Annotated in this window: 55 protein-coding genes (1 of these 55 cut by a window edge); 33 read left to right on the forward strand and 22 right to left on the reverse strand. The window is 67.1% G+C overall.

The features are described 5' to 3' along the window. The 4 genes from Q9Q95_RS12315 to Q9Q95_RS12330 form a co-directional block, all read left to right on the forward strand. On the forward strand, window positions 1-233 hold a 233-nt coding region (locus tag Q9Q95_RS12315; protein WP_306097427.1), incomplete at its 5' end, for a hypothetical protein. Window positions 234-301: 68 nt separating this feature from the next. Then, window positions 302-1885: a cisplatin damage response ATP-dependent DNA ligase gene (locus Q9Q95_RS12320; RefSeq protein WP_306097651.1), complete on the forward strand. Its 1584-nt coding sequence runs from the start codon at window positions 302-304 to the stop codon at window positions 1883-1885. Window positions 1886-1941: 56 nt separating this feature from the next. Then, window positions 1942-3234 (forward strand): amidohydrolase family protein, encoded by a 1293-nt coding sequence (locus Q9Q95_RS12325; RefSeq protein WP_306097428.1) that lies wholly within the window; start codon window positions 1942-1944, stop codon window positions 3232-3234. After that, on the forward strand, window positions 3231-4064 hold the full coding sequence (locus Q9Q95_RS12330; RefSeq protein WP_306097429.1) for a DMT family transporter: 834 nt from the start codon (window positions 3231-3233) through the stop codon (window positions 4062-4064). Before Q9Q95_RS12325 ends, Q9Q95_RS12330 begins: the two co-directional genes overlap by 4 nt. A 40-nt stretch (window positions 4065-4104) precedes the next feature. On the opposite strand, the gene Q9Q95_RS12335 is transcribed toward Q9Q95_RS12330, so the two are convergent. Beyond that, complete coding sequence (locus tag Q9Q95_RS12335; RefSeq protein ID WP_306097430.1) at window positions 4105-4617, reverse strand: TetR/AcrR family transcriptional regulator; 513 nt, start codon at window positions 4615-4617, stop codon at window positions 4105-4107. Window positions 4618-4761: 144 nt separating this feature from the next. On the opposite strand from Q9Q95_RS12335, the gene Q9Q95_RS12340 reads away from it, so the two are divergent. After that, window positions 4762-5118 carry a VOC family protein gene (locus Q9Q95_RS12340; protein ID WP_306097431.1) on the forward strand — a complete coding sequence of 119 codons (357 nt, stop codon included), beginning with the start codon at window positions 4762-4764 and terminating at the stop codon, window positions 5116-5118. A 534-nt stretch (window positions 5119-5652) separates the two neighbouring features. Here Q9Q95_RS12340 and Q9Q95_RS12345 read toward each other — a convergent pair. Then, a complete protein-coding gene (locus Q9Q95_RS12345) occupies window positions 5653-6459 on the reverse strand; it encodes a cold-shock protein (RefSeq protein WP_306097432.1) in 807 nt (268 codons plus the stop codon). Window positions 6460-6669: 210 nt separating this feature from the next. Here Q9Q95_RS12345 and Q9Q95_RS12350 point away from each other — a divergent pair, with 210 nt between their 5' ends. The 7 genes from Q9Q95_RS12350 to Q9Q95_RS12380 all read left to right on the forward strand — a co-directional run bounded on the left by Q9Q95_RS12350 (window position 6670) and on the right by Q9Q95_RS12380 (window position 12491). After that, a complete protein-coding gene (locus tag Q9Q95_RS12350) occupies window positions 6670-7476 on the forward strand; it encodes a TerC family protein (RefSeq protein WP_306097433.1) in 807 nt (268 codons plus the stop codon). 159 nt (window positions 7477-7635) lie between these two features. Next, window positions 7636-8256 (forward strand): ribonuclease D, encoded by a 621-nt coding sequence (locus Q9Q95_RS12355; protein ID WP_306097652.1) that lies wholly within the window; start codon window positions 7636-7638, stop codon window positions 8254-8256. Window positions 8257-8297: 41 nt separating this feature from the next. Beyond that, window positions 8298-8942 (forward strand): LPS export ABC transporter periplasmic protein LptC, encoded by a 645-nt coding sequence (gene lptC, locus Q9Q95_RS12360; RefSeq protein ID WP_306097434.1) that lies wholly within the window; start codon window positions 8298-8300, stop codon window positions 8940-8942. Beyond that, a complete protein-coding gene (locus tag Q9Q95_RS12365) occupies window positions 8942-9499 on the forward strand; it encodes an LptA/OstA family protein (RefSeq protein WP_306097653.1) in 558 nt (185 codons plus the stop codon). Before lptC ends, Q9Q95_RS12365 begins: the two co-directional genes overlap by 1 nt. Before the next feature lie 131 nt (window positions 9500-9630). Further along, window positions 9631-10392 carry an LPS export ABC transporter ATP-binding protein gene (gene lptB, locus Q9Q95_RS12370; protein WP_306097654.1) on the forward strand — a complete coding sequence of 254 codons (762 nt, stop codon included), beginning with the start codon at window positions 9631-9633 and terminating at the stop codon, window positions 10390-10392. 112 nt (window positions 10393-10504) lie between these two features. Next, window positions 10505-12013 carry an RNA polymerase factor sigma-54 gene (gene rpoN / locus Q9Q95_RS12375; protein ID WP_306097435.1) on the forward strand — a complete coding sequence of 503 codons (1509 nt, stop codon included), beginning with the start codon at window positions 10505-10507 and terminating at the stop codon, window positions 12011-12013. Between the two features lie 73 nt (window positions 12014-12086). Beyond that, the gene (locus Q9Q95_RS12380) at window positions 12087-12491 is read left to right on the forward strand and encodes a hypothetical protein (protein ID WP_306097436.1); all 405 of its coding nucleotides are present in this window, start codon (window positions 12087-12089) and stop codon (window positions 12489-12491) included. 146 nt (window positions 12492-12637) lie between these two features. Here the strand turns inward: Q9Q95_RS12380 and Q9Q95_RS12385 are convergent, their stop codons facing one another. Next, on the reverse strand, window positions 12638-13633 hold the full coding sequence (locus Q9Q95_RS12385; RefSeq protein ID WP_306097437.1) for a ligase-associated DNA damage response exonuclease: 996 nt from the start codon (window positions 13631-13633) through the stop codon (window positions 12638-12640). Window positions 13634-13727: 94 nt separating this feature from the next. Here Q9Q95_RS12385 and Q9Q95_RS12390 point away from each other — a divergent pair, with 94 nt between their 5' ends. The 4 genes from Q9Q95_RS12390 (at window position 13728) to Q9Q95_RS12405 (ending at window position 18899) form a co-directional block, all read left to right on the forward strand. Next, complete coding sequence (locus Q9Q95_RS12390) at window positions 13728-13922, forward strand: hypothetical protein (RefSeq protein ID WP_306097438.1); 195 nt, start codon at window positions 13728-13730, stop codon at window positions 13920-13922. 67 nt (window positions 13923-13989) lie between these two features. Beyond that, the gene (locus Q9Q95_RS12395; RefSeq protein ID WP_306097655.1) at window positions 13990-16377 is read left to right on the forward strand and encodes a ligase-associated DNA damage response DEXH box helicase; all 2388 of its coding nucleotides are present in this window, start codon (window positions 13990-13992) and stop codon (window positions 16375-16377) included. After that, complete coding sequence (locus Q9Q95_RS12400) at window positions 16374-17414, forward strand: aspartyl protease family protein (RefSeq protein ID WP_306097439.1); 1041 nt, start codon at window positions 16374-16376, stop codon at window positions 17412-17414. The genes Q9Q95_RS12395 and Q9Q95_RS12400 overlap by 4 nt, the downstream gene beginning before the upstream one ends. Window positions 17415-17468: 54 nt before the next feature. Continuing rightward, window positions 17469-18899 carry a mannitol dehydrogenase family protein gene (locus Q9Q95_RS12405; protein ID WP_306097440.1) on the forward strand — a complete coding sequence of 477 codons (1431 nt, stop codon included), beginning with the start codon at window positions 17469-17471 and terminating at the stop codon, window positions 18897-18899. A gap of 84 nt (window positions 18900-18983) precedes the next feature. Here the strand turns inward: Q9Q95_RS12405 and Q9Q95_RS12410 are convergent, their stop codons facing one another. The 4 genes from Q9Q95_RS12410 to Q9Q95_RS12425 all read right to left on the reverse strand — a co-directional run bounded on the left by Q9Q95_RS12410 (window position 18984) and on the right by Q9Q95_RS12425 (window position 24110). Then, complete coding sequence (locus Q9Q95_RS12410; protein ID WP_306097441.1) at window positions 18984-20078, reverse strand: ATP phosphoribosyltransferase regulatory subunit; 1095 nt, start codon at window positions 20076-20078, stop codon at window positions 18984-18986. A gap of 140 nt (window positions 20079-20218) precedes the next feature. Continuing rightward, entirely contained in the window at window positions 20219-21796 is a 1578-nt protein-coding gene (gene serA, locus Q9Q95_RS12415; RefSeq protein WP_306097442.1) for a phosphoglycerate dehydrogenase, read from the reverse strand. Window positions 21797-21903: 107 nt separating this feature from the next. Then, on the reverse strand, window positions 21904-23064 hold the full coding sequence (locus Q9Q95_RS12420) for a phosphoserine transaminase (RefSeq protein WP_306097443.1): 1161 nt from the start codon (window positions 23062-23064) through the stop codon (window positions 21904-21906). A 167-nt stretch (window positions 23065-23231) separates the two neighbouring features. Next, complete coding sequence (locus tag Q9Q95_RS12425; protein ID WP_306097444.1) at window positions 23232-24110, reverse strand: alpha/beta hydrolase; 879 nt, start codon at window positions 24108-24110, stop codon at window positions 23232-23234. 114 nt (window positions 24111-24224) lie between these two features. Between Q9Q95_RS12425 and Q9Q95_RS12430 the strand changes: the two genes are divergently transcribed. Continuing rightward, on the forward strand, window positions 24225-24881 hold the full coding sequence (locus tag Q9Q95_RS12430) for an extensin family protein (RefSeq protein ID WP_306097445.1): 657 nt from the start codon (window positions 24225-24227) through the stop codon (window positions 24879-24881). Between the two features lie 45 nt (window positions 24882-24926). Further along, on the forward strand, window positions 24927-25802 hold the full coding sequence (locus Q9Q95_RS12435; protein WP_306097446.1) for an LOG family protein: 876 nt from the start codon (window positions 24927-24929) through the stop codon (window positions 25800-25802). Between the two features lie 65 nt (window positions 25803-25867). Here the strand turns inward: Q9Q95_RS12435 and Q9Q95_RS12440 are convergent, their stop codons facing one another. After that, entirely contained in the window at window positions 25868-26548 is a 681-nt protein-coding gene (locus Q9Q95_RS12440) for a cytochrome c family protein (protein ID WP_306097447.1), read from the reverse strand. A gap of 373 nt (window positions 26549-26921) precedes the next feature. On the opposite strand from Q9Q95_RS12440, the gene Q9Q95_RS12445 reads away from it, so the two are divergent. From Q9Q95_RS12445 to Q9Q95_RS12460, 4 genes are all read left to right on the forward strand, one after another. Continuing rightward, window positions 26922-27812: a prephenate dehydratase gene (locus Q9Q95_RS12445; RefSeq protein ID WP_306097448.1), complete on the forward strand. Its 891-nt coding sequence runs from the start codon at window positions 26922-26924 to the stop codon at window positions 27810-27812. A gap of 223 nt (window positions 27813-28035) precedes the next feature. Beyond that, the gene (locus Q9Q95_RS12450; RefSeq protein ID WP_306097449.1) at window positions 28036-28284 is read left to right on the forward strand and encodes a helix-turn-helix transcriptional regulator; all 249 of its coding nucleotides are present in this window, start codon (window positions 28036-28038) and stop codon (window positions 28282-28284) included. A 14-nt stretch (window positions 28285-28298) separates the two neighbouring features. Continuing rightward, the gene (locus Q9Q95_RS12455; protein WP_306097450.1) at window positions 28299-28610 is read left to right on the forward strand and encodes a hypothetical protein; all 312 of its coding nucleotides are present in this window, start codon (window positions 28299-28301) and stop codon (window positions 28608-28610) included. Then, window positions 28611-28811, forward strand: a complete 201-nt coding sequence (locus tag Q9Q95_RS12460; RefSeq protein WP_306097451.1) for a hypothetical protein — start codon at window positions 28611-28613, stop codon at window positions 28809-28811. Here Q9Q95_RS12460 and nudC read toward each other — a convergent pair. Genes nudC through Q9Q95_RS12475 form a run of 3 tightly spaced genes read right to left on the reverse strand, consistent with a single transcriptional unit; the run spans window position 28808 to window position 32017 of the window. Continuing rightward, on the reverse strand, window positions 28808-29674 hold the full coding sequence (gene nudC, locus Q9Q95_RS12465) for an NAD(+) diphosphatase (RefSeq protein ID WP_306097452.1): 867 nt from the start codon (window positions 29672-29674) through the stop codon (window positions 28808-28810). The genes Q9Q95_RS12460 and nudC overlap by 4 nt on opposite strands. Continuing rightward, complete coding sequence (locus tag Q9Q95_RS12470) at window positions 29671-30954, reverse strand: serine hydrolase (protein WP_306097453.1); 1284 nt, start codon at window positions 30952-30954, stop codon at window positions 29671-29673. The genes nudC and Q9Q95_RS12470 overlap by 4 nt, the downstream gene beginning before the upstream one ends. After that, window positions 30947-32017, reverse strand: coding sequence for an A/G-specific adenine glycosylase (locus Q9Q95_RS12475; RefSeq protein ID WP_306097454.1), 1071 nt, complete (start codon window positions 32015-32017; stop codon window positions 30947-30949). Before Q9Q95_RS12475 ends, Q9Q95_RS12470 begins: the two co-directional genes overlap by 8 nt. Before the next feature lie 28 nt (window positions 32018-32045). Between Q9Q95_RS12475 and Q9Q95_RS12480 the strand changes: the two genes are divergently transcribed. Genes Q9Q95_RS12480 through smc form a run of 4 tightly spaced genes read left to right on the forward strand, consistent with a single transcriptional unit; the run spans window position 32046 to window position 37510 of the window. After that, entirely contained in the window at window positions 32046-32588 is a 543-nt protein-coding gene (locus Q9Q95_RS12480; RefSeq protein ID WP_306097455.1) for a DUF721 domain-containing protein, read from the forward strand. Then, window positions 32588-33295: a thioredoxin domain-containing protein gene (locus tag Q9Q95_RS12485; RefSeq protein WP_306097456.1), complete on the forward strand. Its 708-nt coding sequence runs from the start codon at window positions 32588-32590 to the stop codon at window positions 33293-33295. Before Q9Q95_RS12480 ends, Q9Q95_RS12485 begins: the two co-directional genes overlap by 1 nt. A 30-nt stretch (window positions 33296-33325) precedes the next feature. Continuing rightward, entirely contained in the window at window positions 33326-34075 is a 750-nt protein-coding gene (locus tag Q9Q95_RS12490) for a thioredoxin domain-containing protein (RefSeq protein ID WP_306097457.1), read from the forward strand. Window positions 34076-34102: 27 nt separating this feature from the next. After that, the gene (gene smc, locus Q9Q95_RS12495) at window positions 34103-37510 is read left to right on the forward strand and encodes a chromosome segregation protein SMC (protein WP_306097458.1); all 3408 of its coding nucleotides are present in this window, start codon (window positions 34103-34105) and stop codon (window positions 37508-37510) included. 299 nt (window positions 37511-37809) lie between these two features. Here smc and Q9Q95_RS12500 read toward each other — a convergent pair whose 3' ends face one another. The 5 genes from Q9Q95_RS12500 to Q9Q95_RS12520 all read right to left on the reverse strand — a co-directional run bounded on the left by Q9Q95_RS12500 (window position 37810) and on the right by Q9Q95_RS12520 (window position 42660). Beyond that, complete coding sequence (locus tag Q9Q95_RS12500; protein ID WP_306097459.1) at window positions 37810-38814, reverse strand: glycosyltransferase family 4 protein; 1005 nt, start codon at window positions 38812-38814, stop codon at window positions 37810-37812. Continuing rightward, entirely contained in the window at window positions 38811-40379 is a 1569-nt protein-coding gene (locus tag Q9Q95_RS12505; protein ID WP_306097460.1) for an alpha-amylase family glycosyl hydrolase, read from the reverse strand. Before Q9Q95_RS12505 ends, Q9Q95_RS12500 begins: the two co-directional genes overlap by 4 nt. A gap of 148 nt (window positions 40380-40527) precedes the next feature. Continuing rightward, window positions 40528-41649: a glycosidase gene (locus Q9Q95_RS12510; RefSeq protein WP_306097461.1), complete on the reverse strand. Its 1122-nt coding sequence runs from the start codon at window positions 41647-41649 to the stop codon at window positions 40528-40530. A gap of 13 nt (window positions 41650-41662) precedes the next feature. Beyond that, a complete protein-coding gene (locus Q9Q95_RS12515; RefSeq protein ID WP_306097462.1) occupies window positions 41663-42379 on the reverse strand; it encodes a hypothetical protein in 717 nt (238 codons plus the stop codon). Further along, a complete protein-coding gene (locus tag Q9Q95_RS12520; protein WP_306097463.1) occupies window positions 42376-42660 on the reverse strand; it encodes a chorismate mutase in 285 nt (94 codons plus the stop codon). The genes Q9Q95_RS12515 and Q9Q95_RS12520 overlap by 4 nt, the downstream gene beginning before the upstream one ends. A gap of 74 nt (window positions 42661-42734) precedes the next feature. Here Q9Q95_RS12520 and Q9Q95_RS12525 point away from each other — a divergent pair, with 74 nt between their 5' ends. Beyond that, window positions 42735-43748, forward strand: coding sequence for a polyprenyl synthetase family protein (locus tag Q9Q95_RS12525; protein WP_306097464.1), 1014 nt, complete (start codon window positions 42735-42737; stop codon window positions 43746-43748). A 227-nt stretch (window positions 43749-43975) separates the two neighbouring features. On the opposite strand, the gene Q9Q95_RS12530 is transcribed toward Q9Q95_RS12525, so the two are convergent. Continuing rightward, window positions 43976-46240, reverse strand: coding sequence for a TonB-dependent siderophore receptor (locus Q9Q95_RS12530; protein ID WP_306097465.1), 2265 nt, complete (start codon window positions 46238-46240; stop codon window positions 43976-43978). 200 nt (window positions 46241-46440) lie between these two features. Here Q9Q95_RS12530 and Q9Q95_RS12535 point away from each other — a divergent pair, with 200 nt between their 5' ends. Then, window positions 46441-47412, forward strand: coding sequence for a phytase (locus Q9Q95_RS12535; RefSeq protein WP_306097466.1), 972 nt, complete (start codon window positions 46441-46443; stop codon window positions 47410-47412). A 40-nt stretch (window positions 47413-47452) separates the two neighbouring features. Here the strand turns inward: Q9Q95_RS12535 and Q9Q95_RS12540 are convergent, their stop codons facing one another. Next, on the reverse strand, window positions 47453-47668 hold the full coding sequence (locus tag Q9Q95_RS12540) for a hypothetical protein (RefSeq protein WP_306097467.1): 216 nt from the start codon (window positions 47666-47668) through the stop codon (window positions 47453-47455). 61 nt (window positions 47669-47729) lie between these two features. Here Q9Q95_RS12540 and hrpB point away from each other — a divergent pair, with 61 nt between their 5' ends. The 5 genes from hrpB (at window position 47730) to Q9Q95_RS12565 (ending at window position 51840) form a co-directional block, all read left to right on the forward strand. Beyond that, complete coding sequence (hrpB, locus tag Q9Q95_RS12545) at window positions 47730-50228, forward strand: ATP-dependent helicase HrpB (protein ID WP_306097468.1); 2499 nt, start codon at window positions 47730-47732, stop codon at window positions 50226-50228. 28 nt (window positions 50229-50256) lie between these two features. Next, window positions 50257-50538 carry an ETC complex I subunit gene (locus Q9Q95_RS12550; protein WP_306097469.1) on the forward strand — a complete coding sequence of 94 codons (282 nt, stop codon included), beginning with the start codon at window positions 50257-50259 and terminating at the stop codon, window positions 50536-50538. Next, entirely contained in the window at window positions 50535-50864 is a 330-nt protein-coding gene (locus tag Q9Q95_RS12555; protein ID WP_306097470.1) for a nuclear transport factor 2 family protein, read from the forward strand. The genes Q9Q95_RS12550 and Q9Q95_RS12555 overlap by 4 nt, the downstream gene beginning before the upstream one ends. A gap of 522 nt (window positions 50865-51386) precedes the next feature. After that, window positions 51387-51563 carry a CopG family transcriptional regulator gene (locus Q9Q95_RS12560; protein ID WP_306097471.1) on the forward strand — a complete coding sequence of 59 codons (177 nt, stop codon included), beginning with the start codon at window positions 51387-51389 and terminating at the stop codon, window positions 51561-51563. Window position 51564: 1 nt separating this feature from the next. Beyond that, window positions 51565-51840, forward strand: a complete 276-nt coding sequence (locus Q9Q95_RS12565; RefSeq protein WP_306097472.1) for a type II toxin-antitoxin system RelE/ParE family toxin — start codon at window positions 51565-51567, stop codon at window positions 51838-51840. A 165-nt stretch (window positions 51841-52005) separates the two neighbouring features. On the opposite strand, the gene Q9Q95_RS12575 is transcribed toward Q9Q95_RS12565, so the two are convergent. The 4 genes in view from Q9Q95_RS12575 to Q9Q95_RS12585 are tightly spaced (at most 41 nt apart) and all read right to left on the reverse strand, a layout consistent with a single transcriptional unit that may run on beyond the window. Then, window positions 52006-52740 (reverse strand): hypothetical protein, encoded by a 735-nt coding sequence (locus Q9Q95_RS12575; RefSeq protein WP_306097660.1) that lies wholly within the window; start codon window positions 52738-52740, stop codon window positions 52006-52008. Beyond that, the gene (locus Q9Q95_RS21215; RefSeq protein WP_371876759.1) at window positions 52718-53260 is read right to left on the reverse strand and encodes a Panacea domain-containing protein; all 543 of its coding nucleotides are present in this window, start codon (window positions 53258-53260) and stop codon (window positions 52718-52720) included. The genes Q9Q95_RS12575 and Q9Q95_RS21215 overlap by 23 nt, the downstream gene beginning before the upstream one ends. After that, a complete protein-coding gene (locus tag Q9Q95_RS12580; protein ID WP_306097473.1) occupies window positions 53260-54318 on the reverse strand; it encodes a ribonucleotide-diphosphate reductase subunit beta in 1059 nt (352 codons plus the stop codon). Before Q9Q95_RS12580 ends, Q9Q95_RS21215 begins: the two co-directional genes overlap by 1 nt. 41 nt (window positions 54319-54359) lie before the next feature. Next, window positions 54360-54520: the final stretch of a hypothetical protein gene (locus Q9Q95_RS12585; protein ID WP_306097474.1), read on the reverse strand. 175 nt of this gene lie beyond the right edge of the window; 161 of the gene's 336 nt are visible here — the last part of the coding sequence; the start codon falls outside the window, past its right edge; its stop codon occupies window positions 54360-54362.

Consider the following 54520-nt stretch of genomic DNA (forward strand, 5'->3'; position numbering starts at 1 on the left):
CGCGGATCTCGCTGATGGACGGCAGGAGCCTCATCGGCGGCGGCAACACCGTCTCGCAGACCTCCAACGTCTGGCACATCGAGGACGTCGGCGACTATAATGGCGACGGCAAGTCCGACATATTATGGCGCCACGACGATGGCGCGACCTTCATGTGGCTGATGGACGGCATCGAGGACATCGGCTCGGGCTACACCAATTCGCAGACCTCGCTGAGCTGGCACATCGCCTGAACCTCGGCCGCGCGCTCCCGTCGCCCGCGTGACGGGAGCGCATCGGCCGCGCTATGCGTTGCGCGGTCATGCGCGCCTTTGCCGATCTGCTCGATGCCCTGATCTACACCCGCTCGCGCAACGCCAAATTGCGGCTGATCGGCGATTATCTCGCGAGCACCCCCGATCCCGACCGCGGCTGGGCGATGGCCGCGCTGACCGGCGCGCTCGATCTGCCGGCGGTCAAGCCGGCGCTCGTCCGCGCCCTGGTCGAGGAGCGCGTCGATCCGGTGCTCTATGCGCTCAGCCGCGATTTCGTCGGCGATTCGGCCGAGACGATCGCCTTGCTCTGGCCCGCGCCCGAGATGCCGCCGCCGGCGAGCGCGCCGCTGACCTTGTCCGAAGTGGTGCGCGTTCTCGGCACGATCTCGAAATCCGATGCGCCCGCGGCGCTGGCGGGGATGCTCGACCGGCTCGAGGCCGACGAGCGTTTCGCGCTTCTCAAGCTGGCGATGGGGGCGCTCCGGGTCGGCGTCTCGGCGCGGCTGGCCAAGACCGCGCTGGCGCAGGCGTTCGGGCTCGACGTGGATGCGGTAGAGGAGGTCTGGCACGGGCTGGTGCCGCCTTATGCGCCGCTGTTCGACTGGGCCGAGGGGCGCGGAACCCAGCCGACTCCCGAGAATGTCCCCGTATTCCGCCCGTTCATGCTGGCCCACCCATTGGAGGAGACGCAGCTCAGCCTCGACGACTATGCCGCGGAATGGAAATGGGACGGGATCCGCGTCCAGCTCGTCCATGTCGCGGGCGAGACCCGGCTGTATAGCCGCGCCGGCGACGACATCACCCACAGCTTCCCCGAAGTCGCGCAGGCCTTCGTCACGCCCGGGGTGCTCGACGGCGAATTGCTGGTGAAGGGCAGCGCGCAAGGCGGCGAAGGCGGCGCGGCCAGTTTCAACGCGCTCCAGCAGCGGCTCGGGCGCAAGGTCGTGCCGGCCAAGACCTTGGCGGAATATCCGGCGTTCGTCCGGCTTTACGACATCTTGTTCGATGGCGGCGAGGATCTGCGCGCCTTGGCCTGGTCCGAACGGCGGGTGCGGCTCGAGGGCTTTGCCGCGGGGCTCGATCCCGAGCGGTTCGACGTTTCGGCGGTGATCGAAGCGGCGGACTTTGCAGGCCTCGAGGAGATTCGCGCCGGCGCGCGCGACGCGGCGATCGAAGGGGTGATGCTCAAGCGCCGCGATTCGCCTTATGTCGGCGGGCGCCGCGTCGGCCTGTGGTACAAATGGAAGCGCGATCCGCTGACCGCCGATTGCGTGCTGATGTACGCCCAGCGCGGCAGCGGCAAGCGCAGCTCCTTTTACTCGGACTTCACCTTCGGCGCATGGACGCCCGAGGGCGAATTGCTCCCGGTCGGCAAGGCCTATTTCGGCTTCACCGACGAGGAGCTCAAATGGCTCGATCATTATGTCCGCAACCATACGGTCAATCGCTTCGGCCCGGTGCGCGAGACCGACAAGAGCCTCGTCCTCGAAGTCGCGTTCGATTCGGTGCACGAATCGAAGCGCCACAAATCGGGGCTGGCGATGCGCTTTCCGCGGATCAGCCGGATCCGCAACGACAAGCCGGCCAGCGAGGCAGACACGATCGAAGCGCTGCGGCGGCTGGCAACCTAGGGCTCTCGACTTCGCCGGCCCTTGCAATAAGGTCGTGCGCAACAGGGGAGATGCTCATGATCCGCACGCTGGTTGCCGTCGCCGCTTTGCTCGCCGCGCCGTCCGCATTCGCCCAGACCTTCGCGATCCAGGCCGGGCGTCTGATCACCGATGCGGCCAAGCCGGCGCGTGGTCCGTCGACGGTGATCGTCGAGAAAGGCCGGATCGTGCGGATCGACGACGGCGCCACCGCGCCGGCGGGTGCGACGGTGGTCGACCTGCGCGGCAAGACCGTCTTGCCCGGGCTGATCGACGTGCATGTCCACCTGACGATGAATGCCGGCGAGCCCTGGTATCAGGGACTGACCACCAAATATTCGGAAGCCTATGCGACGACGGTGGGGCTCAGGAACGCATTGACTACCGCACGCGCCGGATTCACCACGGTGCGCGATCTCGGCGGCGGCACCGATGCCAGCATGGCGATGCGCGACGCGATCGCCGAGGGCGGTTTTCCGGGACCGCGCATCCAGGTCTCGGGGCCGGCGCTGTCGATCATCGGCGGGCATGGCGACATGACCGCGGGGCTCGCCCCCGAATTGCGCGATGCGATCGATCACAGCGGCGCGCAATTCTGGGTGTGCACGGGTGCCGAAGAATGCGCGCGGGCGGTGCGCAAGCTCGCCGCGGCTGGGGCGGACGCGATCAAGTTCCACGCCACCGGCGGCGTGCTCGATCCCGGCGCGATGGGGCTCGAACAGCATTTCACCGACGCCGAGATGAAGGCGATCTGCGACACCGCGCACGAGATGCACCGCAAATGCGCCGCGCATGCCCATGGCGCGCGCGGGATCGAGGCGGCGGTGCGCGCCGGTGTCGACTCGATCGAGCACGGCACCTTTGCCGACGACACCGATATCCAGCTGATGAAGGCGAAGGGCACCACTTTCTCGGCGACCTTGATGGCGTTCAGCGGGCTCAACATGTATCTCGGCAAGGGCATTTTCAGCCCGAACAGCGAAGTGAAGGCGCGCCAGACGCTCGATCAATGGGGCAAGGCGCTCGGCCGCGCCTACAAGGCCGGAGTCAAGATCGCGCTCGGCACCGACGCCGCGGTCTATCCGCATGGCCGCAACGGCGAAGAGATCGGGCTGATGGTCTCCAAGGCCGGGATGACCCCGCGCGACGCGCTGATCGCCGCGACCAAAGGCGGCGCCGACCTTCTCGGGCTCGCCGCCGAGACCGGCACGCTCGAGACCGGCAAGTCGGCCGATCTCATTGCCGTCGACGGCGATCCGCTGACCGATCCCGCCGCGGTGCTCCATGTCGGCTATGTGATGGTAGCGGGCAAGCCGATCCCGATGCCGTGAGTCCGGAGGCGCTCGCCCCGGCGATGATGATCGCCTCGGGATCGATCCATGCAATGGTCAATGCGATCCTCAAGGGCGGCAAGGACAAGATGGCCGGCCGTGCGGTGATCGACGGGTCGAGCGCCGTGCTGCTGTTGCCGGCGCTTCTGTTCGTGCCTTTGCCGCACGGCGCCTGGGGATGGCTCGCCGCGACCGCGGTGATTCATTGCGTCTATCTCTACGCTTTGGTGCGCGCGTTCGAGACCAGCGACTTTTCCGCCGCCTATCCGATCTTGCGCGGCACCGCGCCGCTGGTGACCGCGGCGCTGGCGATCGGCGTGTTCGGCGAAGCGGCGAGCGCGCGCGAGCTGGCGGGGATCGCAGCGATCGGCGGCGCGATGTTCGTGATGGTCGCCGGGCGGCACATCGGCCGCGCAGGACTGGGCTGGGCATTGCTCACCGGGATGATGGTCGCCGCTTATACCGTAGTGGACGCGCAAGGCGTGCGCGCGGCGCCGACCCCTTTGAGCTTCATCGTCTGGATGTTCGTGCTGATGGGCAGTGCGACCGTGACGATGTTCGCGCTGGTTTCGCGCGGACGGATCTTCGCCTCGGCGCGGACGCAATGGCGTGCCGGCGCGGTAGCGGGGGCGCTGTCGATCCTGACCTATGGGCTCGCGCTCAGCGCCTTCGCGCTGGGCCCGACCGCACCACTGGCCGCCTTGCGCGAAACCGGAATGGTGACGGCACTGCTGATCGCGACTTTCGTGCTCAAGGAGCGGGTGACGGCGGGGCGAGCCGTGGGCGTGCTGGGGATTCTGGGTGGGGCGCTGCTGATCTTGACGCGTTGAATCTGCGCATTGGACACGCTCCCCTGCTTTCGCAGGAGCATCAGGTGGGATCGTTGAGCAGCGCGCGGCAGGCAAGCATATGGGCTGCGAGATCAGCGACGGGGCAGGCGACCTCGCCGCGCAGCCACAAGCGGAGCATCGTCAGCTGCGCGGTCGCGGCGGCCATTGCCGGGAGCGTCGCCGAGGCGCCGCGCCGCGCCGTGATCAGCGCGGCGATCCGGCGAGCGAGCCTGGCGCCGGTCCTGCCGTCCAGCAGGACGCGTGCCACGCCGCGCTGCTCCCAGACATGGTCGAGCATCGCGCGCACTTGCGCCTTGCTCGCCCGTCCGAGCGCGGCGCTGGCCAAGGTATGGAGGATCGGCTCGACCGCAGCGACGAGGACTTCGTCCTTGCTGCGGAAATGCTCGTAGAAGGTCGAGCGGCCGATTCCGGCGGCGGCGATCAGCTCGGCGACGCGGATCGCATCGTAGCGCCGGCCGAGGGCGAGCGTGGTGAAAGCGGCGAGGATCGCGCCGCGGGTGCGCCTGGCGCGCGGGTCGAGTTCGTCTGCCATGCCGCCGCCATGTTAGCGCATCGCGCCGCCGCGGCGCCGGACATTCGCACCGCTCTGTCCGGAAGCGGCAATCTGCGTCGGTTTCGCACTCGCACGTCCAGGAATGCCAGTGCAGGATACCGCTACAATTCAGGGAGTGGACCGATGAGCGAAGCGCACCGCGTGGTGGCGATCCTGCCGAGCGACGATCTCGACGCCAGCGAGCATTTCTATCAACGGCTCGGGTTCGAAACGGTCAGCGATCATGGCGAGTACCGCATCCTCGCGGACGGACGCGGCTGGCACCTGCATCTCAATCGGATCAAGGGCTGGCCGGCGAAGGTGGAAGACAATCCGTTCGGGCTCTATCTCTATGTCGAGGAGGTCGATGCGGTCGCCGATCGGGTGCGCGAGCTGATCATCGAAAAGGGCGCGCCGCACCGCAAGCCATGGGGGACCTACGAGTTCGCCGTGAGCGATCCGAGCGGGACGCTGGTCCGGATAGGGCGGGTGTTGGAATAGGCCTGCGCGGGATTGAATGATCCTCCCCCGCCAAGGTCGTGCTGGATCGCCGGCAAGGGGTGCGAGCAGGGCCCGATCGTCGGCGACCGGGTGCTTCCTTTCGACGATGTGAGCGTTGCCCGGGAATGCGCGGCGCGAGGGCAATTCTTCGGTTCCCCTTCCGCTTGCGGGAGGGGCTAGGGGGGATGATCTCACCTCTCGTTTATTTCCAGTCCCTCCGCCGACCCCTCCCGCAAGCGGAAGGGGAGCGATGAACGCGCTCATGGACCTCTGACGAGATCGCAGCCGCGATGGGTGGCGCTGCTTCGGCCGATTTCACGGTCACCGGCGCGGCGCCGAAGGCGACGGGGTAAGCGACCAACCGGCCTCCATGCCTCCTCCCCTCCGTCAGCCGCGCTGACACTTTCCCCTGGCGGGGGAGGATATTCCAAAGTCGTACCGCTTAGGTCCGCTCCGCTATCCGTCATGAACGCCCGAAAACGAAAAAGGCCGGACGTTTCCGCCCGGCCCCTTCGTGATTCGGCTTGCTGAAGCTCAGCTACCCGGCGTGAGGTTCACTGCCGCGTACTTGCCGCGGCGGTCGACCTCGAGCTCGAACTCGAGTCGGTCGCCTTCGTTGAGCGTCGGCATGCCGGCGCGCTCGACGGCGCTGATATGGACGAACGCGTCGGGCTGGCCGTCGTCGCGCTGAATGAAGCCGAAGCCCTTCATCGCGTTGAAGAACTTGACCGTTCCGGTCGCCTTCTCGCCGGTCAGCTGGCGCTGCGGGCCACCCGCACCACCGGCGCCGCCGCGCGGGCCGTCGCGATCGCGCGGCGGACCCGAATCGGTCACCGGCATCGGCTCGCCGTCGATCTTGAGGTCGGTCGCCGAGATGCGGCCGCCACGATCGACGAGCGTGAAGCCCATCGGCTGGCCTTCGGCGAGACCGGTGAGACCGGCCTGCTCGACTGCCGAGATGTGCACGAAAACGTCCTCGCCGCCGTCATCGCGAACGACGAAGCCGAAGCCCTTTTGCGCGTTGAAGAACTTTACGACGCCGGTCGCTTCGCCGACGACCTGCGGAGGCATTCCGCCGCCACCGCCGCCGCGGAAACCACCGCCGCCACCGCCGCCGAAGCCGCCGCCACCGCCGCGATAGCCACCGCCACCGCCGCCGCCATAGCCGCCACCACCGCCGCCGAAGCCGCCGCGATCACCACCGAAACCGCCGCCGCCAAAGCCGCGATCACCGCCGAAGCTGCTGCCTCCGCCGAAACCGCCGCCTTCGTCGCCAAAACCGTCGCGCTTGTCTCTGCCGCGCCCGCCGCGATCCCCACGGCGCCCTCGATCAAAACTCATGCCCTGTTCGTCTTCCCGGTCCGCCCATACTCAATCAAAACCCAAGCGCCGGACGAAAAACGCAGGTGTTCGGGCACAAAAAACAGTGCCACGGAATCGGACATAGCCCAAAATCATACAGCGCGCGACCAGAAATCGACCTGATCATGGCAGATTCATGGAGTCTGCGGCGCTTGCGCCACGGTTCGGCGCACGGCAGAGGATGTCTTCATGGAGTCCATCCTCGAATTGCTCGCCAGTCCGGCCGCATGGGCCGCGCTTCTCACGCTGATCGTGATGGAGGTGGTGCTCGGCATCGACAACCTCATCTTCATCTCGATTCTGTCGAACAAGCTGCCCGAGGCGCAGCGCCAAAAGGCGCGGACGATCGGGATCAGCCTCGCATTGGTGATGCGACTCGCCTTGCTGACGATGATCGCATGGATCGTCGGCCTCGTCGCGCCGGTGTTCGATCTCGGCATCGTCGGGCCGCCGGGCGCGCATGGCGAGCCCGCCTTCGAGACGCAATTCTCGTGGCGCGATCTGATCCTGATCGCCGGCGGCGTCTTCCTGATGTGGAAAGCGACCACCGAAATCCATCACTCGGTCGATTCGGACAGCCACGACACCGACGATCTGCTCGACAAGAAGAAGGTCCTGTCGATCTCCTTCACTGCCGCGATCGTCCAGATCCTGTTGCTCGATATCGTCTTCTCGATCGATTCGATCCTGACTGCAGTGGGAATGACCGATCATGTCGAAATCATGTACGTCGCGGTGGTGTTCGCGGTGTCGGTGATGCTGTTCGCCGCCACGCCGCTCGCCAATTTCATCAACAACAACCCCACCGTGGTGATGCTCGCTCTGGGGTTCCTGCTGATGATCGGCATGGTGCTGATCGCCGAGGGTTTCGGCGCGCATATCCCCAAGGGCTATATCTACACCGCGATGGCGTTCTCCGCGGCGGTCGAATTGCTCAACATCTGGTCGCGGCGGAGCAAGGCGAAGAAGGCGGGTGTTGGCAAACGCCCGGAATAACTTTTTCAAACGTAAGCAGCTATTGTCACCCCGGAACAAGTCCGGGGTGACGCTCGGGAGGTGCGCGAAGCACGCCGCGGCGCCCGCGGGAGCAGGTGAAGACGCGTGAGGCGGCCGCAGAGCATTGAGATGCGCACGCAACCGGCCTATGCGCGCGGCATGACCGTGCATTTTCATGAAGAAGACCTGCCGGGGGACGTGTTCGCTCCCGGCGCGTCGATCGCCGTAGACACCGAGACGATGGGGCTGATCACCCCGCGCGACCGGCTGTGCGTCGTCCAGCTCTCCGACGGCAATGGCGACGAGCATCTCGTCCGGTTCGGGCCGCGCTCTGCGTACGATGCGCCCAATCTTCGGGCGGTGCTGGCCGATCCCGAGCGGCTCAAGCTCTATCACTTCGCCCGTTTCGATCTCGCGGCGATCCGTTTCTATCTCGGCGTGATCGCCGCCCCGGTCTATTGCACCAAGATCGCCTCGCGGCTGGTGCGCACCTATACCGAGCGGCACGGCCTGAAGGATCTCGTCCGCGAGCTGATCGGTCAGGAAATCTCGAAGCAGCAGCAATCGTCGGATTGGGGCGGCCCCGATCTTTCGGATGCGCAAAAGGACTATGCCGCGTCGGACGTGCGCTTTCTGCATGCGATGAAAGTGGAACTCGACAAGCGTCTCGAGCGTGAAGGACGCATGCCGCTCGCCGAGGCCGCTTTCGACTTTCTGCCATGGCGGGCGGAGCTGGATCTCGCCGGCTGGCCCGAGGTGGATATCTTTGCGCATATCTAGCGCCGCGCCGAACCTGTCTTATCTGGCGGACATGGCTTTCCATGTCTGAAGTGGCTGCGCGCCTGAGATCGCAGAAGCGCGGCTGGGCGCATCCCGGCAGCAGCCACGACCGCGTCGTGCGGCTCGGCCTGATCGTGCTGCCGGTGGGGATCGGCGTGCTCGGCGCGTTTCTCGTGGTGTCGCCGCTGCTGATGGGCGGCGATGTCAGCTTCGTGTTCGACAAGAACAAGGTCGACATCTCGCCCGAGCGGCTGCGCATCGATGCCGCCGAATATCGCGGGGCGGACGCCAAGGGGCGGCCGTTCCACCTCCATGCCGGATCGGCGCTCCAGCGCAGCTCGGCCGAGCCGATCGTGCGATTGAACGATCTCGCCGCCGAAATCCGGCTCGACGACGGCCCCGCCTCGATTCGCGCCGACAGCGGCCATTACAACATGACCACCGAGCGGGTCGCGGTCGACGGGCCGCTCAAGTTCCAGACCTCGGACGGCTATGTGCTCAACACCAACAACGCCACGGTCGATCTCAAGACCCGCAAGCTCGAGAGCGGCGGCGCGGTGACCGGCAACACGCCCTCGGGGGTGTTCAGCGCGAACAAGCTGACTGCCGATCTCGAAAGCCGTACCGTCTCACTCGAAGGCAGAGCACGCTTGCGCATCCTGCCGCGAGGCGCAAAGAGGCAATGATGAACGCTCGCTTCGTCCCGGCCGGCCTCGGGCTGATGCTGACGCTGGTATCCTTGCCGGCCCTCGCGCAGACGCGCCACAACACCGACGCGCCGATCGACGTCGCCTCGGAGCGGATCGAATTGCAGGACCGTGCGAATCGCGCGATCCTCAGCGGCAACGTCCAGATCAAGCAGGCCGAGATGACGCTCAACGCGGCGCGCGTCACGGTGACCTATACCGGCCAGGTCGCCGACGGCTCGCCGCAGGTGTCGCGGCTCGATGCCGCCGGCGGGGTGACGGTCAACCGTCCCGACCAGAGCGCGCGGTCGCAATATGCGGTGTACGATCTCAGGCGCCGGGTGATCACCATGGTCGGCGGCGTGACCCTGCGCCAGGGCACCAACAATATTTCGGGCGGTCGCCTGTCGATCGATCTCGACACGGGCCGCGCGACGATCGACGGCTCGGGCGTCCGCGGCGGCACCAGCGGTGCGCAGCCCGGCACGCCGGGCGTCCAGAGCAGCGGCGGGCGCGTAACCGGCCGCTTCTCGGTGCCCAAGCGCGACGGGCAGTAAACGGCGTTTTTCAACGCACTGCCGCAGTTTCGCTTTTCATCCCCCGCAATCTCCTGCAGGAATCCTGCCAACCGCCTATATGCGGTGCGGTATAGTCCGTGCAGGAAGCCCGAATGAACGACGTCGCAGCCATGATCGAGCAACCGGTCGCCGATCCGGCGCCGCTCCCCGACAAGGGGCTCGCGGTCGTCTCGATCGCCAAATCCTATGACAAGCGCGTGGTGCTCACCGACGTCTCGGTCTCGGTCGGCCGCGGCGAGGTGATCGGCCTGCTCGGCCCCAACGGTGCCGGCAAGACCACCTGCTTCTATTCGGTGATGGGGCTGGTGAAGCCCGATTCGGGCCGGATCATGCTCGACGGCGAGGACATCACCCGGCTGCCGATGTATCGCCGCGCGATCCTCGGGCTCGGCTATCTGCCGCAGGAGACCTCGATCTTCCGCGGGATGACCGTCGAGCAGAACATCTCGGCGGTGCTCGAGCTCGCCGAGCCCGACAAGGCGGCGCGCGCCGCGCGGCTCGAGCAATTGCTCGACGAATTCGGCCTGACCCGGCTGCGGAGCTCGCCGGCGATGGCGCTGTCGGGCGGCGAGCGCCGCCGCGCCGAGATCGCCCGCGCGCTGGCGGCCGATCCGACGATCATCCTGCTCGACGAGCCGTTCGCCGGCATCGACCCGATCTCGATCTCGGACATTCGCGACCTCGTCATCCAGCTCAAGGCGCGCGGGATCGGCGTGCTGATCACCGATCATAACGTCCGCGAGACGCTCGACATCGTCGATCGCGGCTACATCATCTATGACGGCCGCGTGCTGTTCGCCGGCTCGCCCGAGGATCTCGTCCGCGACGAGAATGTCCGCCGGCTGTATCTGGGCGAGAGCTTCGAGCTGTAGATATGGGCGCGCGCCGCTCCACAGCCGTCATCCCGGCGAACGCCGGGATCTCGCGCCGGCGGAGCCTGCGGCCTGAGGCCCCGGCCTTCGCCAGGGTGACGGATACGATCTGATGTCGCTCGCCCCCCGCCTCGATCTCCGCCAGTCGCAGTCGCTGGTGATGACGCCGCAGCTCCAGCAAGCGATCAAGCTGCTGGCGCTGTCCAATCTTGAGATCGAGACCTTCATCGCCGAGGAGATCGAGAAGAACCCGCTGCTCGATGCGCAGGGCGGGAGCGACGACGCACCCGATGCAGCGGCGCCCGAGCCCGAATTCGAAGCCCCGCGCGACGGCCCCGCCGATGCCAGCGAATTGCTGGCGAGCGGCGGCGAAGCTGCGGGCGAGGCGGCGCTCGACGTGGATTTCACTGCGGAGACCTTCCACCACGACAGCGCCGCCGATTCCATGGGCGGCCTCGACGGCAGCCTCGGCATGGGCGGGGCCGGCGCGGGCGGATCCGAGGATGGCCCCGATTTCGACAATTTCGGCACCTCGGAACTCAGCCTTGCCGACCATTTGATGGCGCAGGCCGGAGCGAGCGTCGGCGGGCCCGACCTGTTCATCGCTGCCCATCTGATCGATCAGATCGACGAGACCGGCTATCTCACGGCTTCCTTGCTCGACATCGCCAGCCGGTTGAACGTGCCGCTCGCCCGGGTGGAAGCGGTGCTTGCCACGATCCATACCTTCGATCCCACCGGGGTCGGCGCGCGCAATCTTGCCGAATGCCTCGCGCTGCAGGCGAAGGAGGCCGATCGCTACGATCCGTGCATGGCGCGGCTGATCGACAATCTCGAACTGGTCGCGCGCGGCGACCTCGCGCGGCTGAAGCGGCTGTGCAACGTCGACGACGAGGATCTGGCGGACATGATCCGCGAGCTGCGCAATTACGATCCCAAGCCCGGATGCCGCTATGGCGGCGAGCCGACTCTGGCGGTGGTGCCCGACATCTTCGTCGCGCGGCGCGGCGCGGGCTGGGCGGTCGAGATCAATGCCGCGACGCTGCCGCGGCTGCTGGTCAACCGGGCTTATTATGCCGAGATCTCGGCGGGCAAGCAGGACAAGGCCAGCAAGGCGTGGATGTCCGACATGCTCGCCAGCGCCAATTGGCTGGTCAAGGCGCTCGATCAGCGCCAGCGCACGATCATCAAGGTGGCGAGCGAGATCGTGAAGCAGCAGGAGGCGTTCTTCCTGAACGGTGTTGCGCACCTCAAGCCGATGACCCTGCGCCAGGTCGCCGACGTGATCGAGATGCACGAATCGACGGTGAGCCGGGTCACCAGCAACAAATATCTCAGCTGCGCGCGCGGGCTGTTCGAACTGAAATATTTCTTCACCAGCGCGATCCAGTCGGCCGATGGCGGCGACGCCGTTTCGGCGGAGGCAGTGAAGAGCGCGATCCGCGCGCTGATCCAGGGCGAGGATCCCAAGAAGATCCTGTCCGACGACACTCTGGTCGAATTGCTCAACGCCAAGGGGTTCGACATCGCCCGGCGGACCGTCGCCAAATATCGCGAGGCGATGGGAATCGGCAGCTCGGTCCAGCGGCGCCGGCAAAAGGCGCTCGAAGGCGCAGGATGAACTTTCGTCGGTCGTTGGCGTGACGAAATGACCGACTCAGAATTCCGCAACGGATCCGTCCTATAATGGATTCATGAGCGCAACCTTCTCCATTCATGCCGAGCCCGAGCGTGATCTGGTGCGGATCACCATGGCCGGGCTCTTCACTCCCGAGGACATCGCGGACTTCTACAAGGCCCGCGATGTCGCGCATGCGAAGCTGGCCTGCCGCCGCAACGAGCATCTGACGATCAACGATCTGCGCGGCATGAAAATTCAGCCGCAAGAGAGCGTCGTGGGGTTCCAGCAGATGCTCGGCGCCCCCGAATATCGTTCGCGCCGGCTGGCCTTCGTCATCGGCCGCACCCTCGCGCGCAGCCAGTTGCAGCGCGCGCTGAGCGGACGCGGCCCCGACGTGCGCTGCTTCGACACCGTCGCCGAAGCCGAGGCCTGGCTGTTCTCCGGCGCAGTAGCGGGCGAGCTGCGCGCTGCCGGCTAAGGGCTTAAATCCTCCCTCGCGCAGCGGGGGAGGGGGACCGCGAAGCGGTGGAGGGGGGCTCTCCCCAAGCTGTCGCTCGCGGAGGCGCCCCCTTCGTCATGCTTCGCATGCCACCTCCCCCGCTCGCGGGGGAGGATTATCAGGTCCTAATCGTCCTCGTCCTCGAAGCCGACCAGCTCGAGCGCCCGCGCCTTGATCTGGCGCATCCGGCACCAATGGACCAGCGCGTCCTCGCGGCCATGCGTCACCCATACCTCGCGGGGGGCGATCTCGCGGATCGTGCTGGTGAGTTCGTCCCAATCGGCATGATCGGACAGGATCAGCGGCAGCTCGACATTGCGCTGGCGGGCGCGCTGGCGGACGCGCATCCAGCCCGACGCCATCGCCGTGATCGGGTCGGGCAACCGCCGCGACCAGCGATCGTTGAGCGCGCCCGGCGGGCACAGGATGATCCGCCCCTGCAACTCGGCCTTGGCAATTCCCGTCGCGGGGCGCAGCTCGCCCAGATTGACCCCGTGCTCGGCATAGAGGTCGCACAGCCGCTGCAGGGCGCCATGGATGTAGATCGGATCGTCGAACCCCATCACGCGCAATTCGCTGATCACCCGCTGCGCCTTGCCGAGCGCATAGGCGCCGACCAGCACGCAGCGTGTGGGATTGGCGCGTAATGCCGCGAGCAATTTGTCGAGCTCGTCATGTGTCTCGGGATGGCGGAACACCGGCAGGCCGAAGGTCGCTTCGGTGACGAAGATGTCGCATGGCACCGGCTCGAACGGCGCGCAGGTCGGGTCCTCGCGGCGTTTGTAGTCGCCCGAGACGACGATGCGCTCGCCGTCATGGTCGAGCACGATCTGCGCCGAGCCGAGGACATGGCCGGCGGGGACGAAGCCGATATCGACGTCGCCCATCCGCAGCGATTCTCCATAAGCCACCGGATGGCCGTTCTGCGGGCCGTAGCGGCATTCCATGATCGCCAGAGTCTCGGGTGTCGCCCAGACTTCGCCATGCCCGCCGCGGGCATGATCGGCATGACCGTGCGTGATCAGCGCGCGCGCCACCGGCTGCGAGGGATCGACCCACGCATCGGCGGCGGGAACGTAGATGCCGGTGGGGTTGGGCTGGATCCAGCTGCCGATTGCCATGCCAGCCTATATGGTTGGGCGTCCCCGTGGTTCCCAGTGGATCGAATTCGCACGCGGCTTCGTTGGTCGGATGAAGCGTCAAACGAGGTGAGTCATGGACCTTTCGAGCCCCCTGCAGGCGATCATCGTGATCGCCGGCCCGATTCTGCTCGCGCTGGCGATCGCCTATGCGATGTTTCGCAACCGTGGGTCGCGCCGCGAAGTGCAGGCGACCGAGGATGCCACCCGTCGGCTGTACGACGCGCAGGATCGCGAGGACAAAGCCCGCGACAAGGGCGGCGTCGCCTGAAGCCCTTGCGCTGATCGGCTGAGCGCGCGAACGCTGGCGGGTGTCCGACCCTGCGCTTCCCTCTGTTCTGACCGATTGGTTCGCCCGCCGCGGCTGGCGTCCGCGCAGGCACCAGTTGGAAATGCTCGAAGCGGCACGCCGGGGCGAGCATGCGCTGCTCGTCGCGGCTACGGGCGCCGGCAAGACGCTCGCCGGCTTCCTGCCGACCTTGGCCGAGCTGATCGAACGGCCGGCCAAGGGGCTGCACACGCTCTATATCTCGCCCTTGAAGGCGCTTGCGGTCGACGTGCAGCGCAATCTGCTGACGCCGATCGAGGAAATGGACGTGGCGATCCGCGTCGAGACGCGCACCGGCGATACCCCGCACGAGCGGAAGGTGCGCCAGCGCGCGCGGCCGCCCGAGATCCTGCTCACCACCCCCGAGTCGCTGAGCCTGTTGCTGTCCTACGAGGACAGTCTGACGATGTTCGCAGGGCTCAAGACCGTCGTCATCGACGAGGTCCACGCCTTCGCCACCGGCAAGCGCGGCGATCTGCTCTCGCTCGCGATGGCGCGGCTGCAGCGGCTCGCGCCGGAGATGCGCCGTGTCGCGCTCTCGGCGACGGTCGCCGATCCCGACGGCTATCGGGCGTGGCTGGCGCCCGACGGCGATATCGACGCGGTGACGCTGGTGCGCGGCGAGAAGGGTGCCGATCCCGACATTGCGATCCTGCTGCCCGAAGGACGGGTGCCCTGGGCGGGGCATTCGGGGGTCTATGCGATCCCGCAGGTGATGGCCGAGATCGAGACGCACCGGACGACGATCATATTCTGCAACACCCGCGGGCTGGCGGAGCTCGTCTTCCAGAATTTGTGGAAGGTCAACGAACTCAAGCTGCCGATCGCGGTGCATCATGGCAGCCTCAGTCTCGAGGCGCGGCGCAAGGCCGAACAGGCGATGGCCGACGGCAAGCTGCGCGCCCTGGTCGCGACCGCGAGCCTCGATCTCGGGGTCGATTGGGGCGATGTCGATTGCGTGATCCAGATGGGTGCGCCCAAGGGGTCGTCGCGGCTGCTCCAGCGGATCGGCCGCGCCAATCACCGGCTCGACGAATCGAGCGAGGCCGTGCTCGTCCCCGGCAACCGCTTCGAATATCTCGAGGCGCGCGCCGCGCTCGACGCGGTCGAGCAAGGCGAGCTCGATCCCGACGTCTTCCGTCCGGGCGCGCTCGACGTGCTGGCGCAGCATGTCATGGCCTGCGCCTGCGCGGCGCCGTTCGATGCGGCGGCGATGCTGCAGGAGGTACGCGCGGCATTGCCTTATTCGGCGCTCGAGCAGGAGACGTTCGATCGCGTGCTGCGCTTCATCGCCGATGGCGGCTATTCGCTGCGCGCCTATGACAAGTTCAAGCGGCTGACCTTGGGCAAGGACGGGCTGTGGCGCGTCACCAGGCCGGCATTTGTTGCGCAGCATCGATTGAATGCCGGGATCATCGTCGAGGCGCCGATGCTCGACGTGCGCTTCAAGAACGGGCGGCGGCTCGGCAAGGTCGAGGAGGCGTTCGGCTCGCAGCTCTCGCCCGGCGACACCTTCTTCTTCGCCGGGCTGAGCCTCGAGGTCGAGCGGGTCGAGCTCACCGACCTGATCGTCCGGGCGAGCGCGAAGCAGGCGCGCTATGTTTCCTACATGGGCGCGCGGCTGGCGATCACCTCGACCCTCGCCGATCGCGTCCGCGTCTTCCTCCACGATCGCAGCCAGTGGCGGCGCTTCCCCGACGACGTCCGCGAATGGCTCGAGGTTCAGGAACGCCGCTCGGCGATTCCGACGCCGGCGCAATTGCTCGTCGAGACCTTTCCGCACGAAGGCAAGCACCACATGGTCGCCTACAGCTTCGAAGGCTGGAACGCGCACCAGTCGCTCGGCATGCTGATCACCCGGCGGATGGAGGCGATGGGATTGAAGCCCCTGGGATTCGTCGCCAATGATTATGCGCTGGCGGTCTATGGGCTCGAGAAGATCACCGATCCGGCCGCACTCTTTTCGCCCGACATTCTCGAGCATGAATTCGTCGACTGGGTCCAGCAATCGGCCCTGCTCAAGCGCGCGTTCCGCGAAGTCGCGATCATCGGCGGGCTGGTCGAGCGCCAGCATCCGGGCAAGAAGAAGAGCGGGCGTCAGGTCACTTTCTCGACCGATCTGATCTACGACGTGCTGCGCAAGTACGAGCCCGATCACCTGCTGCTCAAGGCGGCCTGGGCCGATGCGCGCGCGCGGATGACCGATGTCGGGCGCCTCGCGCATCTGCTCGATACCGCCGCCGATACGATGCTGCACGTGGATCTCGCCCGGGTGAGCCCGATGGCGGTGCCGGTGCTGATCATAATCGGCCGCGAGCGCACCCCGCAAGGCAGCGGCGAGGATGCCTTGCTGATCGAGGCCGAGGGCGTGGCGGCGGAGGCGATGCGGCTCGATTGAATTCGATTGCTGCGCAATATGTGCAGGTATATCGTCACGTCATGCCCGGAGTCGTCTATCCGCTCCTGCTTCTCACCCTGCCGATCGAGGCCCCCGGCGGCATGCCTGCGGCTGCGCAGGATCCCGAGCTGATCACGCCCGAATCGGTGATGGAAGCGACCCTGCTGACCTTGGGCATGGCCGATCAGCGGCTGACCGTGCCGGTCGCGGTCAATGCGAGGGGGCCGTATAATTTCATCATCGATACCGGGGCCGAGCGCACCGTCGTCTCGCGCGAGCTGGCCAACACGCTCAAGCTCGATGCCGGAAGCCCGGTGACCCTGTTGTCGATGACCGGGCGGAGCCAGGTCGATACGGTGCTGGTGCCCGATCTGATGATCAAGTCGATCGGCGTGCAGCACAGCGTGATCGCCCCCAAGCTCGAGGCGCGCGACCTCGGCGCGATCGGCCTGCTCGGCATCGATACCTTGCGCGACCATCAGGTCTCCATCGATTTCGAGCGCGGCACGATGGAGGTCCGCCCCAGCCAGAAGCGCGCCAAATGGACACGGCGCGCCAATGACGAGATCGTGGTGACCGCCAAGAGCCTGTTCGGCCAGCTCATCGTCACCGACGCTTATTACGGCTCGACCCGAATCCAGGTCGTGCTCGACACCGGCAGCCAGGTCAGCATGGGCAACAGCGCGCTGCGCAAGCGCGTCGGCCGCTATCGCAAGACCCAGCCGATCGAGCTCACCAGCGTCACCGGCGACAAGACGCTCGCGGATTACACCACGGTGCCCAACATCAAGGTCGGCGACGTGATGTTCGGATCGATGCCGGTGGCGTTCGCCGATGTCGCGCCGTTCGAGCGGTTCGGCCTCACCAGGCGCCCCGCTTTGCTGCTCGGCATGGATGCGCTGCGCAGCTTCCGTAGCGTCGACATCGATTTCCCCAATCGTCAGGTCCGTTTCCGGATGCCCAAGGCGCCTCCGAAATTCACCACGGGCTCGCGGATCCCCGGCGGCGCTGCCGGCACCTCGGTGCAATCCTATTAATTCGCGCTACGGCACGGATTGACTTGCGCGCGCCGGGGCTGCTTGGCTCGGCGCATGATCCTGTCCCGCGTAGCGCTCGCCCGTCTTCCCGGCATCGTCGCCCGTCCCGGTCACGCCGTAGAGGCGATCCGCACCGGCATCGTCCATTTCGGCCCCGGCGCGTTCCACCGCGCGCATCAGGCGGCCTATGTCGATCGCCTGCTCGACACGGATCCACGCTGGGGGATCGCGGCGGTCTCGCTGCGCAGCGGCGGCACCACCGACGCGCTCAAGGCGCAGGACGGGCTCTATACCCTCGCGGTGATCGATCGCGAGCCCTCGACGCAGATCGTCGCGGCGCATTCGGACGCGATCGGGCCGGGCGAGGGCGCGCGACTGCGCCAGCTGCTCGCCTCACCCGACGTGCGGATCGCGACGAGCACGGTGACCGAGAAAGGCTATTGCCTCGGCGGCGACGGCAGCCTCGATTTCGCGCACCCCGACATCGTCCATGATCTTGCGCGCCCGGCCGAGCCGGCGAGCGTGATCGGCTGGATCGTCGCGGGGCTGGGCGATCGTCGCGCCGCCGGGCTGCCGCCCTTCGCGATGCTGTGCTGCGACAATATGACCGGCAACGGCGCCAAGCTCCGTGCCGCCTGCGTGGCGCTGGCACGCGAACAGGATTCCGGGCTCGCCGACTGGATCGCCGGCGAAGTCGCCTTTCCCGATTCGATGGTCGATTCGATCACCCCGGCGAGCGATGCGGCATTCCTCGCCAAGGTGCGCGAGACGCTCGGCGTGGAGGATCGCGCCGCCGTCCAGCGCGAGCGCTTCACCCAATGGGTGCTCCAGCGCTTCGACATGCCCGACGGGCCCGATCTCGCTTCGGCAGGCGTGACCCTCACCGGCGACGTGCGCGGCTATGAGCAGGCCAAGTTGCGCATCCTCAACGGCGCGCATTCGACCCTGGCCTATGTCGGGCTCGTGCGCGGCCACGAAACGGTGTTCGAGGCGATGTCCGACGCCGCGCTGGAGGGCTTCGTGACGCGGCTGGTGCACCAGGACATCGCCGCGTCGCTCGCCCCGGTCGAAGGGCTCGACAAGGCCGCTTATGCCGATGCGGTGCTCGATCGCTTCCGCAACCCCGAGATCCGCCACTTGCTGTCGCAGATCGCGTGGGACGGCTCGCAGAAGCTGCCCTATCGCCTGCTCGATACCACGCGTGCCGCGCTCGATTCGGCACGCAGCGTCGAGCGGCTGGCTGTGCCGGTCGCGGCGTGGATCGCGTTCCTGCGCCGCAAGGCCGAGGCGGGCGAGACGATCACCGATCCGCTCGCCGACACCCTCGCCGCGGCTGCGACCAGCGCCAATCCGGTGACCGCGATGCTGGCGGTCGAGCCGGTGTTCGGGGCGCGGCTGGCCGAAGACGAAAGGTTCCGGGCCGCGGTGCGCGAGGCGTTCCAGCATTTCGCGCAGGGCGATATCGGGCCGCTGCTGGGGCGGTAGTGCCCAAGTGCTCCTGCGAAAGCAGGAGCCCAGGGTTACCCAGGGCGTCGCTCATGACTCTGGACTCCTGCTTTCGCAGGAGCGCTAGGTCAGTCGAGGCCCGTCCGCGCCCAGCACATGCGTGCACAATTGCGCCTCGGGGGTATCGTCGGCCTCGAGCGCCGCGACGGTGACCCATCCCTCGGCACGCAGTTTCGCACCCGCATCGGCCGCCGTGCCGAGCGGCAGGAACAGCCGGCGGCGCTCGCCGGCGCCCAGGCCGGAATCGAGGATCGGATCGGCGAACAGCGAGAAGCCGACCGCCGGCTCCTCGCGGCCGTCGCCGTGAAGGATGGTATAGGTGCCGCCGCGGCCGATCTCGCCGCGCACGCCGCGGGCGAAGATCGAGAAGCCCAGCCAGCTCTGATATTCGAAGCCGTGGCGCTCGGTCGGGTCGAGCGTCAGCGCGGCCTGGCCGTCGACGCTCGCGGCGATCCGGGCGAGTCCGTCGAGCCGGCTCGCCAGCGCATTGCCGGCATCGATCGCGCGCAGCCGTTCCATCGCCCCGTCGAACGGGCCGGCCGCCTCGATCAGCGGCAGCCAGCGCGAATCGATCGCGGCGACCCCGCCGGCGTCCTTGGCGTCGAGCCGGTCGCGCAGCGTACCGAGCGTCGCGGGATCCATGTCGGCGGCGAGCGTGTCGACCAGATCGGGCAAGGTGAAGTCGATCGCGATGCCGGTCACGCCGGCCGCCTGCAGCGCCTCGATCGCGACGCGGACGACTTCGATCGCCGCGGCGACGGTGTCGAGGCCGATCAGCTCGGCGCCGATCTGGCGCATCGCGCGCTGCGGGTTGAGCTCGGAGGCACTCAGCTTGACCACGGCCCCGGCGTAGGACAGCCGCACCGGGCGCGGATGGTGGCCCATCCGGGTCGCGGCGATGCGGCCGATCTGGGCAGTGAGATCGGGCCGGATTGCCAAGGTGCGCTGCGACACCGGATCGACGAACCGCACCGCGTCGCGCACGCCGCCGGCCTTCAATCGCGAGGCGAGCTCGTCGGCGAATTCGGCGAGCGGCGGATCGACCTGCTCATAGCCATAGAGCCGCGCAACCCCGAGCACGCAGGTCTCGAGCCCCGCCGCCGCATCGGCAGCGGGAGGCAGGCGATCGTGAAATCCCTCGGGAAGCAGGCCGGTCATTATGCGACCATCCGCACGTCGCCCTCACCCTTCCCACCCGGCTGCGCCGGGCGGGCCCCTTCCCTCTCCCGTCGGGAGAGGGAGGGAGGCGCGAAGCGCCGGAAGGGTGAGGGTGATCGCATGCGGCCGCTCTAACCGCCTTAGAACTTCAGCGCCATCGCGGTCTTCACGCCCGGGAGCGCGCGGACCTGTGCCACCAGCTCCGGGGTGACCTGATCGTCGACCGAGAGCAACAGCACCGCCTCGCCGCCGGCGTCGCGACGGCCGAGATGGAAGGTGCCGATATTGACGCCCGCCTCGCCCAGCGAGGTGCCGAGCCGGCCGATGAACCCCGGCGCGTCCTCATTGACGACATAGAGCATGTTGCCGACCATGTCGGCCTCGACCTTGATCCCGAACAGTTCGACGAGGCGCGGCTGCGCGTTCGAGAACAGGGTGCCGGCGACCGAGCGTTCGCCCGCCTCGGTCTTGACCGAGACGCGCAGCAAGGTGTGATAGTCGCCTTCCTTCTCGTTGCGGACCTCGCGCACTTCCATGCCGCGCTCCTTGGCGAGGAACGGCGCGTTGACCATGTTCACCGTGTCCGAATGGACGCGCAGGAAGCCGGCGAGCACTGCGCTGACGATCGGCTTCTGGTTGAGCTCGGCCGCGGCGCCTTCGCTGTGGATCGACACGCGGGCGATCTCGCCATGCGCGAGCTGGCCGATCAGGCTGCCGAGCTTTTCGGCGAGCGCCATGTACGGCTTGAGTCGCGGCGCTTCCTCGGCCGACAGCGACGGCACGTTGAGCGCATTGGTGATCCCGCCCGAGACGAGATAGTCGGCCATCTGCTCGGCGACCTGGATCGCGACGTTTACCTGCGCTTCGTTGGTCGACGCGCCGAGATGCGGGGTCGAGATGAAGTTGGGGGTGCCGAACAAAGGCGATTCCTTGGCCGGCTCCTGGACGAACACGTCGAGCGCCGCGCCGCCGATATGGCCCGATTCGAGGCCCTCCTTCAGCGCCGCCTCGTCGACCAGCCCGCCGCGCGCGCAATTGATGATCCGCACGCCCTTCTTGGTCTTGGCCAGATTCTCGCGGCTGAGGATGTTGCGGGTCTGGTCGGTCAGCGGGGTGTGCAGCGTGATGAAATCGGCGCGCAGCAGCAGATCGTCGAGGTTCATCTTCTCGACGCCCATTTCGAGTGCGCGCTCGGGGGTGAGGAAGGGATCGTACGCGATCACCTTCATCCGCAGGCCCAGCGCGCGGTCGGCGACGATCGAGCCGATATTGCCGGCGCCGATCAGCCCGAGCGTCTTGCCGGTGACTTCGACGCCCATGAAGCGGTTTTTCTCCCACTTGCCGGCCTGAGTCGATTTGTCGGCCTCGGGCAGGTCGCGGGCGAGCGCGAACATCAGCGCGATCGCATGCTCGGCGGTGGTGATCGAATTGCCGAACGGGGTGTTCATCACGACCACGCCCTTGGCGGAGGCCGCGGGGATGTCGACATTGTCGACGCCGATCCCGGCGCGGCCGACGACCTTGAGATTGGTCGCGGCTTCGAGGATTTCCGGGGTCACCCGGGTCGAGCTGCGGATCGCGAGGCCGTCATATTGGCCGATGATCGCCTTGAGCTCTTCTGGGGTCTTGCCGGTGATCTCGTCGACCTCGACGCCGCGCGCGCGGAAGATCTCGGCGGCCTTGGGATCCATTTTGTCGGAAATGAGGACTTTGGGCATTTGGGTGCTCCTTACGGATGCAGTGCTCCTGCGAAAGCAGGAGCCCAGAGTTTCATGGGAAATCGCTTGTGGTCCCGGGCTCCTGCTTTCGCAGGAGCACGGCGGAGTCAGCCGGCTTTGGCTTCGGCCCAGGCCCAGTCGAGCCACGGCCCGAGCGCCTCGATATCGGCGGTATCGACCGTCGCGCCGCACCAGATGCGCAAGCCGGCAGGGGCGTCGCGATAGCCGGCGACGTCGTACGCCGCGCCTTCCTTGTCGAGCAGGCCGGCGAACGTCTTGATGAACGCCTCGTCGGCGCCCTCGACCGTCAGGCAGACGCTGGTGGTCGAGCGGATCGCTGCGTCCTCGGCGAGATTGCCCAGCCAGTCGCGGTCGGCGACGATCTTCTGGAGCGCCGCGGCATTGGCGTCCGAGCGCGCGATCAGGCCCTCGAGCCCACCGAGCCCCTTGGCCCATTCGAGCGCGAAGATCGCGTCCTCGACCGCGAGCATCGACGGGGTGTTGATCGTCTCGCCCTTGAACACGCCCTCGGCGAGCTTGCCCTTGGAAACGAGGCGGAAGACCTTCGGGAGCGGCCAGGCCGGGGTGTAGGTCTCGAGCCGCTCGACTGCGCGAGGGCCGAGGATCAGCACGCCGTGGCCACCTTCGCCGCCGAGCACCTTCTGCCACGAGAAGGTCGCGACATCGATCTTGTCCCACGGCAGGTCATAGGCGAACACCGCGCTGGTGGCGTCGGCGAAGCTCAGCCCTTCGCGGTCGGCGGGGATCCAGTCGCCGTTCGGCACGCGCACGCCGCTGGTGGTGCCGTTCCAGGTGAACAATACGTCGTTAGACCAGTCGATCTGGCTGAGATCGGGAAGCTGGCCGTAATCGGCGCGGAGCACCGTCGGATCGAGCTTCAATTGCTTGACGGCATCGGTGACCCAACCTTCACCGAAGCTCTCCCAGGCGAGCGTGGTCACGCCGCGGGCGCCGAGCATCGTCCACATCGCCATCTCGAACGCGCCGGTGTCGGAGCCCGGAACGATGCCGATGCGGTGCGTGTCGGGAAGCTGGAGCATCTCGCGCATCAGATCGATCGCGAGCTGCAGGCGGGTCTTGCCGATCTTCGAGCGATGCGAGCGGCCGAGCGATTCGCTGGCGAGCTTCGACGCATCCCAGCCCGGAGGCTTGGCGCAGGGACCCGAAGAGAAAAAGGGGCGTGCCGGCCTGGTGGCGGGCTTGGCGGCGGACGCAATCGTGGCGTCGGGTACGGCAGAATCACTCATGTCAGTCTCTCCTTGCAGAGAGCACGCGCGGCGTTGGGACCGCGTGGCCCGTCGACGGCCCTAGCGGCGGCGGTTGCGAAGTCAACCCGCGTCTCGTCCTCCCGGCGAAGGCCGGGATCTCGAGCGAAGGCGCGATACGGGGTGCGATCCCGGCTTCGCCAGGACGATTATTTTTCGGGCGGCCATTTCGCCAGCAATCCGCGGTCGGTCATCCAGTCGGTGATTCGCGCGGGCCAGTTGCGCAGGCTGACCATCGGGGTGGTCTCGCCCATGTTGAAGGCGTGGCCGCCCGCCGCGTACATGTGCAGCTCGGACGAGGCCCCCGCCGCGCGATAGGCATTGAGCAGATCGATGATCGGCTGCGAGCAGCATTGATCGTCATTGGTCGCGGTCATCAGCAAGGGCGGCGAGTCTCGCGTGATCTTCTCCTCGCCGTGGAGCGGTCCGGGAAAGACCAGCACGCCGAAATCGGGGCGCGCCGAGAGCCGGTCGATCGCGTCGCCTTTGCCCGGCGCCGCGACGGGCGGGCTGAGCAGGGTATGTCGCGCGAGCTCGCCACCGGCAGAGAAGCCGACCACGCCGATCTTGTGCGGATCGAGCTTCCATTCGCCGGCACGGGCACGGATTGTCCGCACCGCGCGCTCGGCATCCTGCCGGGCGTGCTCGAACTTATACGGCGAATCCTTCCCCCGGAACAGCCGGTAGCGCAGCACGAACGCCGCGATTCCGCGCTCGTTGAACCAGCGCGCGGCGTCGTTGCCTTCGCTGGTGATGACGAGGAATTCGTGCGCCCCGCCGGGCATGAGCAAAACCGCCGCGCCGGTCTCGCGGCCCGGGCGGGCGGGGAAATAGGTGATGCTGGGGTCGTTGACCGGCTTGAGCCAATAGGCCTCGGCCTGTTCGGGGATCGACTTGCGGTTCTCGAATCCGGGCGCGCCATCGGCCCATAAGGCGATACGCTGCGGCGCTGCGGGCGGCTGCTGCGCCAGCGCGGGGGTCGCGAGGACGGCGAGCGCGCAGGCAAGGACGGCGAACAGCTTGGTCATGAGCCCCTCCGATTATCGGCGCAATGGTAGCGCTACCAGCGGGAGAGTCAAACCGGTGCTGCCCTGCGACCAGGCGACAGCGAAACTTCAGGAATCCCGTGCTATGCCCGCTGCATGCATCGCGGAATCCTGTTGCTAGCTCTGCTTCTCGCCAGCTGCGTAGGCGATGATCGTCACGATCGGCCGGTGATTCGCGAGCGCAAATCGGGGCCGATCACTCTCAATCGCCCGACTCCGCGCGAGACGCAGCAATGCTTCGCCGATCTGTCGCGCGAGCGGATCCGCTTTTCGCCGCTGCCCGATCGCGACTTCGGCAGCGGCTGCATCGTCACCGGCGCGGTCCAGTTGCTCGACATCGGCGTGCCGGTGACCAACCTCAAATCGATGCGCTGCCCGCTCGCGCGCAATTTCACCGCTTGGGTGCGTTTCGCGGTGGCGCCGGCGGCGAAGCAGATGCTCGGCAGCGAGCTGGTCCGCGTCGAGAGCTTCGGCACCTATTCGTGCCGCGCGATCATCGGCGGTTCCTCGGGGCGGATGTCCGAGCACGGGCTGGGCAACGCCGTCGACGTGGGAGGCTTCGTGCTCGCCGACGGGCGGAAAATCCGGGTCGAGACCGGGTGGAAATCGGACGATCCCGCGGTGCGCGCATTCTTCCGGACGATCCACAATTCGGCGTGCAGGCGCTTCAGGACGGTGCTCGGCCCCGACTATAACGCTGCACATTATAATCACCTTCATCTCGACATGGGCCGTGGCCCGTTCTGCGCCTGATCTGGGCATTTGCAGCGGACCCGCGAACGGCCTAAGCCGGCCCAAATGAGCAACGATACACGCGTCCCGAGCCGCGTCTTCCGCCCCGCGCAGCAGGAAGCCGAAAACGCCAACACCAATAGCGGCACGCCCCAGACCGAACATCCGGCGTACCGCCTCGCCTTTCAGGATATGGATTTCCTGTTGCGCGAGGATTTGCGGCCGGTGCGCTTCCAGCTCGAGCTGCTCAAGCCGCAGCTGATCCTCGACGCCGCGAATATCGCCTCGACCTTCGTCGTCTATGGATCGGCGCGAATACCCGAGCCCGAAAAGGCCAAAGCGCTGCTCGAACTCGCGGACACGCCCGAGCAGAAAGTGATCGCCGAGCGACTGATCGAGAAGTCGCGTTACTACGATGTCGCGCGCGAGCTGGCGCAGACGGTGAGCAACTTCCCGCTCGACGAAGCCGGCAAGCGCCATTTCGTGGTTTGTTCGGGCGGCGGCCCGTCGATCATGGAGGCGGCGAATCGCGGCGCGCGCGATGTCGGTGCCGATACCGTCGCGCTCAATATCGTGCTGCCGCACGAGCAGGCGCCCAACCCTTACGTCACCCCGTCGCTATCGATGCAGTTCCACTATTTCGCGCTCAGGAAGATGCACTTCCTGTTGCATGCCCGCGCCGTAGCGGTGTTTCCGGGCGGGTTCGGGACGTTCGACGAGAGCTTCGAGCTGCTGACCTTGATCCAGACCGGCAAGATCGATCCGATCCCGGTGCTGTTCTACGGCAAGGACTTCTGGAAGCGCGTCGTGAATTTCGAGGCTTTGTGCGAGGAAGGCGTGATCTCCCCACGCGACCTCAACCTGTTCCACTTCGTCGAGACGGCGGAAGAAGGCTGGCAGATCGTCCAGGACTTCTGGCGCGATCGCGACGTGAAGCGCTGATCCCGGAAACCCGACAAACAAAAAGGCCGCCCCGAAAGGCGGCCTTTTCTGTCTGGAGCGGTGTCTTAGTGGCCCTTCTTCTCGGCCTGGATCGCCGGCTGCGGATCCTTGGCCGGGGTGCCTTCCGCCGGAGTCGCTTCGTTCGAGAGGTTGGCAGTGTCGGCGCCCTCCGCGACATTGGCCTCGGCGGCGTTGTCGGCGGCCGGCTCCTCGCCCGCGGCTGGGGCGGCGGGGAAGGGAAGGTTCGAGCCCTGCGAATTCAGATAGGCGATCACGTTGGCGCGGTCCTGCGGGTTGGACAGGCCGGCGAAGGTCATCTTGGTGCCTGGCGCGTATTTGCGCGGGGAGGTCAGCCACGCGTCGAGCGCTTCGAAGGTCCAGTTGCCGGGGACGCCCTTGAGCGCGTCCGAATAAGCGAAGCCGGGGACATGGCCGTGCGGCTTGCCGACCGACGCATAAAGATTCGGGCCGATACCCGAAGCGCCGCCCTGGTTGATCGTGTGGCAAGCGGTGCACTGCTTGAACACGTCGGCACCCTTGGCGACGTCGGCGGCGGCGAGACGCGTGGCGATCGGGGCAACAGCGGCCGCGCCGCCTTCGCCCGTATCTTCCACGCCTTCGATCACATAGCCCATTTTTTCGGGGCGCTCGGAGTGGAAGACCATGCCGCTGACGATCGAAAGGCCGAGCGCAGCAATGCCGCCCGCCAAAGCCCAGCCCGCAATCGTATTGAACCGATCGTCCATCACACGCCCCTAAAGGAAAGTCGTTCGCCCTTTAGGCTGCGGTTTTTGCTATCGCAAGCCGGGGTTGCCGCGGGAAACGCGCACGGCTTCAAGGGCCGTACCCGATTCCCGCAACGGCCGGGATCCTCCGGAGACGAGCGCTGGCAAGGAAGCTCGCGCAGCGCGGACTGGTGGCCCGTGCAAGCGGGCTGACGCTGTCCAGCTCTAGTCTCCGGAGGACCGCGAAGCGGCGGGCGGAATTTTGGCGCACAGCAGCGTCATTCGTCGGTCACGATGATACCGCATCGCTCCCTCCTCATTCGTCCCTGTGCTTCAAAAACCGCTCCGTCACGGCCATTGCGGGAATCGGGTACGGTCCCTAACGCGCGATCCCATGGAGAATTTCGCCGCCCCCGCACGTCCGATCGTCGCCGAGATGATCGCCGAGGCCTCCGCCGAGCCGGGCCGTGCCGTCGCGTTTCAGGGCGCGCCGGGCGCCAATTCGCACATCGCGGTGCGCGAAGCCTTTGCCGACGGGCTGCCTTTGCCGTGCTTTTCGTTCGAGGACGCGATCGACGCGGTGAAGGAAGGCCGCGCCGATCGCGCGATGATCCCCATCGAGAATTCGCTCCATGGCCGCGTCGCCGACATCCATTTCCTGCTCCCCGAATCGGGACTGGCGATCACCGGCGAGCATTTTCTGCCGATCCGCTATGGGCTGATGGGCATCGGCGGTCTCGATCAGGTCCGCCAGGCGATGAGCCACCCGCAGGCGCTGGGCCAATGCCGGCATTGGCTCAAGGGCCGCGGTATCGCACCGGTCGCCTACCCCGACACCGCCGGCGCTGCCGCGGTGGTCGCCGAAATGGCCGACCCCGCGGTCGCCGCACTCGCCCCGCCCGGAGCCGCCGAGCTTTACGGGCTGAAGCTGCTCGAGACCGATCTCGCCGATGCCGAACATAATATGACGCGCTTCGTCGTGCTGGCGCGCGAGGCGCTGCCGTTGCCGGTCGAGGGGCCGGTGATGACCACCTTCATCTTCGAAGTGAAGAACGTCTCGGCGGCGCTCTACAAGGCGCTGGGCGGCTTCGCGACCAACGGCGTCAACATGACCAAGCTGGAGAGCTATCAGCGCGGCGGCAGTTTCGCGGCGACCGAATTCTATGCCGATATCGTCGGCGGGCCGGGCGATCCGGCGATCGACCGGGCGCTCGAGGAGCTCAAGTTTCACTCGAAATGGATGCGCGTGCTCGGCACGTATCGCCAGGCGCGCGAGCGGCCGTAGCCGCCCGACCGTCTACGCGCCACGCCGCGTAAGCGGCTCCCGATGATTTGTCCCCCCGCAAGGGCCGGGGCCCGATCGCGCGCGCTGTGAAAGGCGGTTCCACCCGTGACTTCGTAATCTCGGGCCGGCCCTTTGCCGGAGAAGAGACGACAGCTGAACAACAATTGACATCTGACGCGATTCGTTGTGTATAAACAATATATCGTATTTCTGAGACGCTAGTATGCCCGTCATCCATAATCGCATCGCCCTGTTTCGTGCCGAACGCGGCATGAGCCGGCGCGCGCTCGCAGAAGCCGTTGGGGTCAATCCGCAGACGATCGGCTATCTCGAGCGCGGCGATTACGCTCCCAGCCTCGAACTCGGCATGAAGATCGCAGGCGTGTTCGAGCTGCCGGTCGAGGCTTTGTTTTCCTTCGAACCTTTCGAGCCGGTGTGGCGCGCGATGCAACGCGCCGAGCGCGGCGAATGATCGGGAGTATCGCAATGTCTCGAACAAGCTCACGGCTGATCGGCAGCCTCGACGCCGCTGCCCGGCGCACCGGCATTCCCGCGCTCGCGACGCGTGGCCCGCGCCGCCGTCGCTTCCGTTGGCTGCCGGCGGTGCTGCTGCTCCTTGCCTTCGGGCTTGCCGTCTACGGGCTGCTCGATCCCGCGAAGGTCGCGCTCGCCGTGCCGCTGATCGTAGTGGTGCAGTCGATCAGCGTCTCGCTTCATTTTGCCGGCCCGCTCCGTGCCGGTACGGCCGGCGGCGAGATCATCGACGAGTTCGACCGGGAACTCGGCCTGCATGCCTAGTTGGCCGGCTTCGCCGGCGCGACTGCGACCGGGCTGATCGGGCTATTCGGATCGGCGGGCATGGCGCTGCTGATGCGGTGGCCGCCGACGCGGCTCGTCGAGACCATGATCTTGATCCCGCTGCTGATGCTGGTGATTCTCTCGACCGTGCCGACGCTGTACGCGAGCTGGGCGATGCCTGCGCCCGGCGAGGACGACTAGCCTTCGACCCAGGCAGTCAGCAGCGTGTGGGCGATCGCGTAAGGCGGGGCCGCGCCGAAGGTGGCAGCGGGGTCGCGGGCAAGCGCCAGCCTTACCTCTTCGCGGCTGAACCAGCGGGCGTCTTCGAGCTCGTTGGCGTCGATCGTGATCGCGTCGTCCTCGGCCTCGCCGATGCACGCGATCATCAGCGAAGAGGGGAAGGGCCAGGGCTGGCTGGCGACGTAGCGCACCGCGCCGATGCGGATGCCGGCTTCCTCAAGCGTCTCGCGGCGCACCGCTTCCTCGATCGATTCGCCGACCTCTAGAAATCCGGCGAGCGCCGAATAGCGCCCCGCCGGCCAGGGCGGCTGGCGACCGAGCAGCACCTTGTCGCCGAATTCGGCGAGCATGATCACCACCGGATCGACGCGCGGGAAATGCTCGGCGTGGCAATGGGGGCAGGACCGACCCCAGCCCGCGCGGAAGATCGCGGTCGGAGTCGCGCAAACCGCGCAAAAGCCGTGGCGGGCGTGCCAGTCGACGAGGCTGCGCGCGGCGGCATAGAGCGCGGCGTCCCCGGCGTGGAAGCGGTCGAGCATCGCGAACAATGCCGGCGAACGGCCGCCGGGCAAGGTTTGTCCGTGCGGCGGCGCCGCGGCGAACACCGGGACGCCGTCATCATAGCCGAGGAACAGCCGCTCGCCTTGCGCCGCGTCGAGCGCGGTCCAGACGAGACGATCCGCGTCGTCGAGCTCGGGATCGAGACCGTGAAGCACGAGCAATCGGGCGCGGGGATCGGACTCCGCAGCGCGCAGCAGTTCAGGTTCTTGGCGAACCCGGTCGGCACGGTCGATCGTGCCGCCGGTAAAGCCAGGCGCGCTCACCGCGTCAGATCGGCATAGATCGCCCGCGAGGCGTCGCGCTTGAGCATCTGCTCGCTGAACGAATTGATCATCATCGTCGCGCGCAGCTTGTGCACGGGATCGACCCAGCCGATCGATCCGGCCGCGCCGGCCCAGCCATAGGTGCCCTTGCCGGGGCCGCCCGGCTTGTCGGCGAGATAGACCGAGCCGCCCGCGCCGAAGCCCATCGGCGCGCCGCTGTCGGCGGTCATGTGCGCGAGCGTCGCGCGATCGACGCTCGGCGGCAGCAGATCGGACATCGCCAGCTTGACCGTCTCGGGCTTGAGGATCTTCGCGCCTTCGAGCGTCCCGCCGTTCAGCAGCATGTGGAGAAAGCGGTCATAGTCGCGCGCCGACATGACCAGCCCGGCGCCGCCATAAGGGAAGCTCGGCGGTCGAAGCCATACCGAAGTCGCGCCCAGATCCGCGGCGACGCCCGGCGCCATGTAATTGGTGGCGAGGATGCGGGCCTTGGCCTGCGGCACGGTCCAATAGCTGTCGCGCATCTTGAGCGGCGCGAAGATCCGGGTGTTGACGAACTGGTCGAACGGCATGCCCCCGGCGACTTCGATCACCCGGCCGAGCACGTCGAGGCTGATCGAATAGCTCCATTTGGCGCCCGGATCAGCGATCAGCGGGAGCGTCGCGACGCGATTGGCAAATTCCTCGAGGCTCGCGGGCCGCGCGGCGCGCATCCCCGGCTCCATCAGCGCGTTGACTTGCGCAGGGTTGATGCCGAGCCGGTTATATTCGTCGAGCAACGGCCCCTTGGTGACGATGCTGTAGCCCAGCCCGGCAGTGTGGGTGAGCAGGTGGCGCACCGTGATCGGGCGCGTTGCGGGGCGGCTGGTCAGGTCCTTCGCCGGATCGACAAGGACCTTCATGTCCTTGAACGCGGGAATGAAGTCGCTGATCGGCTGATCGAGCTCGAGCTTGCCTTCCTCGACGAGGATCATCGCGGCGATGCCGGTGATCGGCTTGGTCATCGAATAGACTCGCCACAGGCTGTCGGCGTCGGCGCGCGGCGCATCGGGCTCGATCGCGATCCGGCCCTCGGCGACGGTCTGGGGCAGCGCATCGCCGATTCCCGTCACGATCACGATTCCCGGGACCTTGGCTTCGGCGACGGTCTTCTTCGCCAGTTCGACCGCTACGGGCTGGCTGCGCGTATTGGCCGAGGGAAGCGGCACGCTGGCCTGCGGCCAGCCCGGGCTGGCGAGCGCCAGCGCCGCGATCGATCCGAATATCCGCCAGCTACGCATGCATCCTCCCGAACATCCTCGCCGCCTTGGCGAACACCGTGGGCAGCCCCGCCGATTCCATCTCGGCGATCGGCCACCATTCGCCCTGCGGCGTGCCAAAACACGCGCCTGTGTGCGCTGTGATCGTTACAGCCGCAAGCGTCACGTCGAGGTTGAAATGGGTAAAGCCGTGGCGAACCTGCCCGTCGATCACGCGCCAATCGGCCGCGATCGGCGCGCCGGCAAGGCCGGGCGGCGAATCGCTCCATGGCCCGGTCGGCAAGGCACGCATCCCGCCGAGCAGGCCCTTTGGCGGGCGGCGGACGAGCAGCACGCAGCCGTCGCGCTCGATCCAGAACATCGTGCCGTAGCGCTGCGGCTTGACCTGCTTCGCGGCCTTGACCGGGAAAGTCTCGGGCGCGCCGCCGGCGAAGCCGTCGCATCGCTCCCGTAACGGGCAGGCGAGGCAGCGCGGGGCGCGGGGCGTGCAGATCGTCGAACCGAGGTCCATCATCGCCTGCGCGAAATCGCCTGCGCGGGCATCGGGGGTGATCGAATCGGTGAGCGTGCGGATCCGGGGCCGGGCGCCGGGCAGCGGCTCGGCCACCGCGAACAGCCGGGTCACCACCCGCTCGACATTGGCATCGACCACCACCGCCCGCCGGCCGAAGGCGATCGCCGCGATCGCCGCGGCGGTGTAGCCGCCCACCCCGGGCAGGCCGAGCAGTTCGGCTTCGGTCTCGGGAAGGCTCCCGCGTGCCGCGACGGCGCGGGCGCAGGCGAGCAGATTGCGCGCCCGGGCATAATAGCCAAGCCCGGCCCAGGCCGCCATCAGCTCGGCATCCTCCGCTGCCGCCAGCGCCGCGAAGCTCGGCCAGCGCGCGGTGAATTGCTCGAAATAGGGGATGACGCTGGCAACCTGGGTCTGCTGGAGCATCACTTCGCTCAGCCACACCCGATAGGGATCGGGCGCATTGGCGCCCGGCTGCGCGCGCCACGGCAAATCGCGGGCATGGGCGTCGTACCATTTGAGCAAGGGCCGGGAGACACTTTGGTCGATTGCGCGAGGCTTGTTGTCGGGCACGCCCCGCCTATGGCATGGGTAAGCGACAATGACGAAGCCCCCCAATGCACCAAAGCGCGCGACTACCCGCCAGCCGAAGCTCGAGCCGCAGCGATCGAACCGCGCGCGCCCGGTTTCCGAGCTGCTGCCCGATGTCGGCCGCGCGGCATTCCGCAAGTTCGGCTTCGTCCAGCACGCGATCGTCAGCCGCTGGGGCGAGATCGTCGGCGAGCGCTATGCCCGTGTCTCGATGCCCGAATCGATCCGTTTTCCGCAGGGCAAGCGCGCCGACGGTGTGCTGAGCCTCGTCGTCGGCGGTGCTCACGCCCCGATGATGCAGCATATCGCCCCCGAGATCATCGAGCGGGTCAATCGCTTCTTCGGTTATGCCGCGGTTGCACGCCTCGCGATTCGGCAGGGTGAGGTCAAGCGCGCGGTCAAGAACGCGCCGTCGCCCAGTCTCGCGCCGCTTCCCGAGGCGATGGGCGACAGTCTGCGCGGCATCGCCGATCCCGAGCTCAAGGCGGTGCTCGAGTCGCTGGCCGCGGGCGTGGTCGCCTCCGAAGGTCTCAAGCTCGGCAGGATCGACTGATGCATTTGCGCTTTCTCGCCGCTGCCTTGCTGCTGCTCGCCGGGATCGGTCCCGTGAACGCGCAACAGGCGCGGCGCGCACCCGTCGCCAATTGGGTGAATACGGTCGCGAAGACCCCCGAGGGCGGGTTTCGGCAAGGCAATCCCAACGCGCCGATCAAGCTCGTCGAATATGGGTCGCGCACCTGCCCGACCTGCGGGCGCTTCGCCGCCGAGGGCATGGAGCCGCTGCGCCGCGAATGGATCGCCAGCGGGAAGCTGAGCTATGAGTTCCGCGACTATCTGATCCACGGCGTGCCCGATCTGTCGCTGGCGTTGCTCAACCAATGCGTGCCCGTCGGGCGCTTCTTCCCGCTGCTCGACCAGATGTTCGCCAGCCAGGCGACGTTCGACGGGCCGTTGCACAAATTGATGGAGACCCAACCCAAGCTGGTCGAGGGCTGGCAGCAGCTTCCGCCGCCGCAGGCAGCGACCAAATTCGCCGAAGCCCTGGGGATGCTCACCTTCATGAAGGCACGCGGCTTGCCCGAGGCGCAGGCCCGACGCTGCCTGTCCAATCCGGCACTGATCAAGGGCGTCGCCGATGCCTATGCGAGCGGTGCCAAAGCCGGGGTTCAGGGAACGCCGAGCTTCTTCGTCAACGGCCGCCGCGTGCGCGCCTTCACCTGGGATCAGCTCCAGCCCGAGCTTCGCGCCGCGGACAGCTGATCGATCCTTTTGCTTCGGAGACTCAAGACCATGCGTTCTGCAATCGCGCTTCTTCCTCTTCTCGCACTGGCGGCCTGCGGCGGCGGCGGCGGCAATGCCTCGGCGCCGGTGACGTCGAGCACGCCGGTGGCCAATGTCGCGCCGCCCGCGGGCAAGCAATGGGTCGACGTGGTAAGCAAGACCGCCGAGGGCGGCTATATCCAGGGTAATCCCAATGCCCCGATCAAGCTGCTCGAATATGGCTCGCGCAGCTGCCCGACCTGCGGACGCTTCGCCGAGGAAGGCGTCGAGCCGCTTCGCCAGAAATATATCTCGACCGGCAAAGTCAGCTACGAGTTCCGCGACTTCCTCGTCCACGGCGCGCCCGATCTGTCGCTGGCATTGCTCAACCAGTGCGCGCCGACCGAGGCGTTCTTCCCGATCCTCGACCAGATGTTCGCCAATCAGGAGGCGTTCTACAAGCGGACCGAGCAGCTGCAGACGAGCAACCCGCAATTGCTCCAGCAGCTCCAGCAGCTACCGCCGCCGCAGGCGGCTGCCGGGTTCGCCGAAGCGCTCGGGCATATCGAGTTCATGAAGCAGCGCGGCGTGCCCGATGCCAGCGCGCGTCAGTGCCTCGCCAACCAGAAGACGATCGAGGCGATCGCCAAGGTGAATGCCGACGCGACCAGCGAGCATGGCGTCACCGGCACGCCGAGCTTCTTCATCAACGGCGAGCGCGTCGAGGCGTCGGTGTGGTCGCAGGTCGAGAGCGCGTTGCAGGCGGCCGGGGCCCGGTAACGGGCCCGAGCCGCAGGGGGGCGGGCCATGCAGATCAAAAGGCTGCGGCTGACGGGCTTCAAGAGCTTCGTCGACCCGGCCGATCTGCGCATCGAGCCCGGCCTGACCGGGATCGTCGGCCCGAACGGCTGCGGCAAGTCCAATCTGCTCGAGGCGCTGCGCTGGGCGATGGGCGAGAACAGCGCCAAATCGATGCGCGGCGCCGGGATGGAAGACGTGATCTTCGCCGGCACCGCCACCCGGCCGGCGCGCGACTTCGCCGAAGTCTCGATCCTCGCCGAGCAAGTCGGCGATGACGACGAGCTCGAAGTCGTCCGGCGGATCGAGCGCGGCGCGGGATCGGCCTATCGGATCAACGGCCGCGACGTCCGCGCCAAGGACGTCGCTCTGGTGTTCGCGGACTCGGCGACCGGCGCGCACTCGCCGGCCTTGGTCAGCCAGGGGCGGATCGGCGCGATCATCTCGGCCAAGCCCGGCGAGCGCCGCGCGATGCTCGAGGAGGCGGCGGGGATCGCCGGCCTCCATGTTCGCCGCCGCGACGCCGAGCAGAAACTGCGCGCGACCGAGGCCAATCTCGCTCGGCTCGACGAAGTGATCGGCGACCAGGAGTCGCGTGCGGCGGCGCTCAAGCGCCAGGCGCGGCAGGCCGAGCGCTATCGCGAGCTTTCGGAGCGGATCCGCGTTGCCGAGGCGCGGATGATCTTCGCGCGGTGGCGCGACGCAGCCGGCGCCTCGGACGCGGCGAAGAAGGAAGCCGCCGCTGCCGAAGCATTGGTTGTCGAGCGCGCGCAGGCGCATGACGCCGCCGCGGCGCGCCAGCAGGCTGCCGCCGAGACGCTGGCAGGGGTACGCGCCGACGCGCTCACCGTCCGCGACCGCGCGACCGAGGCGATGCACCGGCTGGCGACCTTGCGCAGCGAGCGTGCCACGGTCGAGCGCCGGATCGGCGAGCTGCGCGATGCGCAGACGCGGCTTGCCGGCGATCGCAGCCGCGAGGGTGCGCTGGCGCATGACGCGGCCGAGGCGCTGGCGCGGCTCGCCGACGAGGCCGCGGCGCTCGAGCGCCGCATCGCCGGTGCGATGGCGCGGATGCCGACGCTCGATGCCGCACTCGCCGATGCCGAGCGTGCCGCGCGCGATGCCGAAGTCGCGCTGGCGCAGGCGCTGGCAGCGCAGGCGAGCGAGGCGGCCGAGGCGCGGGTCGCCGAGGCAGCGCTGGTCGCCGCGCGCACCCATGCCGAGCGCGCCGCGCGCGATCAGGCGCGGGTCGATGCCGAGATCGCCGCGCTGGGGAGCGCCGCACCGCTCGCCGTCGAGAAGGCGCGCGCCGCGGAAGCGCGCGCCCAGGCAGTGCAGCAGGCCGAGACTGCGCGCGCCGGGCTCGCGCGTGCCGATGCCGACGAACGCGGCGCGATCGAATCGCGCGACCGCGCCCAATCGGCGCGGTCGGTGGCGCATGCCGAGCTCGCACAGCTCGATAGCGAAGCCGCCGTGCTCGCCAAGGCGACGCGGCCATCGGGCAAGGACCGGCTGCTCGACCGGCTCAAGGTCGATGCGGGCTACGAGCGCGCGCTTGCCGCGGCGCTGGGCGACGATCTCGAGGCCGGGCTCGATACCAGCGCCGAGCGCTATTGGGCGGGGGCCGAACCGCTGCCCGGCGATCCCATGGCGCCGGCCGATACGACGCCGCTGGCGCAGCATGTCGCGGCGCCCGCCAGCCTCGCCCGCCGGCTTGCGCAGGTGCTGGTGGCGGAGCGCGATTCGGGCCAGCCTCTGGCGGTCGGGCAAAGGCTGGTGACGCTCGGCGGGGTGCTGCGGCGCTGGGACGGCTATGTCGCGAAGTCGGGCGGCGCGGCGGCGGCCGAACGGCTCGAGCGCGTCAATCGGCTGGGGGCGATCGAGAAAGCGCGGCCCGCGGCGGTGCGCGCAGTCGAGGCGGCCGAGGGCGAACTGGCGCGGATCGACGACGGCATCGCCACCGCGCGCCGCGCCGCCGCCGAATGCCGTCGCCTGCTCGACCATGCCGAAAATGCCGGGCGCGAGGCCGGGCGCGCCGAGGATCGCGCGACCGCGCAGCTCGAGCGGCTCGAAGCGCAGCGCGCCGATCTCGAATCGCGGCGCGCACGGGTCATGGGCGAGCAGGAGGAGGCGGCGGGCGAGCTGGCCCGGGCCGAGGCCGCCAAGGCCGCGCTGCCCGACGGTTCGGCGACGCGGGCGCGGGTTGCGGCGCTGTCGTCCGAGGCGGAGGTACGCCGCGCCGCCGCCGCCAATGCCCGCAGCGAGCGCGGAACGCTGGATCGCGAGATCGGGCAGGCGCGCGAACGACTCGCCGCCGCCACTGCCGAGAGCCGCAGCTGGAAATCGCGTGCCGGCGAAGCCGCACGCCGCGCGACCGAGATGGAGAAACGCGCCGCCGAACTGGCCGAGGAGAGCGAAGCGATCGCGGCGCGCCCCGCCCAACTTGACGCCGCGGTGACCGAAGCCGAAGCGACGACCGGGACGGCGCGCGCCGAATCGGCTGCGGCGCAGGCTGCCGAGCGCGAGGCCGAGACGGCGCTCCGCGCCACCGAAGGCGATGTCCGCGCCGCCAATGAGGGGTTGGCCGAGGCGCGCGAGGCGCGGGCGGGAGCGATCGCGCGCGCCGAGAATCAGGAAATGCGGCGGATCGAGATGGGGCGGCTGTCGGGCGAGCGCTTCGAATGTCCGCCGCCTTTGCTTCCCCAGAAAGCCGGGTTCGAGGCCGAGAGCGTGCGCAGCCCGCAGGACGAAAGCGCGAGCCACGAAAAGCTCAGCGTGGATCGCGAACGGATCGGGCCGGTCAATCTCGTCGCCGAGGCCGAACTCGCCGAACTCGAAGCCGCATTCACCAGCAATGCGCAGGAGCGCGACGAGCTGGCCCAGGCCGTCAATCGGCTGCGCGGCTCGATCGGCACGCTCAATCGCGAAGGGCGGCAGCGGCTGCTTGCGGCGTTCGAGGCCGTCGACGTGCATTTCCGGCGGCTGTTCAGCACCTTGTTCAACGGCGGGCAGGCGCATCTCGAATTGGTCGATTCGGACGATCCGCTCGAAGCCGGGCTCGAGATCATGGCGCAGCCGCCGGGGAAAAGGCTGCAGTCGCTGACCCTGCTCTCGGGCGGCGAGCAGGCGCTGACCGCAGTGGCGCTGATCTTCGCGCTCTTCCTGACCAATCCGGCGCCGATCTGCGTGCTCGACGAAGTCGACGCGCCGCTCGACGACGCCAATATCGAGCGCTTCTGCGACCTGCTCGAAGCGATGACCCGCGAGACCGCGACGCGCTATCTGATCGTCACCCACAATGCCGCGACGATGAGCCGGATGCACCGGCTGTTCGGGGTGACGATGGTCGAACGCGGGGTGAGCCGGCTGGTGTCGGTGGATCTGGGCGGCGCCGAGTCGCTGCTGGCGGCGGAATAGGATTTCGGGCCGCAACTTTCACGGTTTGCACGGCGAATAGGCAATTAAATTGCTGAGAAATGAAAGATTGTTGCGCTGGGGGCGTCAAGATTTTGACGGGTTCAAAGAGCGCGGGCGTTCTCGCCCGCCTCACTGCAGCAGGCGAAATCCTACATTGCAAGTATCCCTCTCCCATCGGGAGAGGGAGGGAGCCGACGCAGTCGGCGGAAGGGTGAGGGTGAGTGGCGGCAATACGTCGCCCTCACCCTTCCCACCGCCTTTGGCGGCGGGCCCCTTCCCTCTCCCGACGGGAGAGGGAATCAGGCCAGAATCCGCTCGTATAGCGCGATGTATTTGTCGGCCATTGCTTCGACCGAGAAATGTGCCTCGATGCGGGCTCGGCAGGCGGCGCGATCGATGCTCGCGATTTCTCCCAGCGCGGGGATCGCCTCGCCGGCGGACTTCACGAGGATGCCGGTTTCCGGCGTGATCAACTCCGGCATGCTGCCGCGATTTATCGCGATCACCGGCGTCCCGCAGGCCATCGCCTCGATCACCGAAAGGCCGAACGGCTCGTCGAAATTGATCAGATGGAGCAACGCCTTGGCCTTGCCGAGTGCGCGCAGCCGCGCCTCGCCGCCGACGGGCCCGAGATAGCGGATCCGCTCGCCATCGACATGCGGCATCACTTCGCGGTCGAAATAGCCCTGGTCCTGGACGATGCCGTAGAGATCGAGCCGGCGGCCGGTGGCCAGCGCGACATGAATCGCCTCGGCGGCGCCCTTGTCGGGATGCATCCGGCCGAAGAACAGCAGATCGTCGCTGCCCTGCGCATCGAAGGGGAATTCGTCGAGGCGGATGCCGTGATGGATCGTTGCGGCGTATTTGAGCGAGGGGTGGCGGTCGGCCTCGCTGATCGCGACGAAATGCACGCGATCCTCGAACGGCTTGTACATCGGCAAGATGCGATCCGACGAGAAGCCGTGGATCGTGGTGACCATCGGGGTGTCGATCAGCGGGGCATAGGCGTGGGCGGGGAAATCTGCCTGATTGTGGATCAGGTCGAACTCGCCGGCTCGCGCGAACAGATGCGATTGGTGGGCATATTCCCAGACCTTGGCGTCGATCGCGGGGTCTTCCTCATAACCGTGCGGCACCACCCCGGCGAGCGTGCCCGCGGTTTCCGAATCCTGCGTGGCGAACAGGGTCACATCGATCCCGCGCGCGACGAGCGCTTCGGTGAGCAGGCTGGTGACCAATTCCCACGGGCCGTAGTGCCGCGGCGGCGTGCGCCACGCGATCGGCGCCAGCATCGCGATCTTCATCCGAGAATATAGCCTTCATTGGGTCCGAGGATCGCAGGGTCGCAGCCGGTGCCGGTGGTGAGCAGGACGCGCAGTCCTTCGGCCCATTCGGGGATGGCGAAGCTTTCGGGAGCCTCGCCGAGATTGAGCACGACCAGCACGCGTTCGTCGCCGTGGCGCCGTTCGTAAGCGAGCAGATTGCCCGAGCAATCGATCGGCAGCCAGTCGCCGACCGACAGCGCCGGGCGCGATCGGCGGAGAGCGAGCAGGTCGTGATAGAGTCGCCACATCGAATGCGGGTCGTCGCGCTGTGCGGCGGCGTTGCGCTGTCGCCAGTCGTCGTGGAGCGGGAGCCACGGCGCGGCGGTCGAGAAGCCGGCATTGGGGCTTCCGTCCCAAGCCATCGGGCTGCGCACCGGATCGCGGCCAAGGCCGATGCCGGGTTCGCGCAGCTCGCGCGGATCCTGGACCTGATCGGCGGGGATCGTCACGTCCTCCATGCCGATCTCGTCGCCATAATAGATCGTCGGGGTGCCGCGCAGGGTGAGCAGCAGCATCGCCGCGACGCGCGCCTGCGCCGCGCCGAATCGGGTGGCGGCGCGCGGGCGATCGTGATTGCCGAGCACCCAATTGGGCCAGCCGCCCGGCGGCAGCGCGGCTTCATAGTCGGCGATCAGCGTGGCGAGGCTGCGCGCTTCCCACGGCGCATCGATCAGCTGGAAGTTGAAGGGCAGATGCACCCCCGGCTGGTCCTTGCCGTAATAGTCCATCAATTTGTCGACCGGCAGGTAAATCTCGCCGACCAGCACGCGCTCGGGCCAGGCATCCGCCACGCGCCGCATGTCGGCGGCGATGCCATGGACCTCGGGCTGGTCGGTCGAGTGGAGCTGGAGCACCCGGTGCATCTCGCCCATCGCCGGGGTGTAGGCCGGATTGGCGGGATTGTCGGGAAAGTCGGCGTGCTTGATCATGTGCCACAGCACGTCGATCCGGAAGCCGTCGACGCCGCGCTCGAACCAGAAGCGCAGCACGTCGAGCATCGCCGCGCGCAGCTCCGGGTTGCGCCAGTTGAGGTCGGGCTGCTCTTTCAGGAAGGCGTGATAATAATATTGACCGGTGGCTTCGTCCCACTCCCAGGCCGGGCCGCCGAAATCGCTGATCCAGTTGTTGGGCGGGCCGCCGTCCGGGCCGGGGTCGCGCCAGAGATACCAGTCGCGTTTCGGATTGTCGCGCGACGACCGGCTCTCGACGAACCACGGATGCTGGTCCGAGCTGTGATTGGGGACGAAATCGAGGAGCAATTTGAGCCCGCGACCGTGCGCGGCCTCGAGCAGCGAGTCGAAATCGTCGAGCGTGCCGAAGCGCGGGTCGATGCCGGTGTAGTCGGCGACGTCATAGCCGAAATCGGCCATCGGCGAGGGATAGATCGGCGAGATCCAGATCGCGTCGACGCCAAGGTCGACAAGGTCGTCAAGGCGGGATTCGATGCCCTTGAGATCGCCCACGCCGTCATGGTTCGAGTCCTGGAACGAACGGGGGTAGATCTGGTAGATCGTGCCGTGCTGCCACCACAGGGGTTCGGTCATCGATATATTCCTTCGTCACCCCGGCCTTGTGCCGGGGTCCACCGCGAGGTGGGCGACAGCCTCGACGCTCGAGCTTTTCCGGTGCGGCTTGGGGGACCCCGGAACAAGTCCGGGGTGACGTGGGGAGTGTTGGGCGCGCCCCGGCGGGTCACCGGAACCGCTCCTTCGCAATGTGCGTGATCCGGCAAGCCAGATCGGCCTCGCCGCCCGCGACGACATAATGATCGCCCGCATCCGCCACGCCGGTGGTGAAGGCGACCGGGGTGGGCAGATAGAGCTGGTGCGCGATCGGATCGGTCAGCGCCGGATTGGCCTCGATCAGCGGCACTTCGTCCTCGAGGCGGAGGATCTTCGAGGGCTCGTCCTTGTCGAGCAACGCCCAGAAGCTGCGATAGATGCCGACCGCGCCGCGCTTCTCGACGCCGTGATAGATCAGCATCCAGCCCTGAGGCGTCAGCACCGGCTGGCTGCCGCCGCCGATCCGCTGGGTGCTCGTCGTGCCCTTGCGCGCGCGGATGCCCGGCGTGTCGAGCGGCTTCCAGTGCAGCCCGTCGGGCGATTGCGCCATGTTGATCGACGGGCCGCCGAGCCACGGGCTGTCCTCGGGATAAGCGAAATAGCATTCGCCCAGCGGCCGGGTGAGCGCCATGAACTTGTCCGCGACCTTGCCTTCGAACAGGATCATGTCCTTGTTCTGATGATCGAGGACGATGCCGAGCAGTTCATAGTCGAGCCCGTTGGCCGAACGGTACATCGCGGTACAATGGCGCTCGGCCGAAACGCCGCAGGCGGTCATCCACCAGGTGTCGCCGACCCTGGTGATGCGGGCGTCCTCGACGCCGTAATCCATAAAGCCGGCACTGGGCTCGATCGCCTTGTCGTAATGGATCGCGACGATCGCGCGGCCCTGCGCGTCGAGCTCGACCGGGAGCAGCCACGACAGCGAGGTCAGCCCGAGCAATCGCGGGTTTCGGTCCTTGAGCGCGAACTGGCGCGGATCGTCCATGTCGATCTGGTGGACCGGATGGCGATCGAGGACATAGCCGGCGGGGGTCCAGCGGACGGCGCGGGCGTGATCGGTGTGCACCGGATCCTGCAGCGCCTCGGCGACGCGGACCATCAGCAGCAGATTGCCGTTCGGCAGCCGCGCGAAGCCGGGATTGAACGCGCCGAGCACATGGGTCGGTTCTTCCACTCCGCGTCGCAGCGGCGAGCGGGTCAGGTCGACATGATCGGGCGTGAAGATCAGATAGTCGTCATGATCGGGCATCTGCCCCCCTTGGTCAGCAGCCGGGAATTTGGCTCTCGCTTCCTTCGATCACGAAGCGGTCGCCACGACGAACGTATCGTTCGGCGAACGATCGGGTTCCCTCGTAGCGCACGATGAAGCTGCGATCGCGGACGATATCGGCGAAGCCGCCGGTCAGACTTTGCGGCGTGTCCTGCGCCACGCCGCTGTCATCGAAAGTCGTGACGATGCTCGCGAGGCTCGCCGGGCCGTTGGGGCGCAGCTCGATCAGGTCGGTCTGGCCGACGGTGCAGCCCTGCCACGTGCCACCGCCTTCGACGACCAGCACCGGCAGCGCCGCAAACTTGTCCGAGACCGACCATTTCGCGAGATCGCCGAAGCTGCCGCTGAGCGCGGCTTCGGGATATGCCCTGGCGAGCGCGAAGCCGCCGTCCTGCTCGCGCAGATAATAAGCGGCGATCACGCCACCCTCGGCATGCCCCGCATCGGGGACCTTGCCGTGGCGGAGCAGCACCGCGCCGAAGCCGGTATCGAGAAGCTTGTCGTCCCCGCCGAAGGCGTAGCGGCTATCGCCGGCGGGTACGACGTGCAGCGCGTCGGCGAGCCGCTGCGCAGGCGAGCGTGGCGCTGGAGTGGCGACTGCCTTCGCCCTGGGCTTGTGCGCGGGGGCTGGCGCCTTGACCGGCGTCGCGTCGCAGCCCGCGAGCAAAGCCGCCAGCGCCGCAACCAATGCCGATCCGCCGCGCGTCATCGCGCGTCGCGCAGCCGTTCATGGTGGCGAATCACTTCGTCGATGATGAAGCGCAGGAATTTCTCGGAAAATTCGGGATCGAGATCGGCCTGCTTCGCCAGACCGCGAAGCCGCGCGATCTGGGCTTCCTCGCGCGAGGGATCCGCCGGGGGCAGGCCATGCGTCGCCTTGTACGCGCCGACCGCCTGGGTGACCTTGAAGCGCTCGGCGAGCATGTGGATCAGCGCGGCATCGATATTGTCGATGCTCTGGCGGAAGCGGTTGAGCGTCTCGTCGGGCATGCGCCTCCTTTTGCGTGGCGCGCGACGCTACGCAAGCCTTGCCTTTGCCGCCGCCACGCGCCAGAGCCCCGCGGATGAGCGCCACCATCCATCGCCTGGGCCAAAAGCCCGAGCCGTCGCTGGAACCGATGCTGCAGCTGGTGGCGCATGACCTCAATCTGGTGAACGCGGTCATCCTCGACCGCATGCAATCGGACATTCCGCTGATTCCCGAGCTCGCCGGCCATCTGATCGCCGGCGGCGGCAAGCGCATGCGGCCGATGCTGACGCTCGCGAGCGCGCGGCTGCTCGGCTATTCGGGGACGCGGCACCACCGGCTCGCCGCGGCGGTCGAGTTCATCCACACCGCGACCCTGCTCCACGACGATGTCGTCGATTCGTCGGACCTCAGGCGCGGCAAGCGCACGGCCAACATCATCTGGGGCAATCCGGCGAGCGTGCTGGTCGGGGACTTCCTGTTCAGCCGCAGCTTCGAGCTGATGGTCGAGGACGGCAGCCTCAAGGTGCTCAAGATCCTGAGCAATGCCAGCGCGGTGATCGCCGAGGGCGAGGTCAACCAGCTCACCGCGGTGCGCCGGCTCGACATTTCCGAAGAGCGCTATCTCGACATCATCGGCGCCAAGACCGCGGCATTGTTCGCCGCCGCGTGCCGGATCGCCGCGGTGGTCGCCGAACGTTCGGAGTCCGAAGAGACCGCGCTCGACACCTATGGCCGCAATCTCGGCATCGCGTTCCAATTGGTCGACGATGCGATCGACTATATCTCCGACGCCTCGACGATGGGCAAGGATGCCGGCGACGATTTCCGCGAGGGTAAGATGACCCTGCCGGTGATCCTCGCTTACGCGCGCGGCGACGCGGCGGCGCGGGGGTTCTGGAAGGACGCGATTTCGGGCCGCCGGGTCTCGGACGAAGACTTTGCCGAGGCGATCGCCCTGGTGCGCGCCAGCCGCGCCGTCGACGACACACTCGCCCGCGCCCGGCATTACGGCCAGCGCGCGATCGACGCGCTCGCCGGGTTCGCGCCGGGGGCGGCGAAGGACGCGATGGTCGAGGCGGTCGAGTTCGCGGTGGCGCGGGCTTACTGAAGCCTACCGATACTCAACCTAAATTCCCTCTCCCCTTGATAGGGGAGAGGATAGCGCAGCTTGGCAGCTTGCTGCCTAGCGGAGGTTGGTGAGGGGTAGAGCGAGGCAAAGCCTCGCGCGGCTTCTGCGAAGCCGCTCACCCCTCACCCAGCGCCGACTAAAGGCCTTGCTTCGCAAGACCTAAGTCTGCGCAACCCTCTCCCCTCGAGGGGAGAGGGAAGCGTCGGTCAGAATGCCGCGCGGACGGTCAATTGGACCAGCGGGCCCGAATGCTCGCGCTCGATCTCATACTCGTCGAGATCGCCGGCCGCGCGGTTGTCGAGGATTTCCGCGAGCGTGTCGCCGTCATATTTGCGGAAATCCTCATATTTCACTCGATCGAGCAGATTCTGCGCCGAGAGGCGGACGACGAAATTCTCGCCGAAGCGCTTCTCGACAAAGGCTTCGAGATCGGGATCGTAGCGCAGGCGGATCGTCTCGTCGAAATTGCTCTCGGTAGCCGCGCTGCGGCCCGAGATCGTCGCGCCGAAGCTCACGCCCGCATTGCGCAGATTCTGGATGACGCCGAAATTATAGACATGGTGCGGCTGATTGTTGAACCGGCGCTTTTCGAGCGTGAACGGGTCGGTCGTCTCGCTGTCGAGCCAGGTGTAGTTAGCGAAGATGCCGGTGTCGGGCATGCCGAACAGAGTCAGCGGCGCCGACAGATCGAATTCGACTCCCCATGCCTTGCCGTCGCCGATATTCTGCGGCGTGAATGCGCGGCCTTCGTCATTGTCGGGGTTTTCGCCGAGCGAGACCAGCTCGATCAGGTTGCTGATGTCGCGATAGAAGAAGTTCACTCCGGCGATGCCGCTGCCGCCGATGCGATGCTCATAGCCGACATCCACGCCCCATGCGCGCTGGTTGCGCAGCGACGGGTTGCCGGTGATCACGTCATCGTCGCCGGGACCTTCGTCGGTGATCGGGCCGAGCAGATCATAGTCGGGACGGCGGATGGTGCGCGCCACCGATGCGCGGAACTGGCCGCCGCCGGTGGCATAGCGCAGGCTGAGCGAGGGATTGAGCAATTCGTCATTGTAGCGTGCCGAATCGGCGGTGCCGGTGATGTTGCGGCGGGTGATCTCGTAGCGCGCGCCGCCGTCCACGCTGAGCGGGCCGGCGTCGAAGCTCAGCCGGAGATAAGGCGAATAGCGATCCTCCTTGATCCGGAAGCTCTCGCTGAGAAAGGCGCCGTCGTTGAGGCCGTTGCGCTTCTTGAACAGGAAGTCCGAGCCGATCTTGACCTTGAGCCCGTCCTCCGCGCCGAACGCGCCGAACATGGTGGCGGTGAGTTCGGTGTCGGCGATGCGGATCGCTTCCTCGTCGTCGAGTTCGACATCGCCGAGATCGTCTTCGTTATCGCCGACGAACACCTTGGTGTCGGTATGGTCGCGGAACCTGTTCCACCCGCCGGCGAGGCCGAGTTCGAATCCGCCGAGCGGGATGCGCGCGTCGCCGGTGATCGCCCAGGTCTGCTGGCTGATCCGCTCTTGTTGGACCTCGACTTCGTCGAAATCGAGATCCGCATCCTCGAGCGTGACCGAGGTCTCGTCCTCGTCGCGATCGGTGTCGACGAAGAAGCCGTTGAGACGGATGCGGCCGCCCTCGCCGAACTGGTGGCTGATCTCGGCGCTGCCCGAGAAATCGGTGCCGTCGCGGGTGTCGCTCTGCGCCTCGAAATCGCTGAACTCGGGATCGCCGACATAGTTGCTGTCCTCGGGATTGCCGGGGAAGCTCTTGTCGTCGGTGCCGGGCTCGCCGCCGAAGCGGTACGACACCTTCTTCTTGGGATTGCGGCGCTTCTGGTAATTGAGCGCGACCCAGTAATCGGTCGCCGCGTCGATCTTGCCGGCATAAGCCAGCGCGCCCGACGGACGGATCACGCCGTCGCGGGTGTTGAGCAAGGCGCCGGCCTTGAGGAAGCCGCCCTCGAACGCCGCCGATTCCTTGGTGACGACGTTGAGCGTGCCGGCGATGCCGTCGCTCGGCTGATCGGGGCGCGGTGCGCGGACGATCTCGATCCGCTCGACCAGCTCGGCGGGAATGCGATCGACGAAGAAGCTGCCGTCGCTCTCGCCCCCCGGCGCGCGGCGGCCGTTGATCAGCACGTTGGTGAAGCCGCCCGGGAGCCCGCGGAACTGGACCTGGTCATATTCGAGCACGTCCGAGGTAAAGGTCGCGCCGGGGACGCGCTTGAGCATCTCGCCGACCGATACCGGCTCGAACTTCTGGAAATATTCGAGATCGTAGGACAGCACCGGATTGGTATCGGCGGTGCGGTTGCGGAAGAAAATCTCGCCGGTGACGATGATCTCATTGGCGCGCTGCTCCGCCTCGGGCTGGCTCTCGGCGACCGGCTGGCCGCTGTCCTGGGCATGCGCGGGTACGGCCGCGAGCAATGTCGCCAGCGCAGCCAGCGCCGACCCACGCAACAGGTGCGAAACAATCATGTCATTTTCCCCTTACAAAGGGGTCACCGACCCCCGCTCCCGGGGCGCTCAACAGGACGGATGTGAAGATGCGGGGAAAGCTCGGCTACAATTTCGTTACGGCGGCATTTCTTTTGGCCGGTTGCACACCGGCCACAGCCCCGCAGACGGTCGCCCCGGTATCTGAGTCATCGGCTTCTGCGCCTGCGACACCCGTTCCCGTGCCTGCGGCACCGACCGTCGAGGTGCCGGCGAGCGGCGAGACCGTAGCGGTCGCCACGCAGATGGCCGACGCCGCCGACGATCCGGCGATCTGGGCCCGCGCCGGGGGGGTGAATTTCGCGGGCAAGCATCACGACGGGATCATCCTCGGCACCGACAAAAAGGCCGGGCTCTATGTCTTCGGGCTCGACGGCCAGTCGCTGCAGTTCCTGCCCGAGGGGCTGCTCAACAATGTCGATTTGCGCAGCGAGGGCGACGGCTTCGTCGCCGGCGCGTCGGATCGCGGGCGGATGGGCGTCGCGCTCTATCGCTTCGCCGGCACCGGGGAGCTGGCGCCGGCGGGGTTCGTCAAGTCCGACGTGGTCGAGCCCTATGGCTTCTGCATGGGCCGGATCGACGGCGCGCTGATCGCGGTGCTGATCGCCAAGGACGGCGAGGTGCGCGAATATGCGCTCGCGCCGGGACCGGACGGCTTCACCGGCACCGAGCGGCGGCGCTACGCGGTGGGCTCGCAGTCGGAAGGCTGCACGGTCGATGATGCGAGCGGGGCGCTGTACATCGGCGAGGAGCTGAAGGGCGTGTGGCGCTATCCGTTGCGTGGCCCGGCGGGGACGCGGACCCTGGTCGCGGAGATCGGCGACGGTCGGCTGGTCGCCGATGTCGAGGGCACCACGCTGATCCGCGATCGCGGGCGCACCCTATTGCTGGTGTCGAGCCAGGGCGACAGCGCGTTCGCGGTGTGGGATGTCAGCGGCGCGGCGGGGGCGGAGCGCTATGTCGGGCGCTTCCGGGTCGCCGCGGCGGGGGCGGTCGATGCGGTGACCGGGACCGACGGCCTCGACGCGTGGACCGGCGCGATCGGGCCCTATGGCAGCGGACTGGTGGTGGTGCAGGACGACGTCAACGACGGCGGCGCGCAGAATTTCAAGCTCGTCGACTGGGCGCGTATTCGGGCCGCGCTCGGCTTGTGAGCGGGTGGCGGGCGTGTTGCATCGACACGCCCGCCGCGCCTCACTCTTCCTCTTCGGTCGCCGTGTCCTCGTCATCCACCCCGAGGACATCTTCCTCGTCATTGTCGAGCTGCTCCTCGATCGCCTCGACGATCAGGTCGAGTTGCTCGAAGCCGGCGGTGAATTCGATCGTCTCGCCATCTTCGTCCTCGAGGTGCAGCGTGTAGTCGCCGGCGCTGTCGGGGGTGATGGTGAACTGTGCCAGGGTCCGTGCCATGTCTCGTGCTCCTTAGGCTTCGATTGCGCCCAACCCCGGTTTGGGGAATTGGTTGCGCGCGATGACCGAGACTTTGCCGATCCACGCCGTTTTGCCCGAATTGCTCGCCGTCCTGCGCGATGCGAGCAACGCCGTGCTGGTCGCACCCCCCGGTGCCGGCAAGACCACCGCGGTGGCGCCGGCCTTGCTGCGCGAACCGTGGTGCAAGGGCGAAATCCTGTTGCTGTCGCCGCGCCGGCTGGCCGCGCGCGCCGCGGCCGAGCGGATGGCGGCGCTTGCCGGGGAGCCGGTGGGCAGGACCTTCGGCTATGCCACGCGGATGGACAGCAAGCGATCGGCGGCGACGCGCGTGACGGTGGTCACCGAGGGGATCTTCGTCAATCGGATCCAGAGCGACCCCGAACTCGCGGGCATCGCGGCGGTGTTGTTCGACGAGGTCCATGAGCGCAGCCTCGACGCGGATTTCGGGCTGGCGCTGGCGCTCGACGCGCAGGCGGCGCTGCGCCCCGATTTGCGCCTCGTCGCGATGTCGGCGACGCTCGACGGGGCGCGCTTCTCGGGGCTGATGGGCGACGCTCCGGTGGTGGAGAGCGAGGGGCGCAGCTGGCCGCTGACGTTGCGCCATCTCGGCCGCGCCGCCGAGGCGCGGATCGAGGATAGCATGGCCGCGGCGGTGCGCATTGCGTTGCGCGAGGAAGCGGGCGGGGTGCTCGCCTTTCTGCCGGGGGTGGCCGAGATCGAGCGAACCGCCGAGCGGCTGAGCGGGCTGGACGGCCTCGCGCTGCACCGGCTGCACGGCAGCATGGAGCCCGCCGCCCAGCGCGCGGCGATCGGACCCGATTCCGAGGGGCGCCGGAAAGTCGTGCTGGCAACCTCGATCGCCGAGACTTCGCTGACGCTCGACGGGATCCGCGTGGTGGTCGATTCGGGGCTGGCGCGGCGGCCGCGCTACGATCGCGCCGCGGGAATGACGCGCCTGGTCACCGAGCGGGCGAGCCAGGCGGCGGTGACCCAACGCGCCGGACGCGCGGCGCGGCAGGGGCCGGGCGTGGCCTATCGGCTGTGGGAGGAAGCGGCGACCGCGGGCCTGCCGCGCTTCGATCCGCCCGAGATCCTCGAAGCCGATCTGTCGGCGCTGATGCTCGATTGCACCTTGTGGGGCGTCACGGATCCGCGCGACCTGGCGTGGCTCGATCCGCCGCCCGAGGCTGCGGTGAACGAGGCGCGGCGGCGGCTGACATTGCTCGAGGCGCTCGACGGCGATGGCCGGCCGACGCCGCACGGCAAGGCGATCGCGCGGCTGCCGCTGCCGCCGCGGCTCGGGCACATGCTGGTGCGGGCCGGCGAGATGGGCCTCGCGAAGATTGCGGCCGAGGTCGCGGTATTGCTCGGCGAGCGCGGGCTGGGCGGGAACGACGCCGATCTCGAACTGCGGCTGCGGCGCTGGCGGAGCGAGCGCGGGCAACGCGCGGAGAATGGGCGAAGGCTGGCGGAGAGATGGGCCAAACTTCTCCCTCTCCCCGGAGGGGAGAGGGGCAAGAGCCGCGAACTCCCCGCACTGCCCCTCTCCCAACCCTCTCCCCGAGGGGGAGAGGGCTTTGCGTTGGCCATTTGCATCGCGCTGGCTTTTCCCGACCGCATCGCCAAGCGGCGCGACGGCAGCGGCGAGAGCTGGGCCTCGGTCGGCGGGCGCGGGTTCCGGCTCGATCCTGCGTCGCCGCTGGCGCGCGCCGAATGGCTCGCGGTCGCCGAGACGCAGGGCATGGCGGCGGGGGCGCGGATATTGTCGGCGGCCGAGATCGACTATGCGACGATCGAGGCGCTGTTCGGCGACCGCATCGAGACCCGGCGCAGCGCGCATTTCGACGCCGCCACCGGCCGGGTCGAGGCAGTGCGCGAGCGGCGGCTGGGGGCGCTGCGGCTGTCCTCGGGCCCCGACAGCGGACCGGTGGACAGTGCGGCCTTGCTGCTTGAGGCGGTACGCGCGCAGGGGCTCGGCTTGCTGCCCTGGTCCGAAGCCGCGCAGGCGCTGCGATCGCGGGCGCGGTTCGCGGGGATCGCGGCGCTGGAGAACGAAGCGCTGCTCGCCGGGCTCGACGACTGGCTGCCGCCCTTGCTCGACGGCAAGCGCCGGTTCGATGCGGTGGCGCCCGAGGGGCTGACCGAGGCGCTGCGCAACCTGCTCGGCTGGGACGGGCAAAAGACGCTCGACCGACTCGCGCCGGCGCGGCTCGAAACGCCGGCCGGATCGAGCCATGCGATCGATTACGGCGCCGAGGCCGGGCCGACCGTCGAGGTGCGGGTGCAGGCCCTGTTCGGGCTGGCCGAGCACCCCGTGCTGGGGGACGGCACGCCTTTGGTGCTCAGCCTCACCTCGCCCGCCGGCCGGCCGATCCAGACGACGCGCGACCTGCCGGGCTTCTGGAAGGGGAGCTGGGCGGCGGTGGCGAAGGAAATGCGCGGGCGCTATCCGCGGCATCCCTGGCCCGAAGACCCGGCGAGCGCTTCGGCGACGTTGCGCACCAAAAAGGCTGATGCAAGAAACGCCGCCGCGCGTTAGAGGCGGAGCAACCCGCTTGGAGGCACCCGTGAAGACCGCCCGTATCTATCAGCGCCCGAAGAACGCGATGCAATCGGGGCGCGCCCGCACCGATCTGTGGATGCTCGAATTCGAGCCGCGCATCGCGCAGCAGCCCGATCCGCTGACCGGCTGGAACGGCGGCGGCGACACCTCGAACCAGGTCCGCATCGGCTTTCCGACGCTCGAGGCCGCCAAGGCCCATGCCGAGCGCGAGGGCTATGCCTATCACGTGGTGCCGGCGCCGGAACGCAAGCTCAAGCTGCAGGCGTACGCCGACAATTTCCGGTGAACCCGGCGGAGCTGCTCGACGCGTGGATCGCGGCGTTCAACGCCGCCGATCCCGACGCGCTCGCCGCGCTCTACCATGACGACGCAATCAACCATCAGGTGGTGCGCGAGCCGGTGACCGGGCGCGCCGCGATCCGGGCGATGTTCGCCGCCGAGTTCGCGGCGCGGGAAATGACCTGCATCCCCGAGAACAAGTTCCGCGACGGCGACTGGGCGATCCTCGAATGGCGCGACCCGAGCGGGCTGCGCGGCTGCGGCTTCTTCCGCGTGGTCGACGGGCGGATCGCCTTCCAGCGCGGCTATTGGGATTCGGCTTCGTTCGGCTGAGCGGGCGGAGGCGTGCGATCGGCCCGACGCCGGCTTTGCTTGACACGGTTGACACGAAAACGGGTTGGCAGCGCGCCCGGTTGACACGGTCGTCGCGGCATCATGGCGGGGTTTCGCAGGGGGGGCATCCGGTGCGGCAGGGTGCGACGGGAAGGCGCGCGCTCGGGCCCTGCGGTTGCTGCGGTTGACACGTAGACGCCTCGCCTCGGTTGACACGATGCCGATGGTCGCCTCGGCCTGAAGGAACTTGACGCCGGGGATCCGTCGCGCCGCCTGACGCCATCCGCGCTTGGCGCCTGAGCGACGCTTGCGATCGAACGACAAAGTCAAAGAGCGGACCCGCTGCGAGTCGTTTGCGTCGGCGTATCAGGCGAAATCCTATTTTGGTAGCGAGGCGGCGGCGGGCCGGGGGGATGGGCCCGGATCGGTGCGGTTTCTTTGGCTGCGCTTCGTGCGGGTGCGGTGCCGAGGAAATGCGCCGGGGTTTCAGGAGAGTTCGAAGCCTGTTAGATTCGAGCAGAGATGACCCGCGAGAAATCCCTATTTGACGAGAGCGACCCGTCTGCCGAGGCTGCCGCCGATGCGCGCGCCGATGCCGATGTGGCGGCGGGGCGGGTAGTGCGCCATGATGCGGTGAAGCGCTGGATCGCTTCGCTGGGAACGGAAAGGCCGTTGCCGCGTCCCAAAGCCGGCGCCTAGCTTGCGCCGCATCGTCTGGACCGACGAGGCGATCGATCATCTCGAAGCGATTATGGCGTATGTGCGGGCGTTCAATCCGCCCGCGGCGGACCGGCTGGGTGAAAGGCTCATCGCCGTGGCGGATAGCTTGTCAGAGTATCCGGAGCGCGGCCGCGACTCGGGCCATGGCCGGCGGGAGATGACCACCGTCTGGGCGTATGTGCTGCGTTACCGTGTGGACGGCGACGCCGTGATCATCCTGCGGAGCCTGCATGGTGCGCGAGGTGAAGAAGCCTAGGTGGGTTGCCGCTGCGAGAAATGGCTCAAGCTCTGGCGGCGCGAGTGGAAGCGCAATCTGATCGAGCGGCAGAATCCGGCGTGGAGCGACCTTGCGGTGGGGCCGGGGCTCGAGCCGCAGCGCAGTGGACCCCGGCACGATGCCGGGGTGACGGATGTGGCAGGCCTAGCCGTTCGATGTACTAAAGAGAGGCCCGGCATCCCTGTGGGTCGCATGGCGGCGACGTTCCTCGTCGTGGAGCATGGCACTATGTAGAATGGCGTAAGATTCCGCTACATCAGCTGATAAATCATCATAGGAAATCAGGTCGGCTTCAGAGCAGGGGATCGGTTTTATTTCTCGCGAATGGGTGTCCTGATAGCGCCAGATCTCCCGACGCAAATCTCGGAAATCGGGATAGTTTACGCGAAAACGCTGATGCATCATGGACCCTACAAAGCGAGAGCCGCGCGTGGTTAGCGGACCAGTGCGCCGAAGGTCAGGAAAGGCTACGCAAGCTACGCCTTCGAAGCGCATTATTAGCGGCATTCCAAACTCGTAAGCATGGCCGAAGGCCAACGTGATCGGTCGAACGGAAAGACGTTCTGCACTCAGCTTCCGCGCGGTAGCGAAGCTATGCGTCGCGCGGGCGACGGCCAGATTCATTTTAAGCAGAGTTGGATCACCTTTGCAGGCCTTCGCAACCGCCTCTTCAAGCTTGCCGAGAGGCGTCGCGCCTTGATCCTCAAAGAAGAATGGGAACTGCTCATTGAGGGCGTCTCCCGCTGTCGATCGGAAAGGCTCGTAAGATCCGATGATGCGCTTAGGCTTAATAATTGCCTCAATTCGTGCCCGCTTCGCTTCCACGGGAAGAAAAGACATATTCGCCAAGTCGGTTTCAGTGAGGCGGCGACTCTTCATGAGGTTCTCCAACACTAGGGTTCTTGCCAACCGAGACCTTATGAAATCGGAATTTATCCTTTATATTCTGCTCTGTTATTCGCATTCCATAGGTCCGCGTGCCATCGAATTGTCGGGTCAGCGCATCCCAAGGAGAGCCTCTCGCGTGGGATAGGTCCACTAACCGCCCCGCCGACAACTTTAAGTATGGAAGCGTCACCTCATTTATAAAACTGCATAGTTGCGCATTATCAGGGATATCCACAGGAATCTGACGTCCGCTGAGGAGATCGCGCCGGGTGGCGGGTTCGATAAGAGGGCGAGATCCTTGGTCTTTAAAAGAGTCGTATATGAGAGGGTGTACTGGGCCATACTGCCAAGCTTCAAAATACCCATCAAGAAGCGGTTCGTCATTCTCAACCAAAAACCGGCCGTGAATAAAGTACAGTATTTTCTGTAAACTTAAATTTGTGACTGGCCGTTGATGATCAACGGCCAGTTTAATTATCAAATTTGCTACACTCCTAGGGTCGAGTGGCATCACTCCGCCGCAATCCCCGCCTTCGCGAACATATCCCCTTCGCCGCCCGCGGCATCCTCGTTCGCCACCGGCAGCACCTTGGCCTTCTGGCGCTTGTCGAACGAATCCCACACTTCGTTCCAGTTGCCCCGCGTCGCGCCCTTCGAATATTCGGTCGCGCGCTGTTCGAAGAAATTGGCGTGCTCGACGCCGTTGAGCAAAGGCGCGAGCCAGGGGAGGGGGTGCTCGTCGATCAGGTAGATCGGCTTCATGCCGAGCTGGCCGAGGCGCCAGTCGGCGATGTAGCGGATATACTTCTTGATCTCCTTGGGGGTCATGCCGTTGACCGGGCCCTGCTCGAAAGCGAGGTCGATGAACGCGTCCTCGAGGCGGACGGTGGTCTGGCACTGGTCCATGATCGCCTCGCGCACCGATTTGGTCAGGCAGTCGCGCTCCTTCACGAAGGTGTGGAACAGCTTGATGATGCCCTCGCAATGGAGGCTCTCGTCGCGGACCGACCAGCTGACGATCTGGCCCATGCCCTTCATCTTGTTGAAGCGCGGGAAGTTCATCAGCATCGCGAAGCTGGCGAACAGCTGGAGCCCCTCGGTGAAGCCGCCGAACATCGCCAGGGTCTTGGCGATGTCCTCGTCGGTGTCGACGCCGAACTGCTGCAGATAATCGTGCTTGTCCTTCATCTCGCTATATTCGAGGAACATGCCGTATTCGCTCTCGGGCATGCCGATCGTGTCGAGCAGATGGCTGTACGCGGCGATGTGCACCGTCTCCATGTTGGAGAAAGCGGCGAGCATCATCTTGATCTCGGTCGGCTTGAACACCCGGCCGTATTTCTCGTGATAGCAATCCTGCACCTCGACATCGGCCTGGGTGAAGAAGCGGAAGATCTGGGTGAGCAGGTTGCGCTCGTGATCCGACAGCTTCTGCGCCCAGTCGCGGCAATCCTCGCCGAGCGGAACCTCCTCGGGCAGCCAGTGGATCTGCTGCTGGCGCTTCCAGAATTCGAACGCCCAAGGATATTCGAACGGCTTGTAGGTCTTGCGGGCTTCGAGAAGAGGCATGGAACGGCTCCAACAACAATCTGGTAATAGAGAAAAAGGGTTCAGGAATCGACCGGATCGATCTGGTCGACAACGCAAGCAGAGCCGGCGGCCTGATCGACGTAGATCGTGAAATTCTTCCTGCCTGTCCCCCAATAGGTCAGAAACACGCTGATCATGGCTGAGCTGGATTGCGGGACCAGCATCCAGCCATAGGAGGAAG

Source organism: Sphingomonas sp. DG1-23 (assembly GCF_030730875.1).
GTDB lineage: Bacteria > Pseudomonadota > Alphaproteobacteria > Sphingomonadales > Sphingomonadaceae > Sphingomonas.

Excerpts from the sequence above, each read along its gene's own strand:
- Q9Q95_RS12505 (WP_306097460.1), bottom strand. The coding sequence starts at position 40,379 with ATGACCGAACCCCTGTGGTGGCAGCACGGCACGATCTACCAGATCTAC.
- Q9Q95_RS12345 (WP_306097432.1), bottom strand. The coding sequence starts at position 6,459 with ATGAGTTTTGATCGAGGGCGCCGTGGGGATCGCGGCGGGCGCGGCAGA.
- Q9Q95_RS12355 (WP_306097652.1), top strand. The coding sequence starts at position 7,636 with ATGACCGTGCATTTTCATGAAGAAGACCTGCCGGGGGACGTGTTCGCT.
- Q9Q95_RS12520 (WP_306097463.1), bottom strand. The coding sequence starts at position 42,660 with ATGCCCGACGAGACGCTCAACCGCTTCCGCCAGAGCATCGACAATATC.
- Q9Q95_RS12470 (WP_306097453.1), bottom strand. The coding sequence starts at position 30,954 with ATGCGTAGCTGGCGGATATTCGGATCGATCGCGGCGCTGGCGCTCGCC.
- Q9Q95_RS12440 (WP_306097447.1), bottom strand. The coding sequence starts at position 26,548 with ATGGACGATCGGTTCAATACGATTGCGGGCTGGGCTTTGGCGGGCGGC.
- Q9Q95_RS12340 (WP_306097431.1), top strand. The coding sequence starts at position 4,762 with ATGAGCGAAGCGCACCGCGTGGTGGCGATCCTGCCGAGCGACGATCTC.
- Q9Q95_RS12575 (WP_306097660.1), bottom strand. The coding sequence starts at position 52,740 with ATGAAGAGTCGCCGCCTCACTGAAACCGACTTGGCGAATATGTCTTTT.
- rpoN (WP_306097435.1), top strand. The coding sequence starts at position 10,505 with ATGTCGCTCGCCCCCCGCCTCGATCTCCGCCAGTCGCAGTCGCTGGTG.
- serA (WP_306097442.1), bottom strand. The coding sequence starts at position 21,796 with ATGCCCAAAGTCCTCATTTCCGACAAAATGGATCCCAAGGCCGCCGAG.
- Q9Q95_RS12385 (WP_306097437.1), bottom strand. The coding sequence starts at position 13,633 with ATGGCAATCGGCAGCTGGATCCAGCCCAACCCCACCGGCATCTACGTT.
- Q9Q95_RS12480 (WP_306097455.1), top strand. The coding sequence starts at position 32,046 with ATGACGAAGCCCCCCAATGCACCAAAGCGCGCGACTACCCGCCAGCCG.
- Q9Q95_RS12425 (WP_306097444.1), bottom strand. The coding sequence starts at position 24,110 with ATGACCAAGCTGTTCGCCGTCCTTGCCTGCGCGCTCGCCGTCCTCGCG.
- Q9Q95_RS12335 (WP_306097430.1), bottom strand. The coding sequence starts at position 4,617 with ATGGCAGACGAACTCGACCCGCGCGCCAGGCGCACCCGCGGCGCGATC.
- lptC (WP_306097434.1), top strand. The coding sequence starts at position 8,298 with ATGTCTGAAGTGGCTGCGCGCCTGAGATCGCAGAAGCGCGGCTGGGCG.
- Q9Q95_RS12540 (WP_306097467.1), bottom strand. The coding sequence starts at position 47,668 with ATGGCACGGACCCTGGCACAGTTCACCATCACCCCCGACAGCGCCGGC.
- Q9Q95_RS12560 (WP_306097471.1), top strand. The coding sequence starts at position 51,387 with ATGACCCGCGAGAAATCCCTATTTGACGAGAGCGACCCGTCTGCCGAG.
- Q9Q95_RS12450 (WP_306097449.1), top strand. The coding sequence starts at position 28,036 with ATGCCCGTCATCCATAATCGCATCGCCCTGTTTCGTGCCGAACGCGGC.
- Q9Q95_RS12455 (WP_306097450.1), top strand. The coding sequence starts at position 28,299 with ATGTCTCGAACAAGCTCACGGCTGATCGGCAGCCTCGACGCCGCTGCC.
- Q9Q95_RS12445 (WP_306097448.1), top strand. The coding sequence starts at position 26,922 with ATGGAGAATTTCGCCGCCCCCGCACGTCCGATCGTCGCCGAGATGATC.
- Q9Q95_RS21215 (WP_371876759.1), bottom strand. The coding sequence starts at position 53,260 with ATGCCACTCGACCCTAGGAGTGTAGCAAATTTGATAATTAAACTGGCC.
- Q9Q95_RS12525 (WP_306097464.1), top strand. The coding sequence starts at position 42,735 with ATGAGCGCCACCATCCATCGCCTGGGCCAAAAGCCCGAGCCGTCGCTG.
- Q9Q95_RS12485 (WP_306097456.1), top strand. The coding sequence starts at position 32,588 with ATGCATTTGCGCTTTCTCGCCGCTGCCTTGCTGCTGCTCGCCGGGATC.
- Q9Q95_RS12420 (WP_306097443.1), bottom strand. The coding sequence starts at position 23,064 with ATGAGTGATTCTGCCGTACCCGACGCCACGATTGCGTCCGCCGCCAAG.
- Q9Q95_RS12530 (WP_306097465.1), bottom strand. The coding sequence starts at position 46,240 with ATGATTGTTTCGCACCTGTTGCGTGGGTCGGCGCTGGCTGCGCTGGCG.
- lptB (WP_306097654.1), top strand. The coding sequence starts at position 9,631 with ATGATCGAGCAACCGGTCGCCGATCCGGCGCCGCTCCCCGACAAGGGG.
- Q9Q95_RS12430 (WP_306097445.1), top strand. The coding sequence starts at position 24,225 with ATGCATCGCGGAATCCTGTTGCTAGCTCTGCTTCTCGCCAGCTGCGTA.
- Q9Q95_RS12320 (WP_306097651.1), top strand. The coding sequence starts at position 302 with ATGCGCGCCTTTGCCGATCTGCTCGATGCCCTGATCTACACCCGCTCG.
- hrpB (WP_306097468.1), top strand. The coding sequence starts at position 47,730 with ATGACCGAGACTTTGCCGATCCACGCCGTTTTGCCCGAATTGCTCGCC.
- smc (WP_306097458.1), top strand. The coding sequence starts at position 34,103 with ATGCAGATCAAAAGGCTGCGGCTGACGGGCTTCAAGAGCTTCGTCGAC.
- Q9Q95_RS12365 (WP_306097653.1), top strand. The coding sequence starts at position 8,942 with ATGAACGCTCGCTTCGTCCCGGCCGGCCTCGGGCTGATGCTGACGCTG.
- Q9Q95_RS12435 (WP_306097446.1), top strand. The coding sequence starts at position 24,927 with ATGAGCAACGATACACGCGTCCCGAGCCGCGTCTTCCGCCCCGCGCAG.
- Q9Q95_RS12510 (WP_306097461.1), bottom strand. The coding sequence starts at position 41,649 with ATGCCCGATCATGACGACTATCTGATCTTCACGCCCGATCATGTCGAC.
- Q9Q95_RS12390 (WP_306097438.1), top strand. The coding sequence starts at position 13,728 with ATGGACCTTTCGAGCCCCCTGCAGGCGATCATCGTGATCGCCGGCCCG.
- Q9Q95_RS12325 (WP_306097428.1), top strand. The coding sequence starts at position 1,942 with ATGATCCGCACGCTGGTTGCCGTCGCCGCTTTGCTCGCCGCGCCGTCC.
- Q9Q95_RS12500 (WP_306097459.1), bottom strand. The coding sequence starts at position 38,814 with ATGAAGATCGCGATGCTGGCGCCGATCGCGTGGCGCACGCCGCCGCGG.
- Q9Q95_RS12350 (WP_306097433.1), top strand. The coding sequence starts at position 6,670 with ATGGAGTCCATCCTCGAATTGCTCGCCAGTCCGGCCGCATGGGCCGCG.
- Q9Q95_RS12490 (WP_306097457.1), top strand. The coding sequence starts at position 33,326 with ATGCGTTCTGCAATCGCGCTTCTTCCTCTTCTCGCACTGGCGGCCTGC.
- Q9Q95_RS12580 (WP_306097473.1), bottom strand. The coding sequence starts at position 54,318 with ATGCCTCTTCTCGAAGCCCGCAAGACCTACAAGCCGTTCGAATATCCT.
- Q9Q95_RS12410 (WP_306097441.1), bottom strand. The coding sequence starts at position 20,078 with ATGACCGGCCTGCTTCCCGAGGGATTTCACGATCGCCTGCCTCCCGCT.
- Q9Q95_RS12380 (WP_306097436.1), top strand. The coding sequence starts at position 12,087 with ATGAGCGCAACCTTCTCCATTCATGCCGAGCCCGAGCGTGATCTGGTG.
- Q9Q95_RS12515 (WP_306097462.1), bottom strand. The coding sequence starts at position 42,379 with ATGACGCGCGGCGGATCGGCATTGGTTGCGGCGCTGGCGGCTTTGCTC.
- Q9Q95_RS12405 (WP_306097440.1), top strand. The coding sequence starts at position 17,469 with ATGATCCTGTCCCGCGTAGCGCTCGCCCGTCTTCCCGGCATCGTCGCC.